The organism is Pseudomonas sp. NPDC087336 (genome assembly GCF_044744285.1).
GTDB lineage: Bacteria > Pseudomonadota > Gammaproteobacteria > Pseudomonadales > Pseudomonadaceae > Aquipseudomonas.
Window position 1 is genome coordinate 1 of the sequence record NZ_JBIUYA010000024.1, and the last position, 56998, is coordinate 56998.

Sequence of the window (56998 nt, forward strand, 5' to 3'; positions counted from 1 at the left end):
GACGCATCATGGTGACGGGCTCCTGATGGAAATCGGGAGCACAGCATCAGCTGTCAGCTATCCGCTTGGAATGTGGGGTTCATGGAGCGGATACGATGGACCTTATGCAGCGCATCGCCGACACCCTGGGCATGACCCGCCTCGGGCACTTTTTCATACTGCTGGAGTTGCTGGCGGCCTGCGAAGATTATCAACTGCTGTCCGGTGCCACGACGCCGCAACTGGCCGACGAACACAACATCGATCGCACCAACCGCGCGGTGGATTACATCTTCGCTCACTACGCCCGCGAGTTGCCGCTGGAGGAAGTCGCCGAGCATCTGGGCATGAAGCCGACCTACTTCAGCCGCGTGTTCAAGCAGGCCACCGGGCGCTGCTTCATCGAGTTCGTCAATCGCCTGCGCATCAGCAAGTCCTGCGAACTGCTGGCCGATGGCCACAAACCGGTGACCGACGTGTGCTTCGAGTCAGGCTTCAACAATATCTCCAACTTCAACCGGCGTTTTCAGCAGCTCAAGGGCATGACGCCTTCGCATTACCGCAGATTGGTGGTGCAGCGATTGACCGAGCAAAATTTGGGGTAGCGAATAGATCTTTTGCTTTTGGAGCCATGAAACCTGTACGCATTCGAAACGCATCAGCGGCACAAACGCCGTTCTCTGCACTTCTCCACGAAAACCCCAGTGCAAAATAGTATCAATCCAAGTGCGATGGATGATTTGTCTCGCCCTCAATAGAAGGCTGTAATCAGCGCACATTCTTCCAGCCGTCGGAAGATACAAAAACAATAACTGTCCTTCTGTGGCCTTCGGGTGCAGAAAAGGAGTGCACGATGCAACCTTCTGTAAAAGCTCTGCTTGCCCTCACCTGCATGACCCTCAGCAGCGTCAGCCTTGGCGCCCAGACCCTGACGATCGCCACCGTCAACAACAGCGACATGATTCGCATGCAAAAGCTCTCGAAAACCTTCGAGGCCGAGCATCCGGACATCAAGCTCAACTGGGTGGTGCTCGAAGAAAACGTCCTGCGTCAGCGCCTGACCACTGACATCGCCACCCAGGGTGGACAGTTCGATGTACTGACCATCGGCATGTACGAAGCCGCACTGTGGGGCGCGAAAGGTTGGCTGGAGCCGATGAAGGATTTGCCGGCCAGCTACGCCCTCGACGATGTTTTTCCCTCGGTGCGCGATGGCCTGTCCGTCAAGGGGTCGCTGTATGCCTTGCCCTTCTACGCTGAAAGCTCCATCACCTATTACCGCACCGACCTGTTCAAGGACGCCGGCCTGACCATGCCCGAGCGCCCGACCTGGACCCAGATCGCCGAATTCGCCAACACACTCACCCACAAGGATAAGGAACAGTACGGTATCTGCCTGCGCGGCAAGGCAGGCTGGGGCGAGAACATGGCGCTGGTCACCACCGTGGCCAACGCCTACGGCGCACGTTGGTTCGATGAGCAGTGGAAAGCGCAATTCAACGGACCCGAATGGAAGAACGCGCTGAACTTCTACGTCGACACCATGAAGAAATCCGGACCACCTGGGGCATCGAGCAACGGCTTCAATGAAAACCTGGCGCTGTTCAACAGCGGCAAATGCGCGATCTGGGTCGATGCCAGCGTCGCCGGCTCGTTCGTCACCGACAAGACCCAGAGCAAGGTCAGCGACCACGTCGGTTTCACCTACGCGCCCCACGAGGTCACCGATAAAGGCTCGGCCTGGTTGTACTCCTGGGCACTGGCGATCCCGACCAGTTCCAAGGCCAAGGACGCGGCGAAAACCTTCAGTGCCTGGGCCACGTCCAGGGAATACGCTGCGTTGGTGGCACAAGAAGACGGCATTGCCAACGTGCCGCCAGGCACCCGCGCCTCGACTTACAGCGAGGCCTACTTAAGCGCGGCGCCATTTGCCAAGGTCACGCTGGAGTCGCTCAAGGCGGCGGACCCGGGCCAGCCAGGCGCCCGACCTGTTCCGTATATCGGCATTCAGTTGGTGACCATTCCAGAGTTCCAGGGTATCGGCACCCAGGTTGGCAAGTCGTTCTCGGCAGCGTTGATCGGCCAGACCACGGTCGACCAGGCCCTGGCCGCGGCCCAGCAAACCACCGAACGCGAGATGAAGCGCGCCGGGTATCCAAAATAATCCCGTCCCCCTTGCAGGAGCGAGGCTTGCCCGCGAAAGCGGTATGCCTGACACACCGCTTTGCGCGGGCCCGCCACGCTCCTACAGAGGATGTTCCCAATCGGTTCTGATCATCATGAATATTTCAACTGCCAAAGCTCACATGGACATTGTCCAACCCCAGCGCAAAAGTCGCGTGGCCAACCCCGGCTGGTTCCTCGTCAGCCCCTCGGTGGCCTTGTTGCTGTTGTGGATGATCGTGCCGCTGGGCATGACCCTGTACTTTTCGCTGATTCGCTACAACCTGCTCAATCCGGGTGAAAACGAATTCGTCGGGCTGGAGAACTTCGACTACTTCCTGACCGACTCCGGTTTCCTGCCAGGAGCCACCAATACCCTGTTGCTGGTGGGCAGTGTGTTGCTGATCAGCGTGGTGCTCGGTGTATTGATCAGTGCCCTGCTGGAGGCCAGCGAGTTTCTCGGTCGCGGCATCGTGCGGGTACTGCTGATCTCGCCGTTCTTCATCATGCCCACCGTTGGCGCGCTGATCTGGAAGAACCTGATTTTCCATCCGGTGTCGGGGATTCTCGCCTACGTCTGGAAACTGTTCGGTGCACAACCGGTGGACTGGTTGGCGCACTACCCGCTGCTGTCGATCATCATCATTGTCGCGTGGCAATGGCTGCCCTTCGCGATCCTGATCCTGATGACGGCGATGCAGTCGCAGGACTTGGAGCAGAAGGAAGCCGCGCGCCTCGATGGCGCCGGGCCCATTGCGATCTTCTGGCACCTGACGCTACCGCACCTGGCGCGACCGATTGCGGTGGTGGTGATGATCGAAACCATCTTCCTGCTCTCGGTGTTCGCGGAGATCTTCACCACCACCAACGGCGGCCCCGGCTACGCCTCGACCAACCTCGCGTACCTGATCTACAACCAGGCGCTGGTGCAGTTCGACGTCGGCATGGCCTCGGCGGGCGGCTTGATCGCGGTGGTGATCGCCAACATCGCGGCCATCGTGCTGGTGCGCATGATCGGCAAAAACCTGACTGACAAAGCCTGAGGCCCGCGCCATGACTCTTCAACAATCCCGTCGCCTGCAAAGCCTGCTGCTGGGCACCCTGGCCTGGGCCATCGCGATCCTGATCTTCTTCCCGATCTTCTGGATGGTGCTGACCAGCTTCAAGACCGAAATCGATGCGTTCGCCACACCGCCGCAGTTCATCTTCACCCCGACGCTGGAAAACTACCTGCACATCAACGAGCGCAGCGACTACTTCAGTTTCGCCTGGAACTCCGTGGTGATTTCCTTCAGCGCCACGGCCCTGTGCCTGCTGATCGCGGTGCCGGCAGCCTACTCCATGGCGTTCTACGAAACCCAGCGCACCAAGCGCACCTTGCTGTGGATGCTGTCTACCAAGATGCTGCCGCCGGTGGGCGTACTGATGCCGATCTACCTGCTGGCCAAGAGTTTCGGCCTGCTCGACACGCGGATCGCGCTGATCGTGATCTACACCCTGATCAACCTGCCGATCGTGGTCTGGATGATTTACACCTACTTCAAGGACATTCCGAAAGACATCCTCGAAGCCGCCCGCCTGGACGGTGCGACGCTGTGGCAGGAGATGGTCAGGGTGCTGCTGCCGATCGCCAAGGGTGGGCTGGCCTCGACCGTGCTGCTGTCGCTGATCCTGTGCTGGAACGAAGCATTCTGGTCGCTGAACCTGACCTCATCCAACGCCGCGCCACTGACCGCGTTGATCGCTTCGTACTCAAGTCCCGAAGGGTTGTTCTGGGCCAAGTTGTCGGCGGTCTCGACCCTGGCCTGCGCGCCGATCCTGATCTTCGGCTGGATCAGCCAGAAACAATTGGTGCGCGGGCTGTCGTTCGGCGCCGTGAAATGAATCCGTATGCCCGGCTCAACCGAATAACTACAAACGGAGGCCCATCCTCATGGCCAACCTGAAAATCAAGAATCTGCAAAAAGGCTTCGAAGGCTTTTCCATCATCAAGGGCATCGACCTGGAAGTGAACGACAAGGAGTTCGTGGTGTTCGTCGGCCCGTCCGGTTGCGGTAAATCCACCCTGCTGCGCCTGATCGCGGGGCTCGAAGAAGTCAGCGGCGGCACCATCGAGCTCGACGGCCGCGACATCACCGAAGTCAGCCCGGCCAAGCGCGACCTGGCGATGGTGTTCCAGACCTACGCCCTGTACCCGCACATGAGCGTGCGCAAGAACATGTCGTTTGCCCTCGACCTGGCCGGGGTGCCGAAAGCCGAGGTCGAGAAGAAAGTCTCTGATGCGGCGCGCATCCTTGAGCTCGGACCGATGCTCGAGCGCAAGCCCAAACAACTGTCAGGTGGCCAACGCCAACGCGTGGCGATTGGCCGCGCCATCGTGCGCAATCCGAAAATCTTCCTGTTCGACGAACCACTGTCCAACCTCGACGCCGCGCTACGGGTGCAGATGCGCCTTGAGCTGTTGCGCCTGCACAAAGACCTGCAAGCCACGATGATCTACGTGACCCACGACCAGGTCGAAGCGATGACCATGGCCGATAAAGTCGTGGTGCTCAATGGCGGCAAAATCGAACAGGTCGGCTCGCCACTGGACCTCTATCACCAACCGGCCAACCTGTTTGTCGCAGGCTTTCTCGGCACACCGAAAATGGGTTTCCTCAAGGGTCAGGTCAGCCGCGTCGACGGCCAGGGCTGCGAAGTGCAACTGGATGCCGGTACCCGCATCAGCCTGCCGCTCGGTGGCGCCAACCTGAAAGCCGGAAGCGCAGTTACCTTGGGTATTCGCCCGGAACATCTGGAACTGGCCGCACCCGGCGACTGCACGCTGCAGGTCACCGCTGACGTCAGCGAACGCCTGGGTAGCGATACCTTCTGCCACGTGCGCACAGCAAACGGCGAAGCCTTGACCCTGCGTGTGCGCGGCGACCTGGCCAGCCGCTACGGCGAGACCTTGAGCCTGCACCTGGATGCCAGCCACTGTCATTTATTCGATGCCGACGGCGTGGCGATGACCCGCCCGTTGCGCGTCGCCGCCTGATTCAGAGAGCCTGTGATGAAACTCGATAAACACAACCTGCAGCGCCTTGCACCCAAGGTGGCCCGGCCCGCCTACGCCCTGAGCGACACCCGCCAAGGCATTGCGCACATTGGCGTCGGCGGCTTCCACCGCGCCCACCAGGCGTATTACACCGATGCGTTGATGAACAAGGGCGAAGGCCTGGACTGGGCGATCTGCGGCGTCGGTCTGCGCGGCGAAGATCGCCGGGCCCGGGATGATCTGCAACAACAGGACTACCTGTTCACCTTGTTCGAGCTCGGCGATACCGACGATACCCAAGTGCGAATCATCGGAGCCATCCGCGACATGCTGCTGGCCGAAGACGATGCCCATGCGCTGATCGACAAACTCGCCAGCCCCGAGATCCGCATCGTTTCGCTGACGATCACCGAGGGTGGCTACTGCATCGATGACAGCAACGGCGAGTTCATGGCCCATCTGCCGCCGATCCAGCACGACCTGGCGAACCCGCACGCCCCGAAAACCGTGTTCGGCTTCCTCTGCGCCGCCCTGGCCAAACGCCGCGCGGCAGGCACGCCGGCATTCACCTTGATGTCCTGCGATAACCTGCCGCACAACGGCGCGGTCACCCGCACCGCCCTGCTGGCCTTCGCCGCCCTGCTGGATGCCGATCTGCGCGACTGGATCGAACGCAACGTGAGCTTCCCCAACGCCATGGTCGACCGCATTACGCCGATGACCAGCACCCGACACCGCCAGCAACTGGCCGACCGGCACGGGGTCGACGACGCCTGGCCGGTGGTCTGCGAACCGTTCGCGCAATGGGTTCTGGAGGACAAGTTCGTCAACGGCCGCCCGGCTTGGGAAAAGGTCGGCGTGCAGTTCACCGACGACGTCAGCCCCTACGAAGAAATGAAAATCAAGCTGCTCAACGGCAGTCACCTGGCCCTGACCTACCTGGGGTTCCTCAAGGGCTACCGCTTCGTCCACGAGACCATGAACGACCCGCTGTTCGTGCGCTACATGCGTGCCTACATGGACCTGGACGTGACGCCGCAGCTGTCGCCGGTGCCGGGGATCGACCTCACCGAGTACAAAGACACCCTGGTAGCACGCTTCTCCAACCAGGCGATTGCCGATCAGCTGGAGCGCGTGTGCTCGGACGGTTCGTCGAAGTTTCCCAAATTCACCGTGCCGACCATCAACCGCTTGATTGCCGATGGCCGGGAAACCAAACGCGCAGCGCTGGTCGTTGCAGCGTGGGCGTTGTATTTGAAGGGGGTGGATGAGCATGGCGAGACTTACGCCATTGCCGACCCAAGGGCGCCGTTCTGTCAGGCGCTGGTGGCGGAAGATGCGTTGATTACCCAGCGGTTGCTGGCGGTCGAGGAGATTTTTGGTACGCAGATTCCACGTTCGGCGGAGTTCGTGGCTGCGTTTGAGTGGTGTTGCAACAGTTTGCGCGATGTTGGGGTGACGCGCACGCTGGAGCGGGTTCTGGCGTGATGTCGGTGGTGTAACTACTGCCCGCTCGCGAATGGACTCACCGAGATAGACCTGACACACCAAGGATCTTGCATGACAAACCAACAACTCTACCTCGGCATCGACTGCGGCACCCAAGGCACCAAAGCCATCATCCTCGATGCGCTAAGCGGCCAGGTCCTGGGCCAGGGCGCCGCCGCGCACAAGTTGATCAGCGGCGCCAACGGTCGCCGTGAGCAAGACACGGCGCAATGGCTGGAGGCATTCAGCCTTGCCACCCGTCGAGCATTGCTGGCAGCGCAGGTCGATGGCCAGGACATCCTCGGCATCGGCGTCTCCGGCCAGCAACATGGCCTGGTGCTGCTCGACGATCAAGGCCAGGTCCTGCGCCCGGCCAAGCTCTGGTGCGACACCGAAACCACCGCGCAGAACGATCGACTGCTCAAACATCTGGGAGGCGAAAAAGGCTCTCTGGAACGTCTCGGTGTGGTGATTGCACCGGGCTACACGGTTTCAAAACTGCTCTGGACCCAGGAACAGCAACCCGATGTGTTTGCGCGCATCGCGCACATCCTGCTGCCCCACGACTACCTCAACTACTGGCTCACAGGTCGCAGCTGCAGCGAGTACGGCGATGCCTCGGGCACGGGTTACTTCAACGTGCGCACCCGCCAATGGGATGTGCAGCTACTTCGCGACATCGACCCCAGCGGGCGTCTGCAGGCTGCGCTGCCGGAACTGATCGATGCCCATCAAGCCGTCGGCACGCTGCTGCCGGGCATCGCCGAACACCTGGGCATCAACCCGCACGCACGGGTGTCCAGCGGCGGTGGCGACAACATGATGGGCGCCATCGGCACCGGCAACATCAAACCGGGTGCGATCACCATGAGCCTCGGCTCGTCCGGCACCGTGTACGCCTATGCCGAGCAACCGAAAGTCAGCGTGGACGCGGCAGTCGCTACGTTCTGTTCATCCAGCGGCGGTTGGTTGCCGTTGATTTGCACCATGAACCTGACCAACGCCACGGGGCTGGTTCGAGAATTGTTCGATCTGGATATCGAGCATTTCAATGCCCTCGTTGCCCAGGCCCCCATCGGCGCCGAAGGGGTGAGCATGCTGCCGTTCCTCAACGGCGAACGCGTCCCTGCCCTGCCCCATGCCACCGGCAGCCTACTGGGACTGACCATGACCAACCTGACCCGGGCCAACCTGTGTCGCGCCGTTGTGGAAGGCACGACCTTCGGTTTGCGTTACGGACTGGACCTGCTGCGCCACAATGGCTTACAAAGCCTGCGCATCTGCCTGATCGGTGGTGGCGCCAGGAGCGCGGTGTGGCGGCAGATCGTCGCCGACACGATGAACATGACAGTCGTCTGCCCCGAGCAAAGCGAAGCCGCTGCCCTTGGTGCGGCGATTCAGGCGGCCTGGTGCAAGTCCCTGGCAGACGGACATGAGGATAGCCTGGCGGATTTGTGCGAGCGCTGTGTGAAGCTCGACCCGGCCAGTGAAACCATGCCGATCACGGAAAACGTGGCGGCCACCCGGTTGGCCTACGAACGCTATCGACAACATGTCGCAACCCTATAAAGAGCGAACAACTATGTATCTGGTGTGTGGCGAAGCGCTGTTCGATTTCTTTAGTGAAAACGACGCCAGCGGCCTGGCTTCAAAAGTGAATTTCAAGGCCATCGCCGGTGGCTCGCCGTTCAACGTTGCGGTGGGCTTGCGTCGTTTGGGCGTGGAAGCTGCGTTGTTTGCCGGCTTGTCCACTGACTACCTCGGCCGGCGCTTGCTCCAGGTGTTGGAGGAAGAAGGCGTGTGCACGGATTATCTGGTGGAGTTTGCCGCACCAACCACCCTGGCGATGGTCGCGGTCGGGGCCAATGGCTCGCCGCACTACAGCTTCCGCGGCGAAGGCTGCGCGGATCGGCAACTGCAACCTGGGCATCTACCGACATTGGGGCTGCAAGTGCGCGGCCTGCACATCGGTTCGTTTTCCCTGGTGGTGCAACCGATTGCCGACACGCTGCTGGAGCTGGTACGCCGGGAAAGCGCAAAGCGCCTGATCAGCCTTGATCCGAACGTGCGGCTTAACCCGGAGCCGAACATCGAGCTGTGGCGTTCGCGGGTTGCCGCCCTGGCCGAGCATGCCGATCTGATCAAGGTCAGCGATGAGGATCTAAGCCTGCTGTACCCCGGGCAGGACCCGGCGCGGGTGTTCGAGGGCTGGCTGCAACACCGCTGCCAGCTGGTGTTCCTGACCCGTGGTGGCGAAGGCGCGACGGTATTCAGTCGGGACCACGGTTCATGGTCGGTGCCGGCCTGCGCGGTGATCATCGCCGACACCGTGGGTGCCGGCGATACCTTCCAGGCGGCGTTGATTGCCTGGCTGACCGAACAGCGGCTGGATTCGGTCGAGGGGGTACGGCAACTGAGTCGCCAGCAGATCGACTCGATGGTGAGGTTTGCGGTGCAGGCGGCTGCGCTGACGTGCAGCAAGACCGGGCCGGATTTGCCGTATCGGCATGAGGTGGAGATGCGTTGAGTTGATTTGATCGCTCCCACGCAAATGCAGCGATTGCGCCAGGGCGCAATCAGCCAGAAATAGCCTTCATCCGCTCCTGTAGAGGACCGGGCTGAAGTGAACACGCGGGGTGAGCGGCAATGATGGCAGAAGGCTTTTTCTCACTGAAGACGACTTTAGTCTCAATAGTGACCGCTTTAAATTGATAAATGCCGCCGAACGGTAGTGGCAGTACGACAGGTGGCGTTCAGCCGGGTTAACCAATGCTTAATCGCGTAGTCCAACACTTTACTGGACCGCACGCCCTCGGAGCCCTCTGACGACCAGTGCGGCAGGTTCGACGACACGTCGAGCTAACTTGCATCCGCACTGGAGATTGCCCCATGAACTCGCGCGCCCTGCTCGTTTCAATCGCCCTTGTCTGTGCATCATCGACCGGCGTTGCACAGGCCAATGACACCTCCACACAAAACGTGCCTTCCTACCACTACGGCATGCCATTGCACGTGGGCAAAGTGATTGCGCTGAGCGAACCCACCACCCTGGACTGCGAAGTGATTACCGCGACGATGAAGTACATCGACTCACAATCGGGCCAACCTGAAGAAATCGCCTATCGAAAACTTTCCGACGCTTGCAGTTATCAGAACTGAGGAAAAGTAGGGAACAGTTCCTTGCTGACCTGGGGCGTGTTGCCCGATTGGTTGCTGGCGCAGGGTCTGGCGCTTTACCAGACCCGGCGCGCACTGGCGGAACTTGAAACGAAGATTTAAAGCGCTTTGCGCATCCCCTGGGTATTTCCGGGTTCCGTGTGGTGATGCTGAAGATCGTAACGCAGCGTGGCTATCAGTTCGTTGATTTCCCGACAGCCATTGAGTTGCTGGGCGTTTATCCCGGTTTTCACCAGATCGATCTGATCGGTTTCCCCATCCGCAAACACTTTTACAGTCATGGACAAATCAGGCGATAGCGTGCATTGACAGCGTCTCGGGAGAAAACTGCTTTCAATGATATTGCGAAGTTCCAAGGCAGAAAGAAACATGGCGACCCTCTCCGTTGTGAGACTGCCAATTAACCATCGACACTGACTCATATGAAATCCCGGTCAGCTTAAGAACAGATACAGCATAAAACATGCCTTGAATTTCGCAGTGCAGTTCATCGGTAATTCAAGGACTTATTGTAAGATCTCGCAAAAACGCTCATGCAAATTGCGAAAAAGGCCCTTGGCGGCCCTGCAATTTGCACTCTGAGGCGTAGGATTTGCATTGGCCACTGCCGCCGTCGAGAATAACGGCCAGCCAATTCAGTATTCGCTCACCCCACATTTACGCAAGGAGGCATCATGGGTTCATCGACCCTCAGCACCACCGTCGGGCTAATCGCCGTCACGCTGTCGAGCATTGTCCACGGGGCAAAACTCGAAGAAGTTGCGCCCTTCCCGAAGCCGGAAAGTGGTTTCACCCGCCAGGTCATTCATCTCGCCCCGCAAACCCGTGAAGACGACTTCCAGGTCCAGATCCTTGCTGGCAAGACCCTGGAGGTCGACTGCAACCGCCAACGCCTAGGCGGCATTCTCGAAGAGAAGAACCTCGAAGGTTGGGGGTATCCGTTCTACCGCCTGGAAAAAGTCATCGGCCCGATGAGTACGCTGATGGCCTGCCCGGATGGCAAGCGCCAACAGGATTTCGTACCGGTGGTCGGTGACGGTTTCATGCTGCGCTACAACAGCAAACTGCCGATCGTGCTCTATGTGCCCAAGGACGTCGAGGTTCGCTACCGGGTCTGGTCGGCCTCGAGCAAGGTCGAGAAGGCTGTCGAGGAATAACTGCCACTTGTACATCGGGCCCCAACTCAGACCCCGATCGTTTCCACACGCGGGAGACCGGGTGAGCGTTACTTCAACCCGATCCTGTACAACGCCCCATTCTCTTCATCGGTCAGCACATACAAATACCCATCCGGCCCTTGCCGCACATCGCGGATGCGCTTGTCGAGCTCGCCCAGCAAGCGCTCTTCGTGAATCACCTTGTCGCCGTCGAACTGCAGGCGGATCAGCTCCCGGGTCACCAAGGCACCCATGAACGCGTTGTGCTGCCAGGCCTTGAAACGGTCGCCGTCGTAGAACGCCAAACCGCTCAGACCCGGGGATTTTTCCCAGACATGATGCGGCCCGAGGGTGCCTTCGGCGGTTTTGCCTTTGGCTTCGGGAATCGGCTGACCCGAGTAATTGACGCCATGGGTGGCCAGCGGCCAACCGTAATTCTTGCCGCGTTCGATGATGTTGACCTCATCCCCGCCCAGGGGACCGTGTTCGTTTTCCCAGAGCGTGCCGGTCCAGGGGTTGAGCGCCGCGCCTTGCGGGTTGCGAACGCCGTAGGCCCATATTTCCGGGCGCACGCCGGCCTGGGAGGCAAAGGGGTTGTCGTCGGGCACATTACCGTCCGGATAGATCCTGACGACCTTGCCCTGCAACTTGTCGAGGTCCTGGGCGGTGGGTCGGTCGTTGTTTTCCCCCAGGGTAACGAACAGATAGCCGTCCCGGTCGAACACCAGCCGCGAACCAAAATGGTTGCCCACCGAGAGCTTGGGCTCCTGGCGGAAGATCACCCGGAAATCCTTCAGCGTCGTCAGGTCTTCGGACAGCCGGCCACGGCCGACTGCGGTGCCTGCCTTGCCACCCTGGCCACCGCCTTCGGCATAGGACAGGTAAATCATCCGGTCCTGCTTGAAGTCGGGTGACAGCGCCACATCCAGCAAGCCGCCCTGGCCCTTGGCCCAGACCTTGGGCACGCCGTTGAGCGGCGCTGATAACTTGCCCTCGGCGGTCACTACGCGCAGGTTGCCCGCTCGCTCCGTGACCAGCATGCCCTGGCGATCCGGCAGGAAGGCCAACGCCCAGGGGTGCTCAAGTCCTGTGGCGATAGGCGTCACCTCAAGGGTGCCCTGCTCGCTTTGCATTTCTTGAGCAGTCGCTGCCAGTACAGGCGCGCCGATGGCTAACAGGGTGCCGGCGCAGACGGCGGCCAGGAGGCTTTTACACAACATGCACGATTCCTTTTGTCTGAGGATGGGTAACCGTTCAAGGGCTGCGGGGAGGTGGGTTGGGAATGAACTTCGGGGGACTGGCGGGCACCGAGGGACTCTGCGGATAACGGTTGCCAATGCCGCCGTTGTCGAGGGTCGGCGGCCGCGGTACCGGCACCGTATTCGGCCCGCGGATGGCCGGGGCACTGGGCTGGCTGCCTTGCATGCTGTTGGGGTTGGCCCGGCGGATCGGGCTGTTGTAGGGATTGTTGTGGGTACTGCCCGGCAGGTTTTGCACCACCTGTAACGGTGTGTCGGGTGAAGCGACGCCGGCCTGGGCCAGGTGGCCGAGTACGCCGCTCAATGCCAGCACGACAAGGCCAGGTACACATCGGTTCATGGGCGAGCCTCGCGACGGATGCGTGAATTAAGTCTTCGATAGCACGCTACGCCTGGGGTTCGCATTTGTTAACCCAAACTTGCCGGCAAGATGTAACACGAGGTTGATGCACCGCCAGGCGGGCCTGCAGGCCGCGGAAACTTTTGCGCCAGGCCCAAGGTCACCTGAACATCACTTTAGGAAAGACGACCATGGCAAGGGCAATCTGGAAAGGCGCGATCAGTTTCGGGTTGGTGCATATCCCTGTGGCGCTGGTTTCGGCGACATCCTCCCAAGGGGTGGATTTCGACTGGCTGGACAGTCGCAGCATGGACCCGGTGGGCTATAAGCGCGTCAATAAAGTCACCGGCAAGGAAGTCACCAAAGAGCACATCGTCAAAGGCGTGCAATACGAAAAGGGCCGCTACGTGGTGCTCAGCGAAGAGGAGATTCGCTCGGCGCATCCGCTGTCGACCCAGACCATCGATATCTTTGCCTTCGTCGACAGCGAGCAGATCCCCCTGCAGAACATCGACACGCCCTACTACCTGGCACCGGATAAGCGCGGCGGCAAGGTCTACGCCCTATTGCGCGAAACCCTGACCAAGACCAACAAAGTCGCGCTGGCCCGCGTCGTGCTGCATACCCGCCAGTACCTGGCGGCCTTGATGCCTCTGGAGTCGGCGATGGTTCTGGTGAAGCTGCGCTGGCCGGCGGAAGTGCGCAGCCTGGACGAGCTGGCATTAGGCCCGGACGTGACCAAGGCCGAATTGGCCAAGGGCGAACTGGACATGGCCAAGCGCCTGGTAGAGGACATGAGTGTCGAGTGGTCGCCGGACGATTACCGGGACGAATTCGAAGACAAGATCATGGCCCTGGTGGACAAGAAGGCGCATGAAGGCAAGATCGAGGATGTTGAAACCGCCACTGGCGAAGAGGAACGCAAGACGGCGGATGTCATTGATTTGACCGAGTTGCTCAAGCGCAGTCTGGGTGGCAAGGGGGGGAGCAAACCTGCTGCCAAGGCCAAGTCAACGACTAAACCGGTTGCGAGGAAAAAAGTTAGCAAATGATGTACCGGACCTTCCGGCCCCATCGCGGGCGAGCCCGCTCCCACGGTGATAGGCGGCGTTCACAAAACCTGTGGGAGCGAGCTCGCCCGCGATGACGTCAGTTTGACAAACGAATGAATCAGACCAGAACAAAAATCGCCAGCAACCCACCAAAGAACGCCCACTTCTGCAGGTAATAAAGCTTGCGATTACGCTTCTTCAAGGCTTTGGCGCGCAGGCGGATCTTGTAGATCCTGCCGAACAGGCGGTTGAGGCCTCCGGTCCTGTCACCCGCTTCATTGGGCGCACCGGCTGCCGACATCACATGGCGGCTGAACCAGCCATTGAACGCAGCAGCCCAACGATACTTCATCGGACGCTCGACATCGCAAAACAGGATGATGCGGTTCTGGTCAGTGGTGTTCTCTGCGTAATGAATGAACGTCTCATCGAACATCACCGCTTCACCGTCGCGCCAGTGATAGCTCTGGCCATCGACGTTGATGTAGCAACCGGCATCATTGGGCGTTTCCAGGCCCAGGTGATACCGGTAGGAACCGGCATAGGGGTCGCGATGGCGAACCAGTTTCGAACCCGGCGGCAACTCGGCGAACATCGCCGCCTTGATCGAGCCGATACTCTGCACCAGTTCGGTGGTGCGCGGGCACAGCTTCATGGCCGACGGGTGGCTGTCGCCGTACCACTTGAGGTAAAAGCGTTTCCAGCCGGTCTTGAAGAAGGAGTTGAAGCCGACGTCATCGTAATCATTGGAGCGCTTGATCTCCCCCGCCTTCAGCAGATTCTGGCCTTCGGCGCGAATTTCTTGCCAATGGGTCTGCAGCGGCGTCAGGTCGGGAAAATCCGTGGGGTTGAGAAACGGTTTGTTGGGGATCTTCGAGAACAGATAAAGGAAGCAATTGATCGGCGCCAGGAACGTCGAGTGGTCGCTCAGTTGGCGACCCAGCTTGTGGCGTACGCGACCGCGCAGGTGGACATACGCGATGGATACTACGTAGACAGCGGCAATGATGAGTTTCACGGAAATCGTCACACGTCAGAGGTGAACAAACTGCGCCCCTGGCAACCAAATCACCTGTGGAGCTTGCGCAGCGTTTGAAAACCAGAAAACTGTCCCGAAGGACCGTCCTTGAGCCGATGCCAACGTTTGGCATCAAGTGAAAGATGGCATTTTAGCCATCGCCTGTAACCAATTGTTAGCTTTCAGATGTGAAAATCTGTCCGTTGATACCGTCAATGCGTCGGTGCGGCCTTATTGCCCTATCGTTTATATAGCCAGACCAGTACAATCGCCGCCAAACTTTACGCGCCCCCCTTGGTTGATGACGGGAATTCCCGGCCTCAGCGCACTTTGACTCGGGCCAAGCGCTCCTTATGCTGCTGTCCACTTATTGCCAGATGGATCTTGCGCTGCTGACCGGGATGCATGTCCCATGGTCGAACAGCGTGAACAGGTACTGAATCGGTACTGCCGCAACCCTAGCTACTCTGAATGCTTCGCAGGAAAAACCTTTGATTTCTACAGCTAACATCACGATGCAGTTCGGCGCCAAGCCGTTGTTCGAAAACGTTTCGGTCAAATTCAACGGCGGCAACCGCTATGGCTTGATCGGCGCCAACGGTTGCGGCAAGTCGACGTTCATGAAGATCCTGGGCGGTGACCTCGAGCCGTCCGGCGGCCAGGTCATGCTGGAACCGAACGTGCGCCTGGGTAAATTGCGCCAGGACCAGTTCGCCTACGAAGAATTCACCGTGATCGACACCGTGATCATGGGTCACGAAGAGCTGTGGAAGGTCAAGGCCGAGCGCGATCGCATCTACTCGCTGCCGGAAATGAGCGAAGCCGACGGCATGGCCGTGGCCGAGCTGGAAACCGAGTTCGCCGAAATGGACGGCTACACCGCCGAATCCCGCGCCGGTGAATTGCTGCTGGGCCTGGGTATTCCCCTGGAACAGCATTTCGGCCCGATGACCGAAGTCGCGCCAGGCTGGAAACTGCGCGTGCTGCTGGCCCAGGCGCTGTTCTCCGATCCGGAAGTGCTGTTGCTCGACGAACCGACCAACCACCTGGACATCAACACCATTCGTTGGCTGGAAACCATTCTCACGGCGCGTAACAGCACCATGATTATCATTTCCCACGACCGTCACTTCCTCAACAGCGTCTGCACCCACATGGCCGACCTGGACTACGGTGAGCTGCGCCTGTTCCCGGGCAACTACGACGAGTACATGACCGCGGCGACTCAGTCCCGTGAGCAATTGCTGTCGGACAACGCCAAGAAGAAAGCCCAGATCGCCGAACTGCAAACCTTCGTCAGCCGCTTCTCGGCCAACGCCTCGAAAGCCAAGCAGGCCACTTCCCGTGCCAAGCAGATCGACAAGATCCAGCTGGCCGAAGTCAAGCCATCGAGCCGCGTGAGCCCGTTCATTCGTTTCGAACAGACCAAGAAGCTGCACCGCCAGGCCGTGACCATCGAGCAGATGTCCAAGGGCTTCGACGGCAAGACCCTGTTCAAGAACTTCAGCTTCACCGTCGAAGCCGGCGAGCGCGTGGCGATCATCGGCCCGAACGGTATCGGCAAGACTACCCTGCTGCGTACCTTGATGGGCGAACTGACCCCGGACGCCGGCTCGGTGAAATGGACCGAAAGCGCGGAACTGGGCTACTACGCCCAGGACCACGCCCACGACTTCGAAGACGACGTCAGCCTGTTCGACTGGATGGGCCAGTGGACCCAGGGCGAGCAGATCATTCGTGGCACCCTGGGGCGGATGCTGTTCTCCAACGACGAGATCCTCAAGTCGGTCAAGGTCATCTCCGGTGGTGAGCAAGGTCGCATGCTGTTCGGCAAGCTGATCCTGCAAAAGCCGAACGTGCTGGTGATGGACGAACCGACCAACCACCTGGACATGGAATCGATCGAAGCGCTCAACCTGGCGCTGGAAAACTACCCGGGCACGCTGATCTTCGTCAGCCACGACCGTGAGTTCGTGTCGTCGCTTGCTACCCGCATCATCGAGTTGAGCCCTAACGGCGTGACCGACTTCAGCGGCACCTATGACGATTACCTGCGTAGCCAGGGTGTGGTGTTCTAAGGGCAGCTTCAAGCCTTTAGCTGCGAGTGAAAAGCCCTGTCCATGTGACAGGGCTTTTTGCATTTCACAGATGGGATTTTGGTGGGCTTGCTCCTGGCGGCGTTCCGACGAAGAGGCCCTCAAGAACAGCGATAATTAGTTAGCCTGCTTTCTTTTATTTCACGGTCACGCCATCATGCAGTTCTCCCACCGCCGCCCGCGAACGAGCCCTCATGTCTGCGCAAGAACAGCCACCGCAAAGCGCCATGGCGATCACCCTGCAGATCGTTTCCATCGTTTTCTATACCTTCGTCGCCTTCCTCTGCATCGGCCTGCCGATTGCGGTCTTGCCGGGGTATGTCCATGAACAGCTCGGGTTCAGCGCCGTGGTCGCCGGGCTGACCATAGGCTCGCAATACCTGGCCACCCTGCTCAGCCGGCCCATGGCCGGGCGCATGTCGGACAATGTCGGTACCAAGCGCGCGATAATTTATGGCCTGTCGGGGATTGTCTTGAGCGGCGGGCTGACCTTGCTGTCGGTGTTATTGCAAAGCTTGCCCCTTCTCAGCCTGCTGATCCTGATCGCCGGCCGCCTGCTGCTAGGGATCGCCCAGGGACTGATCGGTGTTGGCACTATCAGTTGGTGCATGGGCCAGGTCGGTGCCGAACACACCGCACGCTCGATCTCCTGGAACGGCATCGCTTCCTACGGCGCCATTGCCATTGGCGCGCCGGCGGGCGTGGTGATGGTCGATCAGCTGGGGTTCGCCAGCCTGGGCATCGCGTTGTCGCTGATGGCCCTGGCGGCGCTGCTGCTGATCCGCAACAAACCGTCGGTGCCGGTCATTCGTGGCGAGCGTCTGCCGTTCTGGGCGGTGTTCGGGCGCATTGCACCCTTTGGCGCAAGCCTGAGCCTGGCCTCGATCGGCTACGGCACCCTCACCACTTTTATTACCTTGTATTACATCAATCGTGGCTGGAGCGGCGCGGCGTATTGCCTGACGGTATTCGGAGTGTGCTTCATCCTGGCCCGGTTGTTGTTCATTTCCAGCATCAGCCGTTTTGGCGGCTTCACTTCGGCCATTGCCTGCATGAGCATCGAGACCATCGGCCTGGTGCTGCTGTGGCTGGCGCCGTCGACCGGCTATGCGTTGATCGGTGCTGGCCTGACGGGATTCGGTCTGTCGCTGGTGTATCCGGCCCTGGGCGTCGAGGCGATCAAGCAGGTGCCTAATGCCAGTCGCGGTGCCGGCCTGAGCGCGTATGCGGTGTTTTTCGATTTGGCGTTGGCGATTGCCGGTCCGTTGATGGGGGCGGTGGCGTTGAGTCTGGGGTACTCGTGGATTTTCTTTTGCGCGGCGTTGCTGTCGGTGACCGCATTTTGTCTCACTTTACTGTTGTCACGCCAAGCTGCAAACCCGGCCAGTTAAAATAACTACACACAAAAAAAGTATTTCAGAATACAGGACAGGCAATATTACGCATCAATTAATGCAGAGTGCCATCGTTGTTTTAATTAAACCTCTAGTCGTCATTCATTGATCGGCGGTCTGCATCCCGGCCCGCGTCGCCCTGCCCAACGTGCGGGAGAAAAAGCGCCCGGCTTCGAAGATCAGGTTGCGGTGAATGTCCACGCGATCGACACCCTCGGCATCGGTGCACAGCGCCGGCATGATGACGATCTGTTCGTCATTGCATGGCGCCATGAACACGAAGTGCCCGGCCCCGGCGAGCAGCTTGAAGTCGGGTGCGACGGGCAGCTTGCGCGCCAGGGCAGCGGCGTTCTTGTCGGGAGCCACCAGCTTGTCGCCATCGCCACTGTAAAGCAGTACCGGGACATGCACATCGGCCAGGGTATGACGGCCGAACTTCAGGCTCAGTGGCGCCATCAGCAGTAACGCATGGACCCGCGGATCGGCCACCGGCTGCAAATCGTCGCGGTCGACGATCAGTTCACCCTGGGTATTGCAGGCATCACGGTCGTCCGGGCGTTCCTGGCAGTAGCGGCGCAGACGATCCAGGTCCGGGGTCGCGCCGGACAGTATCAACGCCGTTTCGCCGCCCGCCGAATAACCGATGACCCCGACCTGTTCGGGATTGACGTAGGGTGCGAGCATGGGATCGCCCAGCGTCGCGGTGATGGCTTCGGAAATCTGGATCGGCCGTCCATACAGGTTGCTCAAGGTGCCCAGGCGGCTGTGGTCTTTTGAGTTGTCGCCCGGATGAATCACCGCCACCACTACAAAGCCCTTGCGTGCCAGCGACGTGGCCAGGTCATGCAGGGCCAACGGCGTGCCGGTGTTGCCATGGGACAGCATCAGCATCGGAAACCGGCCTATGGCGACCTTGGTGTCTTCGCCGGCTTCGACGGTGTAACCCTCAAGCCTGCTGGAGTGTTCCTTGGCGCTCGAAGGATAAAAGGCAATGGCACGCATCGGTTGCAAATCGAGCGGGTCAAGAAAACTCATCTCATGAAAACCGACGCTCCAGTGAGGATGCGGTGCAGGTGCTGCGTGCACTGGATTCAGGCTGGCGAGCAGACAGATCAGTAAACCTGCACAAAGACGCACCATAGGATGCCCCACCTGCTACCGGAACGGAGTCGTTAAGCCTCGACTGCATAACTCGGACCACAATTTGCAACAGCCAGAAACAAAAAACTCCGCATCTGCCACTTGCGTGAACAGAATACAGAGTTTTTTGGGGATTGCCTGCAGCGGCAGCGGGTCTTTACCCAAGCCTTACGCGGCGGCGAACAACTGCTCGCTGATGTGCGCCTGGGCATCGCTCATGGCTTTGCCGCGCACTTCGTCACCGTAGGCCAGGCCGTGGGCACGGACGAACTCGATGTCGGTGATGCCGATGAAACCAAACAGCACCTTCAGGTAGTCTTCGTGGGCAACACCGGTTGCCTGGCCGGCGTGCAGGCCACCGGAAGTCGAAACGATCACGACTTTCTTGCCACCGCACAGGCCTTCAGGGCCGGCTTCGGTGTAGCGGAAGGTCTGGCCGGCAACGGCAATGCGGTCAATCCAGGCTTTCAGTTGGGTCGGGATGGTGAAGTTGTACATTGGCGCTGCAATAACCACGGCATCGGCGGCGAGGAATTCGGCCAGGGTTGACGCGCTCAGCTGGGCTTCGTGCTGTTGGGCGGCGTCGCGCAGTTCAGCGGTGGTACCCGCTGCAACCAGGGTGGTCGAAGAGAAATGGCTGATAGCGTCGGCAGCCAGGTCGCGGTAGGTCACCACGGCGGACGGCTCAGCGGCTTGCCAGGCTTTGACGACTTCGCTGCTCAGCTGACGGGAAGCCGAGTTGTCACCAAGAATGCTCGAATCGATATGCAGCAGTTTCATGTGGGATCTCCAGGTGAGGATCGCCGCGAGGGCGATCTGATGGGGACAATCCTACAGACGAAACCAATAGCTGATTAGCGTGCAACAATGCGATAGTTTGTCTCACTGATAGAACGATCGAGAATGCACCCATGCAAGACCTTAATGACCTCTATTACTTCGCCAAAGTCGTCGAGGCCGGCGGCTTCGCGGCCGCCGGACGTTTGCTGGGGATTCCCAAGTCACGACTGTCGCGGCGCATTGCCGAACTTGAAGAGCGCCTGGGTGCACGCTTGCTGCAACGCACCACCCGCCAACTGAAACTCACTGCTGTAGGCGAGCGCTATCTGCGCCACTGCCAGGCAATGTTATTGGAAGCGGAAATGGCTGACGAAGCCGTGGCCAGCATGTCCAGCGAACCGCGCGGGCGCTTGCGGGTCTCTTCCCCGGTCGGCCTGGCACACGAAATGCTGCCGGGGGTGATCAGCAACTTTCTGGAGAAATACCCTCAAGTCCAGCTGGAGGTGATGCTGGTCAATCGTCGCGTAGACCTGGTGACCGAAGGCGTGGACGTTGCGTTGCGCGTACGCGAGCCGGGCGATGAAGACCCGTTGCTGGTAACCCGCCGCCTGCGCCAGGCGCAGATGCTGATGGTCGCCAGCCCCGCCTTCCTCCAGGGGCTTGAGATCAATCACCCCGATGACCTGAAAAACCTGCCTGTGCTCGGCGCCCTTGAGCCCGATCGCCTTGTGCACATTGGCCTGGTCGATCGCCAGGGCAAAAAATACGACCTGGCCCTTGAAGCGCGATTGGGCATCGACGACTTCATCGTGCGAAAGACTTGCACACTGGCCGGCCAGGGTTTTACCACGCTGCCGATGATGTATTGCGAACAGGAACTGGCAAACGGCTCACTGGTACAGTTACTGCCCGAGTGGTCGTTGCCAGGGGGCTGGCTGCAGGCGGTCTACCCTCATCGGCGCGGCGTGATGCCGGCCGTGCGTGCCTGGCTCGACCATCTGATCGAAACATTCAATGCCTGCGGGGATCGCTTGATATGAAGGCAGGACGCATGAACGAGGCCGACGTGGCGGCTTTTTGCCTGGCATTGCCGGGTGCCCGTGAAGATTACAAATGGGGTGGCGTGCGGGTATTTTCGATTGCCGGTAACAAGATGTTCGCCTTGCAGAACCTGCGCGGCGAGTCCCTGGCGTTCAAGGTCGACAAGGACCTGTTTCTCGGGCACTGCGACCGTCCGGGCATTCACCCGGCGCCTTATCTGGCGCGGGCCCAATGGATCATCATGGCCACGCCCTACCCGCTTGGCACCGAGGAACTGCAAGGCTTGCTAACGCGTTCTCATCAACTGGTGGTGAGCAAGTTGCCCAAGCGCACGCAAGTCGGACTGCTGCTCTAGCTGCGTCTGGATCAGAACAGCGCGAACAGCTGCGCGCCCAGGAACAACCGGTCGATCCAGAACACCTGGTGCAGCAGGACGATGATCCAGAACACCAGTTGAAATGACACCTTGCGCGTCTTGTGCCGAAACACTTGCTGCGCGAGCAAGGCCCCCGGCCAGCCGCCGGCGAACTCCAGCGCATGCAGGACGTTTTCCGGCGTGCGCCAGTGATCAAGGCGCGCCTTGCGCTTGTCGCGCCAGTACAGCAGGAACGCCAGCACGCTGACGATGCCGTAGGCTGCCAGGGGAATCAGTGAAACCCCCAGCAGCCATAACGACACCGAACCGAACAACGGCAACGCGCACAACAAGGCGAACATCAACAGTTTCAGGCGCACATTGCGGATGCCTGCCCCGTTGCGTGCGTTGGCATCGCTCATGGCTTGACCGCGGTCCAGTCGACCCAACCGAACTGCCAGGTGGCCAGGATCAGCAAGCCGAACGCAATGCGATACCAGGCAAATGCCGCGTAGCTGTGGCTGGCGATGAACTTGAGCAAGCCCCTGACCGCAATCATCGCGAAGATGAACGCCGTGACGAAGCCCACCGCAAACACCGGGAAGTCAGACGGCACGAACAGGTCGCGGTATTTGTAGCCCGAGTACACTGCCGCCCCCACCATGGTCGGCATGGCCAGGAAGAAGGAAAACTCGGTAGCGGTCTTGCGCGACAGGCCGAACAACAGGCCGCCGATGATCGTCGAGCCGGAGCGCGAGGTGCCCGGAATCATCGCCAGGCACTGGGCCAGGCCGACTTTAAGGGCGTCTTTCCAGGTCATGTCATCGACGCTTTCGGCATGCACTTCGTGCTTGCGCTTTTCAGCCCACAACATGACGATCCCGCCCACGACCAATGCCGTGGCCACTGTGATCGGGTTGAACAGGTAGTGGTGAATCAGGTCGGCGAAAATCACCCCGAGAACCACTGCCGGCAGGAAAGCTATCAGCAGGTTGGCAGTAAAGCGCCGGGCACTGGGCTGCGTCGGCAGGCCGACGACCACGTCGAAAATCTTGCGACGAAACTCCCAGACTACCGCCAGGATGGCGCCGAGCTGGATAATAATGTTGAACGCCATGGCACGCTCGCCACCAAAATTGAGCAAGTCGGCGACAATAATCTGGTGCCCGGTACTGGAAATGGGCAAGAACTCCGTCAGCCCTTCTACAACGCCAAGAATCAAAGCCTGAAAGGCCGTCCAAAGATCCATCAATCCCCCAAAAGGCTATGCGTCGACGCATGCCCCGTTAATTTATTCAAAGCCGTTTTCGTTTCGTCCCGCGCGCACAAGCCTACGCAAAAAATTCGAGCGTTTCGTGAAAAATCAGTTTGATTTCAGGTTTTTGCGCGCGGGGACGAAATCCTAGCAGACAAGTGCGCGTTTCGCTGCCGCGTTGTCGACACCGGGGAAGCGCTGCAACAAGCCTCTTCGCCGTAATCCGGTTACAATCGCCCCCTCTTCGATTTCTCCAAGGAACCTGCATGTCCGGGCTTGAACTGTTTGCCGCCACCCTCGGCGTCATTGCCGTCTGGTTGACGGTTAAACAGAACCCCTGGTGCTGGCCGATCGGTCTGGTCATGGTGCTGATCTACAGCTGGATCTTTTTCGAGGTCAAGCTGTATTCGGACATGTTGCTGCAAGTGATCTATGCCGCGCTGCAGATCTATGGCTGGTGGCAGTGGACCCGCGCAGGCCAGGCGCATCACAGGCGCGAGGTCAGCCGGCTGGATGGGCAAGCGGTGGCGTTCGGCTTGGCCCTTGGCGCGCTCGGCAGTCTGTTGCTGGGCGCCGCCATGGCGCACTGGACCGATGCCGCGCAACCCTGGCTCGACGCCGCCCTCACGGCCTTCAGCCTGGTGGCGCAATGGTGGATGGCGCAAAAGCGCCTGCAGTGCTGGCCGCTGTGGATCGTCCTGGACTGTGTTTTCGTCGGCCTGTTCCTCTATAAAGGGATGTACCTGACGGCGGCCCTGTATTTCCTGTTTTTCCTTCTGGCCATTCAAGGCTGGCGCACATGGCGCAGCGATCCGCTGCTGTGCCCATGAAAGTGCTGGTGCTGGCAGGACCGGAATCGAGCGGCAAAAGCTGGCTCGCGAACGAGATTCACGCCAACTTCGGCGGCATATTGGTCGGCGAGTACGTTCGGTATTTCATCGATAATGAAGCCCGGCTAACCTCCTACGAAGACATCACGCCCATAGCACTTGGCCAGCTGACTTGGGAAGATGAGGCTCGCGCAAAACAGCCTTCCCTGTTGATTCTCGATACACACCTGTTGAGCAACATGCTATGGAGTCGCACGTTGTTTGGCGATTGCCCGACTTGGATCGAGCAGACATTGCAGGAGCGCCATTACGACCTGCACCTGCTGCTAAGCCCCGAGACAGTGGCCTGGCATGACGACGGTCAGCGTTGCCAACCACAACTGGCAGAACGCCAAGCATTTTTCCAGGCCAGCCGTCAGTGGCTAGACCTGCACCGCAAGCCTTTTCAGGTACTGCAAGGTGACTGGCAACAGCGCAAGGACGCGGCATTCGACGCTGTCGCGCGCTTGCTCACGGCTTGACAGGGCGGCCACGCCCTACCGAAAACGTCCATTCCTGAAACACCCTCCCCTGCGCAAACCCTCGAGCTAAAGCGGTTAGTGCATTTTCGCCAGAAAATGTTAAGCCACTGATACAACCTGCCTGATACGACCTTAGCGAGCAATGCCGCCAGCATGGACGGCGCTTTTGCCTGGCTTTGTCTCAATGACGTTACAAAGTGTTTTTCATCACCTCAACAGTTAAAGCCAAGCCACTGTTATTAAAAGCAAAACAAAAAACGGCACACCTTCTGCTCTCTTCCCCTGCAACGCTGATAAGGGCCAGCGTTCCACTTACAGAAGGAATTGCCGTCGTGGGGAAATTTGATAACCGTCTCTATAGTCTCCTGCTGGTCGGATGCGCATTGAGCTCAACGGTCTGCCTGCCTGTACAAGCTGACAACGGCATCATCATCATCAAGCGTGATGTCCAGGTGCGCAACGCAACCGTTCCAGCGCTCGTCCCCGACCCCAACCCCACGACCGCGAACGCCAACCCGTCCAAGCAGATCCTCGCTCAAACGAACGAGTTGAGCGACGGTGACTTTGCCGGCGTCGCCAGTGGTGCAGGCATCTCCCGCCTGGTGACGCAAAACACCAACAACCTGGGCGGCAATATCGGCACCCAGACACAGCTTTCCAACCTCCCCGCCGGGCGGTCGGGCAATTCCGGCAGCGGCATTGCCAACATGGTCAATTCCAACGTCCAACAGGGCCTGGGTGCCCTGAGAATCATAACGGGAGACCGTTGAGATGAAGCGTACGCTGCTGATGTTCGCCATGTTTTGCAGTGCATCGACCTTCGCCCAATCCCCCGTCATCAATAACGCCGACATCGACGGTTCGGGCGCGCAGTACCAGGGCAACTTCGCGGTCAACCAGGCGGCCGGTGACCTGCAGCAACAGGCTAATGCCCGGGCCATCGCCGGGGGTCACAACGCAAGCGCGACCACTGAGATTCGCCAACGGTTACGCACCATTGTCGACCCCAATATGGATGCTCGATCCAGCATTCAAGGCGACTCCTTCAGCCATGGCAATGGCGCGTTGGGCGTCAACCAGAGCGCGGGTGCCAGCAACCAGCAAGCCAATGCGCTGCGGATCAGCACCAGTGCACAGCCGCAAAGTATCGATGACAGCGTCCTCATGCAACAGAACGTGACGCTGCTCTACAACTCCGATCCAACTGACTCCGCACCAGGCTATCGCCAAGTCACTACCAGTGACCAGGCTTTCACCGGTAGCCGTGGGCTCATTCAGTTGAATCAGAGCGCCGGGGTGGGAAACCGAATGGCCAACACCCTCAGCGTACGGGTCGTGGACTGACCCAAACAGGTAATAACAACACTTAACCTAAAATAAGTACGGAGAATCACCATGAAACCTTCGATGGCATTAAAGCCTCTGGTTTTCGCAATTGCTGCGGTCATGGCTGTTGCTGTACAAGCTGGGCAAAACGATCGGCGTGGCAATCACCATGGCCATCACAACGGCGGGCATCACACCCCTCCTGCAAAAATGGTCCCTATCAGTGCGACTGCCGAAGCAAGGGACAGACAAAGCAGCACCAACAACCGCATCTGGAATGAAGGGGTGGAAAACTCAGCCGAGATGAGCAGTTCGGCCCAGGGCGCAAGCGGCAACGTCGGCGTCAACGTGGCAGCAGGTAACGGTAACCAGCAAGACAACGCCGCCGCCATCGCCAACGCAGCCTCCGACAACGCCGCGATCGACAACAGCTTCGTGTTCGGCACGGCCACTGCCACTGCCGACGTGAGGCAATACAGCAACCGTAACCGCGTCGACAACTTCGGCGTAACCAACTCTGCCGTGATGAGTGGATCCGCCGACGGCAGCAGCGGTAATGTGGGTGTCAACATTGCTGCCGGCGATCTGAACCAACAGAAAAACACTATGGCAATTGCCAATACCAATGCTCCACTCGGTAACGCAAGAGCCACCGCCTCCGCCAATCAGGACGGTCCTGGCTTGATCGTGAACAACACCGCTGACCGGACCTATCGCGTAGATACCATTACGGTTACCAAAACCGCTAGTGGTAGCGCCTCTCGCGAGAAGTCCTTCGAAGCCAGCGGCAGTCAAAGCGCTTCGTCGAGCTGGGCCGCTGCCGGGTCCAAGAACTCCAGTGCCAGCGGTTCCTTCAGCCTGGATGCAAGCGGTTCCAAAAGCAGTAATGCCAGCGGTTCCAACAGCAGCAGCGCAAGCGGTGCCTTCAGCCTGGATGCAAGCGGTTCCAACAGCAGCGCTGCAAGTGGTTCCAATAGCAGCAGTGCAAGCGGTTCATCGAGTGCTTCTTTGAATGCTTCCCTGGACGCTTCCCTGGACGCTGCGGCGGCGTCCTCCAGCTCCACGACCGTCAACTACGGTTTTGGCGATCGCACCCGCAGCAGAGAGTCCGACGCATCGCTTAGCGCTTCGCTTAGCGCATCGCTTGACGTGTCGGTAGACAAATCGTTCGACAAATCGCGCGAATCCTCGTTTGACAGGTCTCGCGAATCCTCGTTCGACAAGTCGTTCGACACCTCGTACGAAAAATCCCGTGAATCCTCGTACGACAAATCGCGCGATTCCTCGTTCGAAAAATCGTTCGATACTTCGTTCGAGAAAGCGAACGCTTCGTCGTACGACAAATCGGGCAGCAAGTCGTCCGAATCCGAGTACGCAAAAGCGAAAAGCTGGAGTGAAAGCAGCTCGTATGATCTGAGTAACACCTACTCTTATCAAGTGCTGACTCCAACTGGCTGGGCCAACCCTGTGACCAACACTGCAACCCTGAGTGGTTCGGTGAACGGCGGCAGCGGCAACCTGGGTGTCAACGTGGCGGCTGGTGTGGGCAACCAACAAAGCAACTCGCTGGCCATCTCCAACCAATCGTTCTAATGCTGTCTGCAGAGGCCCCCTTCCGGGGGCCTTTTTCAACCCGACCAGAAGGCGTCCCACCATGCGTATTATCGCCTTGGCAATTTTGCTTTGCGTGTCCAGTGTGATCGAGGCTGCACAGCTGCCGCTGTCCGTCCTGCCGGGCGGTGCGCTGGTGTACAAGCCGATCCAGAGCGTACGCGAGCGCAAATTTGCCGACCTGGTGCAACAGAAAACCGACTTCAGTTGCGGCGCAGCTGCGCTGGCAACCATCTTGCGCCAAGCCTACTGGCTGGACGTAGACGAAGAACAAATCATCGAAGGCATGCTGGCACACTCCGATCAGGATCTGGTCCGCGTCCAGGGCTTCTCCATGCTCGACATGAAGCGCTACGTGGAAAGTATCGGCATGCGCGCCCGTGGCTACCGGGTTTCACCGGAATCGTTGAAAGAGATCAGAATACCTGTAGTGGTACTCCTGGACATACGTGGTTACAAACACTTTGTGGTCATGCAAAGAGTCCAAAACGACTGGGTCTATATCGGCGACCCGGTACTGGGGCATAAACGCTACAAAGTCGATGACTTTATCAAAGGCTGGAACGGCATCATCTTTGCCGTCATCGGCCAGGGCTACGACAAAAACAACGCGTTGCTCGACCCGCCCCTGCCACTGACCGCCAAGAACCGCGTCAACGCCTTCAGCCCGGTGCAGGACGCCGAGTTGATGGATTTCGGATTCATTCAAAGCGACTTCTTCTAATAACAAAAGGAGCACGACGCTCCGGGAGTATCCAATGAAGACTCCAATCTGGCTGGCCGTGGTTTGCCTGGCCGCCAGCCTGCCGATCCATGCAGAAATATTGAAGCCCATTGAACTGAGCGACCAGGAACTGGCAAGCCTGCGCGGTCGTTATGTCATGCCGGGACGGATCATCAGTTTCGGCATCGCCATGACCAGCACCTGGCAAAACGCCAACGGTGAAGTGATCGGGGCAACGTCCTCGATGCAAATTCAGCAATCGACCATCAAGCCGCAGTTCTATGTGTCGATGATCGACGAAAAAGGTAATGGCTCGGCGAGTACCCACAGCACCGGCACAGGTACCGTCACGGGCGGCGCCGGCCTGAACAGCACCGAGGGCGTCACTCAAGTCGTACGGGCTGCCGGCGACAACAACAGTGCCTACAACTACGTCGATATCAACGTCACCAAGGCCAACCAGGCGCCAGCAACGCAACAGCAAGGCCAGGCACTGGCCGCAGGCTCGACGTTGGTCGGCTCCAATGGCGCCGGCTCGCTGAGCGTTTCCTCGAGCGGTACCGGTGTGCAAATGAACATCGCGGCCAACAACAACCAGGGCAGTACCGTACAACGCCTGGCCCAGGGTGGGTTGATGCAGAACACGACGTTACTCGGCAGCAGCAACCAGGTCAGGAACTACACGTCCTTCAATGTCGTGCTGCGTGACAACGTGGCGTCAGCCGGTTCGTTCAACGGCAACCTGGACCAGCTCAAAGGTCTTCGCACTCAAGGATTCTGATCTACGCTCAGTCTCATCATCTGTAGTCAGAAGGGACGGCTAACCCATGCACCGATCGTTAACGTTTAGAGTTATCGTCTGTTTGAGTAGCCTGGCACCGGCCCCATTGCTATACGCAGCACCGGACCCCCAGGTCGAAGCACTAAAACAAGAACTCATGGAGTTGAAACAGCGTTACGAAGCACAACAGAACGCGCTGATGGTCCTTGAACAGCGCGTTCGCCAAGTCGAAGAAGCACCGGCGACACCCGCGCCCAAACGCCTGACCAAATCCCCCGCCGAAGCGCCCAGAAGTGGCCAGACGGTGGCTGCCGGCGCGCCCGGGACCACCGGCAGTTCGTACGGGCAGTCGCTCAAGGATGACTCGCAACCGGCGCAAAGTGTTTCCAACCTGTACGACGAAGCCAGCGGGTTCTTCGGCGGCGGCAAGTTCAGCGTCGAAACCGGCCTGACCTATACGCACTACGATACCCGTGCGCTGACACTTAACGGCTTCCTGGCACTGGACTCGATTTTCCTCGGCAACATCAACCTGGACCGCATCAAGGCGGATAACTGGACCCTGGACCTGACCGCCCGCTACAACGTGGCCCAACGCTGGCAGTTCGACATTAACGTGCCCGTGGTCTATCGCGAATCGACGTATTCCTCCGGTGGCGCCGGTGGCGCCGCCAACGGGGTTACAGATGAAACCGTCACCCGCGACCCGGCCATTGGCGACGTAAACGTTGGCGTTGCCTACAAGTTCCTCGATGAGTCGGTCAACCTGCCCGACGCGGTGGCGACCCTGCGCGTCAAGGCGCCGACCGGGAAAGACCCTTACGGCATCAAACTGGTCGAGGTTCCGGGCAACGATAACCTCGCAGTACCCGAAGACTTGCCTACCGGCAATGGTGTCTGGTCGATCACCCCGGGTATCTCGCTGGTCAAGACCTTCGACCCGGCCGTATTGTTCGGCAGTCTGTCCTACACCTACAACATGGAGGACTCTTTCAGCGACATCAGCCCTACAGTCAACACCAAGGTACCCGGGGACGTGAAGCTGGGCGACTCCTGGCAGATCGGCGCCGGTATTGCGTTCGCCTTGAACGAGAAGATGAGTATGTCGTTCTCGTTCACCGACCAGTTCGCCCGCAAGAGCAAGATCAAGCCGGACGGCGGCGACTGGCAATCGATTTCCAACAGCGATTACAACTCGGCCAACTTCAACATCGGCATGACCCTGGCCGCCTCCGACAACCTGACGATCGTTCCCAACCTGGCCATCGGCCTGACCGACGACTCGCCGGACTTCTCCTTCAGCCTGAAATTCCCGTACTACTTCTGACCCACGACAAAACCCCGTTGCGATTTCACTCGCAACGGGGTTTTTGTTGATACCTGCAGGAGCGAGCGGTGCGGCGATCCGACTTGCCCGCGAAGAACGATAACGCGGTACGTCCGGTACACCGCAGCGCCCGGTTCGCCGGCATGCCTGGCTTCCTACAAGGCAGGTAGCGGTTAGCGGATCTGATGCTTGTGCAACAATCGGTAGAAGGTCGGCCTGGATATCCCCAGCACCTTGGCGGCGATGCTCAGGTTATCGCTGTGGCGGTTAAGCACATCACACAAGGCCTGGCGCTCTGCCCGGTGCTTGTAGTCTTCCAGCGTGCCCATCGGCGCGGCAATGGCGTGATGGCTGATCAGCCCCAGGTCTCTCGCTTCGATCTGCCGGCCTTCGGCCAGCACCAAGCCGCGACGTACCCGGTTGGCCAGTTCGCGCACATTGCCCGGCCAGTCATGCTTGCCCATGGCTATCAGGGCGTCTTCACTGAAGCTACGCGGACGGCGGCCGGTTTCACGGCTATAGAAATGGGAAAAATGGTTGGCCAGCATCGACAAGTCGCCATTGCGCTCACGCAGGGGCGCGGTCGCGACTTGCAACACGTTCAGGCGGTAATACAGATCTTCGCGAAAGCTTTTCTTCTCGATCGCCGCCTCGAGATCAACATGGGTTGCCGCCAACACCCGCACATCCACGGGAATCGGCTGACTGCCGCCCACCCTCTCGATGTGTTTTTCCTGAAGGAAGCGCAACAGACTCGCCTGCAGTTCAAGGGGCAGATCACCGATCTCGTCGAGAAACAGCGTGCCGCCGTTGGCTGCCTCGATCCGCCCGACCTTGCGCTGATGGGCGCCCGTAAAGGCGCCTTTCTCGTGGCCGAACAGTTCGGACTGGATCAGGTGCTCGGGAATGGACCCGCAATTGATCGCGACAAAGGGTTTGCTATGGCGCAGGGATTGTCGATGCAGCGTGCGGGCCACCAACTCTTTACCGGTGCCGCTTTCACCGCGAATCAACACCGGCGACTCGGTGGGCGCCAGCTTGCTCAGTAATTTGCGCAGTTCGCGTATGGGCTTGCTGTCGCCCAGCAACTCGTGCTCGGGCTGATCGATATGAACCGTGCCCTGCCCGCGCAGGCGCGCCATGCCAAAGGCCCGACCCAGCGTGACCTGGACCCTGGAGACATCGAACGGCAAGGTATGAAAATCGAAAAACCACTCGCAGACAAAGTCTCCGACATTCTGTAGCCGCAGGACATCCTGATTAAGCACGGCGATCCACTCGGTACCGCTGCGGCTGATCACCTCTTTGACCGTATCCGGATGCTCGAGATGAAAGGGCTGTAATCGTAACAAGCCCACGTCACAGCTACGATCGGCGGCGTTGTCCAGCGAGCAGCTGTCAACGTCCCAACCCACGGAACGTAATCCCGGTAACAGACGATGGCAGTCGTCGCAGGGATCCACCACCAATAGACGACGTAACGCAGGCGCTTCGCTCATGTGATTTCCTTGACGCCAAATTTTAGGATTTTTTATTAAAAACAGTCATTTGGCGGACCTGGCTGTAACGTTAGCAAGAATTTGACGGGCGCTTGTACCGTTTGACTATAGGCCTGGTACGCAAAGAGTTATAAGAAACGGGTTTTTCCAACGACCTGACGAATGTTTTCTTTCATTACGCTTTCAACACCTGCTTGTTTGCCCGGGGATTAGAAGAAAGTTGAAATTTCTTTTGAATGTGTGTGACCTGAACCCCGGTTGCGGGCATCAGTACAAGTAACCAGCCGAGCGGTAAGCCCAACCGACGGCAATTGACTTGATTGGGCCTATAGAGAGACGACCTATGAACGCCCCGCTCCGTGTCAACGAAGCTCTGCTGATTGCCGACCGCGCATTCAAACCTTTCAAATGCGTGGCCTGGGCCCCACAGGACGGTAATGGCGAACTGACCCTCACTGTTATCGACCGCACCAACAACAATATTGGACGCAAACAGATCCCCAGCAGCGCCTATTCCGATCCAGTGCAGCTTGAATGCCTGCTGCAACAAGCCCGCGCCGAATTGTGCGAAGAAGGCTACACGCTGCAATCGTGGTCGATGCCACAATAATCGTAGGGCGGATTACTCCGGGGTAATCCGCGCCTTCGCGGGCATTAGTTGAGTGGTTTTACACTCCAACTGCATTTAAGACGCTTTCTTACTTGAACTTCGGCGCACCCTTTATTCTTTGCTGGCTTGCGTTTGGTTCGAAAAGACACTGTTGTGGCACACAACGACCCTCCACCTGTTAGTTCTGACAGTTGTGCATTCAATCATTCAGGGATTGAATATTCTCTTAACAGTCGACACCGCCCAACTTCTGGATCAGGACGACTTGCAAGGAGATGCGTGCATGTCAATCCAGTCCGTTCTGGCTTTCCCCGCAACCGTCCAGCCTGCCGGAAAGCTCGACACCACCTTCGCTGCCAAGGGCACCGCCCAGGTGTATTTTTTCGGCAGCACTTCAAGTCTGGCCAACGACATCGCGATTGACTCACAGGGCCGGTTACTGGTGGCAGCCAAGGTCACCCTGCCTGGCGGTAGCCGCTTTGGCCTGGCGCGCTTGCTCAAGGACGGTTCGGCGGACCTGGCGTTTGGCAATCAAGGCAGCGTCATCGGGCAATTCGAACCGGGCTTCGAGGCCATGGCAGGCAAGGTGCAGGTGTTGCCCAATGGGCACATCCTGATCGCCGGCCTGCAATACGAAAGCGATCACCGCACGCTCCCCGCCCTGGCGCTGTTTGACTCGCTCGGTCACCCGGTCCAGCGTTTTGGCGACAATGGCCGCTGTGTGGTGCGCCTGCCAGGCAACCTGTCCCGGGGCATGCGCGATGTCTGGCTGCCTCCAGGCGTGCCGGGCGCCGAGGCCTGCAGCGTCGACGTACAGCAGGACGGTCGGATACTGCTGGTGGCCAATCATCATTTCGAACTGGCCGATCATGCCGCCATGCTGATATGCCTGAACGCCGATGGCACGCTGGACAGCGCCTTCAATGGCCGTGGTTTTGTGATGGTCAGGCACCTGCTGATGAATACCTGGCTCAGCAGCGTAACGGTGCAACGCGACGGCCGCATCCTGGTGGGTGGGTCGATCAACTTTCCAGAAGAAGGCCTGGTGGCCCGCTATCACGCCGATGGCAGCCTGGATAACAGTTTCGCCGTGGATGGCTTCATGAGTTTCAAGGCCTGCGGACAGGGTGCCCAGGTCAGCCAGATCGTCCAGCGGGACAACGGCGACGTGCAATGTTTTGGCAGCAGCCGCGACCCCATGCGCTGCCTGGCCCTGAAAATCCACGCCAATGGTCGCCCGGACCATCATTGCAACGGCGGCCAGGCGCATTTGCTGTCAATCGGCCACAGCGGCTGCCAGTGGATCGCCGCCCAGGTGCAACCGGACGGCAGCGTATTGACCGCCGGCGCCACCATTGGCGGTGTCGAGGCCGACTTTGTATTGGGTCGATACCTGCCCGGCGGCCAGCTCGATGGCGATTTCGGTGACGGCAACGGATGGGTGCGCACCCGCCTGGGCCGCAGCCTCGACACGGCCACTTCGATCGCGGTGCAGGACGACGGTAACATCCTCGTCGGCGGCTATTCCCTGGACGGCAGCTCTCGGGCGATCGTCGCACGCTACCTGGCTTGATTCGATGGACTTTTCCTACGCTTGATCTTCTGTCCAGCTTACGGCAAGTTGCGCGCTTCTTAATACAAGGAGTAGCCGATGTCCGGCTCGATGGCCCAGGCGTTCGCGCACAATTTTCTCGGCAACTCACCGCGCTGGTACAAGGCCTGCATTGTCGGTTTCCTGCTGCTCAACGCCGTGACCTTATGGGCCGCAGGCCCGGTGGTGGCGGGCTGGTTGCTGGTGCTGGAGTTCATTTTCACCTTGGCCATGGCCCTCAAATGCTATCCGCTGATGCCCGGCGGCTTGCTGCTGGTCGAGGCGCTGTTGCTGAAAATGACCACGCCCCAGGCGCTCTATGACGAGTTGCTGCACAACTTCCCGGTGATCCTGCTGCTGATGTTCATGGTCGCGGGTATCTACTTCATGAAAGACCTGCTGCTGTTCCTGTTCTCGCGCCTGCTGCTCGGGGTGCGCAGCAAGGCCCTGCTGGCGTTGATGTTCTGCTTTTTGTCGGCGTTCCTGTCGGCGTTTCTCGATGCCCTGACCGTGACCGCGGTGATCATCAGCGCCGCCGTCGGGTTTTACTCGGTGTACCACCGCGTCGCCTCGGGCAGTGATCCGCGCCAGGACAGCTCATTCAGTGATGACCAGCACTTGCCCACCCTGCATCACGCCGACCTCGAGCAGTTCCGCGCGTTCTTGCGCAGCCTGCTGATGCACGGTGCCGTAGGCACAGCGCTGGGTGGCGTGTGTACGCTGGTGGGCGAACCGCAGAACCTGCTGATTGGCCATGAAATGGGCTGGCACTTCGCCGAGTTTTTCCTGAAGATCGCGCCGGTGTCCTTGCCGGTGCTGGTCGCGGGCCTGGTCACCTGTGCCCTGCTGGAGAAACTGCGCTGGTTTGGCTACGGCACGTTGCTGCCGGACAACGTACGCAGCGTGCTGGCCAATTACGCCGCCCAGGACAATGCCGAGCGCACTTCACGCCAGCGTGCAGCGTTGCTCGTGCAGGGTGTGGCAGCCCTGATCCTGATTGCCGGGCTGGCCTTTCACGTGGCCGAAGTGGGCCTGATCGGGTTGATGGTGATCGTGCTGATCACCGCGTTCACCGGCATCACCGACGAGCACCGCCTGGGCAACGCGTTCAAGGACGCCATGCCCTTCACGGCATTGCTGGTGGTGTTCTTCGCCGTGGTGGCGGTGATCCATGATCAACAGCTGTTCACGCCATTGATCCATTGGGTGCTGGCCCTGCCCGCCGACCAGCAACCGGGCATGCTGTACATCGCCAACGGCCTGCTCTCGGCCATCAGCGACAACGTGTTCGTGGCGACCATCTACATCACCGAAGTGAAACAGGCGTTCCTCTCCGGGCACATGAGCCGCGAACATTTCGAAACGCTGGCGATCGCGATCAACACCGGCACCAACCTGCCCAGCGTGGCGACGCCCAATGGCCAGGCAGCGTTCCTGTTCCTGCTGACCTCGGCGATTGCACCGCTGGTTCGCCTGTCGTACGGGCGGATGGTGTGGATGGCGTTGCCGTATACGGTGGTGATGGGTGTTCTTGGTTGGTACGCCGTGACTTTCTGGCTGTAAGCCCACACCCCCTGTGGGAGCTGCCGAAGGCTGCGATCTTTTGATCTTGTCTTTTAAAAACAAAGTCAAAAGATCGCAGCCCGCGGCAGCTCCTACAAAGATGCGTTTTGTTAGCCGAGGCCGTGCCAGGTGCGACCGTCGCGAGCCAGCAGTTCTTCGGCGGCTTGCGGTCCGTTTTCGCCCGCGGCATAGGCCTGCACGCTGGCATCCTGCTGCCAGGCGTCGAGGAAAGGCTGCACCGCACGCCAGCCGTTCTCGATGTTGTCGGCGCGCTGAAACAGGGTCTGATCGCCCGTCAGGCAATCGTAGATCAGGGTTTCGTAGCCGGTGGACGGCTGCATCTCGAAGAAATCCTTGTAGGCGAACCCCAGTTCGATGTTGTCCATCTTCAGGGCCTGGCCGGGCCGCTTGGCCAGCAGGTCGAACCACATGCCTTCGTTGGGTTGGATCTGGATGCGCAGGTAGGTCGGCGCCAGCTCATCGACCTCGGTATCGCGAAACTGCGCATAAGGCGCAGGTTTGAAACAGATGACGATCTCGGTGTCGCGCACGCTCATGCGCTTGCCGGTACGCAGGTAGAACGGCACGCCGACCCAACGCCAGTTGTCGATCATGACCTTTAGGGCCACATAGGTTTCGGTGTTGCTGTCAGGCGCGACCCTGTCTTCCTGGCGATAGCCCGGCAGGGATTTGCCATCGACGTCCCCTGCGGTGTACTGACCCCGCACCGAATTGGCCCGGGCCTCTTCGACCGACCAGGGACGAATCGCGCCGACCACCTTGGCCTTCTCGCCACGGACCGCGTCGGCGCCAAATGCAGCCGGTGGTTCCATGGCCACCATCGCCAGCAACTGGAACAGGTGATTGGGCACCATGTCCCGCAGGGCGCCGGTGTTTTCGTAGAAACTGCCACGGGTTTCGACGCCGACGGTTTCGGCGGCGGTGATTTGCACGTGGTCGATGTAATGGTTGTTCCAGAAGGCTTCGAACAGGCTGTTGGAAAACCGGCTGATCAGGATGTTCTGCACGGTCTCCTTGCCCAGGTAGTGATCGATCCGGTAGATCTGCTTTTCCGACATGACCTTGAGCAAGCAGGCGTTCAAGGCTTCGGCCGTCGGCAGATCGGAACCGAAGGGCTTTTCGATCACCACCCTCCTGAATGCTTCCGGGCTTTCTTCGAGCAGACCGGATGCGCCGAGTCGGCGCACCACTTCACTGAAAAAACGTGGCGCGGTGGCCAGGTAGAACACCGCGTTGCCAGTGCCGCTGTCGGCGATTTTTGCCGCCAGCGCTTGATAGGTGCTGTCGTCCAGGAAATCGCCCTGGACGTAGCTGATACCTTTGGCGAGTCGGGCCCACAAGTCCGGATCAAGGGACTGATCGCCCTTGCCGACCTTGCCGGCCACCTCGCTGCGAATGAAGTCTTCGAGCTTCTTGGCGAAGCCTTCATCGCTGATGGCGTTGTGGTCAACGCCGACGATCCGCAGGCCATCCCCAAGTAAACCGTCGCGCTTGAGGTTGTACAGCGCCGGCATCAGCAGGCGCTTGACCAGATCACCGTGGGCGCCGAACAGGAACAGCGTGGTAGGTGGCGCGGGTTCAGTCTTGGATTTCCTGCGGATCCCGTGGGTCATTTTTTCGCAGTCTCCACATGGCCACCGAAGCCGAAGCGCTGGGCCGAGAGGATCTTGTCACCAAAGGTGCCTTGCCCACGGGATCGGTAGCGCGAGAACAGAGCGGTCGTCAGCACGGTTGCCGGCACTGCTTGCTCCATGGCTGCTTCGACAGTCCAGCGACCCTCTCCGCTGTCCGCCACGGAACCGGAGTAACCGTCGAGTTTCGGATCGCTGGCCAGGGCGTCGGCAGTCAAGTCCAGCAGCCAGGACGACACCACGCTGCCACGACGCCAGACTTCGGCAATGTCGGCGACGTTCAGGTCGAAACGTTGATCTTCCGGCAGCAGGGTGCTGGATTTGGTCTTGAGGATGTCGAAACCTTCGGCGAAGGCCTGCATCATGCCGTATTCGATGCCGTTGTGAATCATCTTGACGAAATGCCCGGCGCCGGCGGGACCTGCGTGGATGTAACCGCGCTCGGCACGGTCGTCATCGGATTTGCGGTCCTTGGTGCGCGGGATATCGCCCATGCCCGGAGCGAGGCTTTCGAACAGCGGATCAAGACGCTTCACGGTTTCGGTATCGCCGCCGATCATCATGCAATAACCGCGCTCCAGGCCCCAGACGCCGCCGGAGGTGCCGACGTCGATGTAGTGCAGGCCTTTTTCCGAGAGGGTCTTGGCCCGGCGGATGTCGTCCTTATAGAAGGTGTTGCCACCGTCGATAATGGTATCGCCGGCTTCGAGCAAGGTGCTCAGGGTGTCGATGGTGTCTTCGGTCGGTGCGCCTGCCGGCAGCATGACCCACACCGCTCGTGGTTTGGCCAGGCCAGCAACCAGGGCCGGCAGATCGGCGACGCCGGTGGCGCCCTCTGCGCTCAAGGTATCGACGAAGGCGGTATTGCGGTCGTACACAACGGTGGTATGTCCGTTGAGCATCAGGCGCCGCGCAATATTGCCGCCCATGCGGCCCAGTCCAATAATCCCGAGTTGCATGTGCTGATGCTCCCTACTACAAATAAAAGTGTGTCAAAGGTTATAGCCCACCGCGACTCATGAGGTTAGTCCAGAGCGTTGGCGTGAAGTTTCCGGGCATTGTGCCCGATCCTGATGGATAACGTCGGGAATCGTGCCGAAGACACAACGACCATGAAAAATAAAAAAGTTCCCTTTGGGGGCAAAAGAAATCAAAATTGGCGCCGATAGTAGTTCAGCCACCGATTTCGGCGGCCAACTACAGTTGAGACACGCCATTTGCGAGGTGAGCAATGGGCACAGTACACACCGCACTGCCAGCACAAACCCTTTACGTCACTATCCGTCGCGAAGAATTGCGTCAGTTGAAAGACGAGCGCGACCAGTTGAAACAGGAGCTGGCGCAACTGCGCTTGCTGATCCAGGGCCAACAGCCCTTGCCACTGCCCCAGCGGGCACCTCACGCCTGAACTTCCCGCCCAAACCGGAAGCAGCCTTGCACTGCTTCCGACACGCCATATCCCCTTTACTCCCGGCAACTCACGAAGTTTTCACATTCGCTTGTTGATACTCCGGCGCATTGTGCGCCGCCTGGACTGCGCGCGGCCGCCGTTTTTTTTTTCGGCGCCTGCGTGGCCTGGCGGTGCGACTGACTACTGGCTGGAGCGTTGAATGACTTGGTTTAAACGCAGCGATTCGTCTGCGAAAGGTTTCGATTGGGCAGGATTTCTCTGGTTGTTCCTGTTCTTCTGGTATTTTTCCGGCATCACCCAACTGCTGATCCAACTGACCGGCACCTCCGGTTTCACCGGTTTTCGCCAGGCGTTCGTGATGAGCGCCATCTGGCTGGCGCCGATGCTGTTGTTCCCCCGCCAAACCCGAGTGATGGCCGCGGTCATCGGCGTGGTGCTGTGGGCGTGCTCGATGGCCAGCCTCGGTTACTTCTTCATCTATCAGCAGGAATTCTCGCAAAGCGTCATCTTCATCATGTTCGAGTCGAACGTGTCCGAAGCCGGCGAATACATGACCCAGTATTTTGCCTGGTGGATGGTTCCGGCCTTCCTTGCGCACACCGCGGTCGGCTATTTCCTGTGGACACGCGTGCGCCCGGTGTACTTGCCTCGTACCAAGGCACTGGTGGCGGCCACCGCCATCGTGGTCGGCGTGGTCGGGTATCCGCTGGTCAAGCACACCCTTCGTACCGGCAGCTTCACCGAAGGCTTCGAGAAATTCGAAACCCGCATCGAGCCAGCGGTGCCATGGCAGATGGCCGTGGCTTATCACCGCTACCTCGATACCCTGGCCAACATGCAGCAGATGCTGCACAGCGCGAGCAAGGCTGCGCCCCTGCACAACTTCAAGGATGCGACGGCCGACCAGCCCGCCACCCTGGTGCTGGTGATTGGCGAGTCCACCAACCGGCAGCGCATGAGCCTGTACGGCTACCCTCGGCCAACCACCCCGGAACTGGACAAGCTAAAGGATCAACTGGCGGTCTTCGATAACGTCATCACGCCGCGCCCCTACACCATCGAGGCGCTGCAACAGGTGCTGACCTTCGCCGACGAAGAAAACCCTGAGGCGTACCTGTCCACGCCGTCCCTGGTGGCCATGATGAAACAGGCCGGCTACAAGACGTTCTGGATCACCAACCAGCAGACCATGACCAAGCGCAACACCATGCTCACGACCTTCTCCGAGCAGGCCGACGAACAGGTGTACCTCAACAACAACCGCAACCAGAATGCCGCCCAGTACGATGGCGACGTAATCGAGCCGTTCAACAAGGCCCTGGCCGACGCGGCACCGCGCAAGCTGATCGTGGTGCATCTGCTGGGCACGCACATGAGCTACCAGTACCGCTACCCTGCGACCTTCGACAGGTTCAAGGACCGCAACGGCGTTCCGGCGGGTGTACGTGACGATCAGCTGCCAACGTACAACAGCTATGACAACGCGGTGCTGTACAACGACTTCGTGGTGTCGAGCCTGATCAAGGACTACGCCAAGTCTGACCCGAACGGCTTTTTGATGTACCTCTCCGATCACGGTGAAGACGTGTTCGACTCCCCTGGCCATGGCACCCTCGGGCGCAACGAGAGCAAACCGACGGCGCCGATGTACACCATCCCGCTCATCGCGTGGGCCTCGCCAAAATGGCGCGAAACCCACGACTGGAACTTTGCCGATGACGTTGACCGTCCATACAGCAGCTCGCACCTGATCCATACCTGGGCAGACCTGGCAGGCCTGAGCTTCGATGAACTCGATCGCAGCAAGAGTGTGGTCAGTGACAGCTTCAAGGCACGGCCATTGCTGATCGGCAACCCTTACGAGCGGCAACAGCGGCCGTTGATCGATTTCAGCCTGATCAAGCCCAAGGCGGCAGTTGCGCCGCAAGTCGTGCAAAAATAACCCTTTCAACGTCATTCAAACCTGTGGGAGCAAGCCCGCTCCCACAGTTGTTTTGTGTTGCAGAAACACCTCCAAAATAATAATTATTCTCGTTTACCCCTAAATCCCTCCCCCCTCCTTCGTCTTTGCATAAACGGATTTTTCCCTCGACGACAAGGAGTCGGCCGCGATGTTCGCGCCTATCACCCGTTCCATGACTTTTACCCTTGGCCTGTGCGGTGCCGCACTGAGCCCGGATCTGCTGGCTGAAACCGAGCCCGAAAGCGCCCCGCTGGCGCCAATCCTCATGCTCGGCGCCACCAATGTCACCGCCCAGAGCCTGGGCAGCACCACCGAAAACACCGAGTCGTACACCACCGGTGCCATGAGCACCGCCACCCGCCTGAACCTGACGATCAAGGACACGCCGCAATCGGTTTCCGTGGTCACACGCCAGCAAATGGACGATTTCAAACTCGGCAGCCTTTCCCAAGCCATGAGCCAGACCACAGGCGTGGTGGTCCAGCACAACGACTCGGACCGGGTCAGCTATTCCTCGCGTGGCTACACCATCAACAATTTCCAGATCGATGGCATGTTGAATACCTTCAGCTACATGAAGTCCGATTCCGACACCATCATCTACGACCACATCGAAGTGGTACGCGGTGCAACGGGCCTGACCACCGGCGCGGGCGATCCTTCGGCCACCATCAATATGGTGCGCAAACGCCCCACGTCGCAGTGGGAAGCCAAGAGCGGTGTCAGCGGCGGCAGTTACGACGATTACTACAGCTACCTGGACGTCGGTGGCCCGCTGGCGTTCGACGGACGCCTGCGCGGTCGTGGGGTGGTGGCTTACCGCGACAGCGATTCGTACCGGGACAAATACCAGCAGCAACGGGAAGTCGGCTACGGGGTGCTCGAGGCCGAGCTGACCGACGACACCCTGCTGGCGGTGGGTTACGACTATCAGAACAAGCACGTGCAAGGCACGTCCTGGGGCACGGTGCCGTACTGGAACGCCGACGGCAGCAAGGCCAACCTTGGGCGCTCGACCAACATGGCCACGTCCTGGAGTTCCTGGCCGCTCAAGGACAAGACCGCGTTCGCCAACCTCGATCACCAGCTCGGCGGCGGGTGGCAGTTCAAGGCCGCCTACACCCACCGTGAAAGTGACACCGACGGCAAGATCTACTACGCAGGTGGCGGCTTCCCCGAGGCGGACCGCAGCGGCATGGTCGCCAACGTCAGCCACATGATCGGCACGCAAAAAATGAAAGCCTATGACTTCAATGTCTCTGGCCCCTACGCGCTGCTGGGTCTCGAACACGAATTGATGGTGGGTTATGGCGAGGCCGAGCGCCGCGAGGATTCGCCTTACACGGTGGATGGCCCGAGGGCTGCAGATTATGAAAATGTCCCTGACTGGAAATACATGGGCAATATCGGCAAATTCCCCGACACCGTTACCAGCCTGACCGGCTCGAAAGACTATACCCGGCAGAAAGCCGGCTACCTGGCCACGCGCCTGAACCTCACCGATGAACTGCACGCTGTCCTCGGCAGCCGCTATGGGAGCTGGAAAACTTCGACCACCACCAACAGCTACGACGCCAACCTGAAACTGAGCGGCATCGATCACAGCAGCCAGCAACAAAACGACATGTGGACGCCCTACGCCGGACTGCTTTACGACCTGACCCCGGAGTACACCGTTTACGTCAGCTATACCGACATTTTCAAACCGCAGACCAACCGCGACAGCAATCGCAAATATCTCGAGCCGGTGGTGGGCAGCAATTATGAACTGGGCCTCAAGGGCAGCCTGCTGGAAGAGCGCTTGAACCTGGCCACCGCGCTGTTCTGGAGCAAGCAGGACAACGTTGCGCAACTGGATGACTCGGTGCCACCGGACCCGGTCACCGGCGAGGAGTTCTACAAATCCAGCGGTAAAGGCAACAAGGTGCAAGGCTTCGAAGCCGAGCTGTCAGGCGAAGTCATGGAGGGCTGGAACATGACCGCAGGTTACACCTACACCCATTCGGTCGACGGTGAAAACCAACGGATCAACACGGTTCAACCGTTGAACATGTTCCGCTACTCCACGGCCTGGCACCTGCCCGGTGAGTGGCAGGCGCTGACCGTAGGGGCTGCGGTGAACTGGCAGAGCGACATTTACCGCGGCGCCAATCGCCCGGTCGGGCGCCGTGCCGATGGCAGCGTGATCACCGAACGGACGGACATCGGCCAGGAGGCCTACACCGTGGTCAACCTGATGTCGCGCTACGAATTCGACCGGCACCTGTCGGCCTCGTTGAACGTCAACAACCTGTTCGACAAGAAGTACTACGACAACGTCGGTTTCTACAACGGCGTGTATTGGGGTGACCCGCGCACGGTGACCCTGAGCCTCGACTGGAAGCTCTAGGCGATGTTAATTCCCATTTAACGGAATCGGCGGATAATGAGCGCTCGACTTTGATTCATTGACTCATGGACGAAAGGCATCCGACATCTGTAAGTGGGAGGCACACCATGAAAAGATCTACCTTGATCCTCGCGGTCCTGATGACACTGGGCTCTACCAGCGCCTTTGCCGAAGGCGGGGCTGAACGCATGCGCTACTACTACGCAACCTTGCACTACAACCAGCAAGTGGCACTGGGCAACATCACGCCAGAGCAGGCGAAAGAGCTGCGGGTGCCCGACGATCAAACCGCGCAAATGACCGAATCCTACCGGCCGAAATGATTGCTACACCTCTGACCGTTTGCTCTTCGGTCAGAGACTTCTGTTGGGCGTCCTGATGGACGCCCTTTTTTGCCTGGATTAAAGGGGGCTGATCCAGAACATCATGCGCCCATGTGCCGGATCGAACTCGCCCGGCTCGCCGCCGACAAAGGCCAGCACGCTGAACGCATGGGGGCGCTTGGCCAACTCACCCGGGGCTCGGACCGCGTTCGGACGATCTTTTGATCTTAATGCCCCCAGATCAACGCTTCAGTCCATCCCAGCTCGGCAAAATCCTCAGACCGCAGGTGCGACTCACCCGCGCAGAAGAATTCGTCGAGCTGCGGCGGCTTCACCGAAGTTCCACTGAGCATCGCGTGGACCTGCCCGCGATGATGAATCTGATGCTCGAAAAGATGCGACAGCAGGCGCAAGCGGCTGTCGTATTGCGGCGTGTCCCGGGCGATGGTCACGATCTTGCCCAGGTCGGCGTCGCGCATTTGCTCGCAGTAGGCAATCAGGCGACGGTCGACTTGCGCCTGTTCTCGCTTGAGGTCGACGGCTTGGGTATACGGCTCGTCGTCCTTGAAGAACACGTAGCAATCAGGATGGGGATCATCGCCGCGCAACTCGCGCTCAAGGGCATCCACGTAGAACCAGTCGCAGGTCAGGATGTGGTTGAGGGTCGCGCTCAGACTCGCAAAGAAGCTGATCCGGGACGCCGCCAGCTGCTCCTGGCTCAACTGGCACCAGGCCTTGGCCAGCCGGTGATTGGCCCAGGCATTCTGATAGGCCATGGTCAACAAATGGTGTGACAGGGGTTGATTCATGTTCACGCCTCCTGGATGTCAGGCCTCGGCAAAACGTTGCAGCTGCATTTCCTGCAGGCGGCTGAGGGTTCGGCGAAACGGAAATTCCAGGTAACCCTCAGTGTAAAGCGAGCCCATGGGCACCTGCGCTTCGAGGTACAGCGGCACCTTGCGGTCGTAACACTCGTCCACCAGCGCGATAAATCGCCGTACACCGTCATCGTGCACCGACAATTGCGGCAGTTCGCGGTCGCCTGCCACCACGCGCTCGACCCCGTCCTCAGTGCCCCGGGCAATGCGCCCTGCCCGCTTTTGCGCGCTGAGGTTGGGCACGTCACCTAGAAGAATAGCGCTGAAGGTGTCGCACAGGGTCATGAAATCCATCGCGGCAAAGGGCTGTTCGCAGAGGTCGGCATAACGGCACCAGAGCACGCTCTGGCTGGCCTGCACCACCTCGAGCGAACGATAGCCGACCTTGATCGGCGCACTGCAAACCGCTTGGCCCAGGGTCAGTACCTTGAATACGTCAGCCAGTGCACTGGGCTGACCGGGCGCCGCCACCCAGTAACGCTGCAAGCCCTGGCCCGGGTGCAGGCGATGGTCTTCGCCGCCGTCCACCGCGATCACCTGCATGTGCTGTTTGATCGCGGCAATGGCCGGCATGAAGCGGTCGCGGTTGAAACCGTCGGCGTACAGCTGGTCCGGTGGCAGGTTGGAGGTGCAGACCACCACCACGCCCTGCTCGAACATCACCTGGAACAGGCGCCCGAGGATGATCGCGTCGCCGATGTCATTGACGAACAGCTCGTCAAAGCACAGCACCCGCACTTCTTCGCTCAGTTCCCGGGCCAAGGCTTTCAAGGGATCGGCGGTACCGGTCAGCTGGAATGAACGCTGGTGCACCCACCCCATGAAATGATGAAAGTGCTGACGCCGGGCCGGCACCCGCAGGTGTTGGTAGAACTGGTCCATCAACCAGGTCTTGCCGCGCCCGACCGGGCCCCAGAGGTACACGCCCATGATCGGCTTACGGCCTTCATGCAGCGTTTCATGGCATTTCTGCAGGGCCCAGACAGCGTGTTCCTGGGCTTCGTCCTGGACGAAACCCTTCTGTTCGATCGCGTACTGCCAGGCACCGAGGGGAGAGTCGACATTCATGCGTGGCAGTATGCCACTCGTCGACAACATCATCGATGAAATTTAACGCCGCTTGTGCACTTGTCGGGCACGGAAAAAACGTCTTGACGGCAAATATTATTGTCATCATATTTAATAGATTATACACAACATTTATATTCACTCAGACGGTTCCTCAGGAGTCTCCTCGATGCATTACAAAGTTTTCGGCCGTAAAACCGGCTTGCGGGTTTCCGAACTGGCGTTGGGTGCCGGCAACTTTGGCACCGGCTGGGGTCATGGTGCCGAGCGCGATGAAGCCAAGCGCATTTTCGATGGTTACCTTGCCGCTGGCGGAAATTTTATCGACACCGCCAACGGCTACCAGGCCGGCCAGTCGGAAGCCATGCTGGGCGAATTCATCGCCGCCGAACGCGACCATCTGGTCATCGCCAGTAAATACACGCTGGGCACGACGCCGGACGCCGGCATTTCCCACACCGGCAACAACCGCAAGAACATGGTTCGCGCCGTGGAAGAGAGCTTGAAGCGGCTGAAAACCGATCATCTGGATCTGTTCTGGGCACACATGAGCGACGGCGTGACGCCGATGGAAGAGATCCTGCGTGGTTTTGACGATCTGGTCCGCGCCGGCAAGATCCATTACGCCGGGCTGTCAAACTTTCCGGCGTGGCGCATCGCCCGCGCCGACCTGCTGGCCGAGGTGCGCGGTTTTGCCCCGATCGCGGCGATCCAGGTTGAATACAGCCTGGCTGAACGCACTGCCGAACGCGAACAACTGCCCATGGCTGAAGCCCTGGGCCTTGCCGCGACCCTATGGTCGCCGCTGGGTGGAGGCTTCCTCACCGGCAAATACCGCACCGGCGCTGGCGACAACCGCGCCAGCAAACTGGGGATGTTGGTTCACTCGGAAAAAAGCGCCCGCGAAACCGCCCTGCTCGACACCCTGCTGGCCGTCGCCGAAGAGCTGGGCGCGAGCCCGACCCATGTGGCCATTGCCTGGCTGCACGCACAAGCCAAGCGCTCCATCACCACGCTGATTCCGATCCTCGGCTCACGTACCCGCGAACAACTGGATGCAACCCTGGGGGCGTTGAACGTGGAACTGGATGCCGGGCAGTTGGCGCGGCTCGATGACGTCAGCGATGTGCCCAAGGGCGTGCCCCATGAATCCATCGCCGGGTCGTTTGCGCGATTCAGCGGGGGTGTAACCCTGGAACTGCCGAAAATCCCGGTGGCCTGACCCCAATTATTGTAGGAGCCAGGCTTGCCGGCGAAGGGAACGCCTCGGTCCGGCAGTAGCACCGAGGTGTCCGGTTCGCGGGCAAGCCTCGCTCCTGCAAAGGTTGTGTGTTCGTGTGTTATCGGTCGACCTTATGTTTCGCCGCATACAGGCACAGCATTTCCATCGCCAGCGTCGCCGCCGCCAATGAGGTGATGTCGGCATTGTCGTAGGCCGGCGCCACTTCCACCACATCCATGCCCACCAGGTTGATCCCGCGCAAGCCGCCGAGGATTTCCAGCGCCTGCACCGTACTCAAGCCACCGCACACCGGGGTGCCGGTGCCCGGTGCGAACGCCGGGTCGAGGCAGTCGATGTCGAACGTCAGGTACACCGGGTTATCACCAACCCTGGCGCGAATGGCTTCGACGATCGCATCGACGCCACGCCGATGCACCTGTCGCGCATCCAGCACCTGGAAGCCCTGGTGATCGTCGTTGGTGGTGCGCAAGCCGATCTGCACCGAGCGCGACGGATCGACCAGCCCCTCTTTGGCCGCATGCCAGAACATGGTGCCGTGGTCGATGCGCTTGCCCTCTTCGTCCGGCCAGGTGTCGCTGTGGGCGTCGAAGTGAATCAGTGACAGCGCACCATGCTTGCGCGCATGGGCCTTGAGCAGCGGATAGGTGATGAAGTGATCGCCGCCGAAGGTCAGCATCGCGCTGCCCGCACCGAGGATGTGCTCGGCGTGAGCTTCGATTCGTTCGGGTGTCGACTGCGGCGAACCGTAGTCGAAGTCGCAATCGCCGAAATCGACCACTGCCAGGTGATCGAAAGGGTCGAAGGTCCACGGCCAGTGGCGCTCCCAGGCAATCCCGGTGGACGCGGCGCGAATCCCCCGTGGTCCGAAGCGGGCGCCGGGGCGGTTGCTGGTCGCGGTGTCGAACGGCACGCCGCTGACCGCTACGTCGACACCGCGCAAGTCGCGGCTGTAGCGTCGACGCATGAAACTGGTAATGCCGGCGTAGGTGCTTTCGGCGGCGGTTCCATAAAGGCTGTCACGGGTGATGGCCTGATCGTTCTGCATGGGGACGTCCATTGAAGGATCCTTGTTATTGGCGGCTACGGAAAGTGGTCCACACCCGGGTACGCTGGCGCATGTCCTTGAGGCTCATGCTGCGGTCGGCGTACAGGCGCTGACGAATGTCGGCGGGTGGATAGATGTCCGGATCGCTGCGCACCGCCTGGTCGACCAGCGGCGTCGCGGCCTGGTTGGCGGTGGCGAAGAACAGCGTGTTGGTCAGCGCGGCGACGGACTCGGGGCGCAACATGAATTCGATGAACTGGCGCGCGGCTTCGGGGTGCGGCGCGTCCTTGGGGATCGCCAGGTTGTCCTGCCACACCAGCGTGCCTTCCTTGGGAATCCGGTAGGCGATCTCATAGGGTTTGTTGGCCTTGCGTGCCTGATCGGCGGCCATGCTGGCGTCGCCGTTGTAAGCCAGGGCCAGGCAGACGCTGCCATTGGCCAGGTCGTTGATCTGCCGGCCGCTGGCGACGTACAGCACCGAAGGCTGTAGTTGATGCAGCAGCGCTTGCGCCACGTCGAGGTCCTTCTTGTCGGTGCTGTAGGGATCCTTGCCCAGGTAATGCAACGCCAGGCCGATCACCTCCTGGGGGGAGTCGATGATCGCAATGCCGCAGTCCTTGAGCTTGCTGGCGTATTCGGGTTTGAACAGCAGGTCGAGGGTGTTGAGCGGCACGTTCGGCAGGCGTTTTTGCAGCGCCTGGACATTCATCCCCAAGCCCAGGGTGCCCCAGGTATAAGGCACGCCGTATTGGTTGTCGGGATCGACCGCGGCGAGTTTCTCCAGCAAGTCCGGATCAAGGTTGGCGTAGCCCTTCAAGCCTTCGTGGGCAATGGCTTGCAATGCACCGGCCGCCAGGCTACGGGCCAGGACGCTGGACGACGGCACCACGACGTCATAGCCACTGCCGCCGGTGAGCAATTTGGTTTCCAGTACTTCCGGCGCATCGAAAGTGTCGTAGCGCACGTGAATGCCGGTTTCCTGTTCGAAGCGCTGCAAGGTTTCGGGCGCGATGTAATCGGCCCAGCTGTAGAGGTTGACGACTTTGTCCTCGGCCTGGGCCGCGGCGGCCATGGCGAGGAACAGCGTTGGGACACAATACTTGAGCACGGGAGCCATGACGCACACCTGACATGAGGAAGTGGTTGCAGGATGCGTCGTCGGTTACATTGGTAAAATATAAAGATTGTTAACCTGACATTATCCCGGAGTAATGCTTGATGCTCGGTCAACTGCATGACCTGGACCTGCAATTGCTGCGCCTGTTCGTCAGCGTCGTCGAGTGCGGTGGCTTCAGCGCTGCCCAGGGTCAACTGGGCCTGAGCCAGTCGAGCATCAGCCAGCAAATGGCCAAGCTGGAGACCCGCCTCGGCTATCGCTTGTGCAGCCGTGGCAAGGGCGGCTTTCGGATCACGCCCAAAGGCGAACAACTGCTCAGCGCGACACGCAGCCTGTTCCAGTCCATCGAAGCGTTCCGTCATCAATCCAACGGCGTGGCCGGGCGCTTGATCGGCGAAGTGCGCCTGGGCTTGTCCGAAGCGCTGGCCCCGTCGGTGCTGCAGCGGGTGGCCGAAGCGATCCGGCGCTTTCGCGAGCGTGACGAGTCGGTACGCATCGAGTTGGTGAGCGCCATGCCGGGCGACATGGAACGTTTGCTGCTGCAGCAACGGCTGGACCTGGCCATCGGCTATTTCTCGCAGATCCAGAGTGCGTTTGACTACCGCCAGCTGTTTACTGAAACCCAGCACCTGTACTGCGCCGTTGGCCATCCGCTGTTCACCGATGAGGCGCCGGATGACCAGGCACTCCAGGCCTGCGACCGGGTCGATCACCCCTACCGCTTCCTGCACAGCGACGAGCCGTTTCAAGGAAAGGTCTGCTCGGCGCGCTCGGAACAGGTCGAAGGCACCCTCGCCTTTATCCTGTCCGGCAAGCATGTGGGGTATTTGCCCAGTCACTTTGCCCGCGGTTGGGAAGACAAGGGTTTGCTGCGGCCGGTGCGCCGCGATGACTTGAGTTTCGAGGTGGCATTTCACCTTGCTCGACATCGCGCCCAAGTGCCGGGGGATGCGCAGAAGGCGTTTGAAGAGGATTTGCTCGCGGCGTTTGCCTAAACCCCTGTGGTGAGGGGTTTAGGCAAACCCGAGTTTCTGTTTCAAAGTCTTTCTGGCATCCTGCGCCTCCTTTTTCTGACCCGGCCCCGCCTTCCGGCACACAAACCACCATGACTTCCCCTGAAAAAAACCCGCGCCACAGCGACCTGCTCTACGGCCTCGACGACCGCCCGCACCTCACCGCCACTGTGTTCGCCGCCCTGCAACACGTGCTCGCCAGCTTCGTCGGGATCATTACCCCGACGCTGATCATGGGCAGTGCCCTGGGTTTGCAAAGCGAAATCCCCTACCTGATCAGCATGGCGCTGTTCGTCTCAGGCCTGGGCACCTTCGTCCAGGCGCGGCGCTTCGGTCCGGTGGGCTCGGGCCTGTTGTGCCTGCAAGGCACCAGTTTCTCGTTCATCAGCGTCATCCTCAGTGCCGGTTTCATGGTCAAGGCCCGGGGCGGCGGTACCGATGAAATCCTCGCGACCATCTTCGGCGTGTGTTTCTTTGCTGCCTTCATCGAAGTGGTCTTGAGCCAGTTCATCGGCAAGCTGCGGATGCTGATCACCCCGGTGGTGACCGGCACCATCATCACCCTGATGGGCCTGTCATTGATCAAGGTCGCCATGACCGACATCGCCGGCGGCTTCGGCGCCCCCGACCTCGGCGCGGCCAGTCACCTGGGGCTGGCGGCCCTGGTACTCGGCACCATCGTGGTGTTGAACCGGGTCGACGTGCCATTCCTGCGTCTGGGCGCGATTGTCATCGGTCTGACCCTCGGCTACGCCGTCGCCTGGCTTCTTGGCCACGTCGATTTCGCCAGCCTGCCGGCCGTGCCGCTGATGAGCGTGCCGGTACCGTTCAAGTACGGCTTTGCCTTCGACTGGGTGGCGTTCGTCCCGGTGGCGGTGATTTTCCTGGTGTCGCCGCTGGAAGCGGCCGGTGACCTGACCGCCAACTCGATGATTTCCCGGCAACCGGTCAAGGGCCCGGTCTACATTCGAAGGATCAAGTCCGGTCTGTTGGCCGATGGCCTCAACTCGGCCATGGCCGCGGTGTTCAACAGCATGCCGATGGTGACCTTTGCCCAGAACAACGGGGTGATTCAACTGACCGGCGTGGCCAGTCGTTATGTGGCATTTTTCATTGCCGGTTTGCTGGTATTGCTGGGGTTGTTCCCGATGATCGGCGCCGTGCTGCAGCTGATGCCCAAACCGGTGCTCGGCGGTGCGGAGCTGGTGATGTTCGGCACCGTCGCCGTGGCCGGGATCAAGATCCTCGCCGAGGCCGGATTGCATCGGCGCAACATGCTGATCGTGGCGATCTCCATCGGCATGGGCCTGGGGGTGGCGGCTGTGCCGGAGGTGTTGCGCGAGTTGCCAAAAGCGCTGCACAACATCTTCGAATCGCCGATTACCGTCGGCGCGTTGTGCGCTATCGTGCTCAATATCTTCCTGCCCGAGGAATTCATCGAGCTGGAAGAAGACGATTTCGATCCGGAAGCCTCGATCCTCCAGGTTATGGAGAACCCCGATGTGCCGGCCAAGGCTGAACCCACCCTGCCTGCGGTTGTCGCACCGTTGAACCGCTAGACAGGCTCAAGGCCGAGCGATCTGGTTATGTGTTGAACCGGACGCCGGGCTTGGCGCGTTCATCCACGCTCAACTCGAATACGTCGGGACGCGCGTAATGGCCGACGACGTCGTAGTCGTAGCGCGCGCGGATCAGGTCGTCGGTGTCGATTTCAGCAGTGAGCAGTCCGCGTTCGCCGCGTAGCGGTCCGGCCAGCACGTCACCCATCGGCCCGACGATCACACTGCCGCCGGCAATCAGCGGCCGATCCGACGGCCAGTTGGCGATCTCCATGCCCAGGGCTTGCGGCGAGTCCTGGACCTGACAGGCGCTGACCACAAAGCAACGCCCTTCATGGGCGATGTGGCGCATGCTCACCTGCCACATCTCCCGCTCGTCCACCGTTGGCGCGCACCACACCTCCACGCCTTTGGCGTACATCGCCGTGCGCAGCAGCGGCATCATGTTTTCCCAGCACACCACCGCGCCGATCCGTCCGACCTGGCTGTCGATCACCGGTAAGGTCGAGCCATCGCCCTTGCCCCAGATCAGCCGTTCGGTGCCCGTGGGCATCAGTTTTCGATGTTTGGCGACCAGTCCAGCCTGCGGATCGAAATACAACGCGGTGCAATACAAGGTGCTGCCGGCACGCTCGATCACACCGATCACCAGGTTTGCGCCGGTACGCGCCGACAGCCCGGCCAGCGCTTCGGTTTCCGCGCCCGGCACATCGATGGCGTTGGCGAAATAACGGGCAAAGGCTTCTCGACCTTCCGGCAGTCGATAACCCAGTTGCGTGCCGAACCCCTCGCCTTTCGGGTAACCACCGAGCAACGCTTCGGGCATGACCACCAGCGCCGCGCTGGCTTCAAGGATGGCGTTTTCGTACGAGAGGATCTGCTCCAGGGTCTGAGCCTTGCCACCGGGTATTGCGCCGATTTGCAGTGCGGCAACGATTGACTTGGGCATTGCGGTAACTCCATTCGAATCGGGTGTTGCTCATTCTCAGGCCTTACCGGATCATGAATAAACACCCATTCACTGCAAAATGATATGAACCTAATGAATATCGCCACCGTCGACCTCAACCTGCTCAAAGTCTTCGAAGCCTTGCACGAGGAATCTAGCGCCAGCCGCGCGGCGTTGCGCCTGGGCGTGACGCAGTCGGCGGTGAGCGCGGCATTGCGCCGGCTGCGCGAGGTGTATGGGGATCAGTTGTTTGTGCGCACCGGCCGAGGACTGGCGCCGACGCTCAGGGCCAATCAGTTGAAACCGGTGGTCAGCGACGCGCTGAACAAATGCCGGCAAAGCCTGGCGATGGTCGATCCGGCCGCCCATCACTACGAAGGCCGCTCGGTCACGGTGGGCATGTCGGATGATTTCGAAATCGCCTACGGTCGCCGCTTGATCGAAGAAATCGCCCGTTACGCGCCAAAGTTGCGGCTGATCTTCCGCCAGACCCACAGCCAGATCGTCGCCCAGGCGTTGATGGAACGCAGCATCGACCTGGCAATCACAGCCGGTGGCTTCGCGGAACGCTTGCTCAGTCGTCAGGTTTTGGGGGAAGGCGATTATCTGTGCCTGGTTGACCCGATGAGCCTGGCCGCGGGTCAGCAAACCATCGACCTTGAAGAGTTCGTTACCCGTGAACATATTCTGGTGTCATCGGGTGGTTTCATCGGGATCACCGACGAAGGATTGGCCGCGTTGGGCCTGAGCCGGCGGGTGTGCGCTTCGACCACGCATTTCGCGGCGTTGCCGCATCTGCTCAAGGGCAGCCAGGCGGTGGCGACTATTCCGGCCCATGCCGCCCGAAGCATCGCGGCGCTCAGCGGCCTGGCTCTGCTGCCCTGCCCTTTGGCCCTGCCGCGTTACCCGATCGAACTGGGCTGGCGCACCAGCACGCAACTCGATCCGGTGGTGTTGAAAGTGCGTGAGGCGATTGTCGCAAGCTTTTTGTAGGAGCCGGCTTGCCGGCGAAGGCGTCCTTGAGCATTGCGTGGGTCTTTCGGGTGCTTTCGCTGGCAAGCCAGCTCCTGCAAGGTGGTATGGCCAATATTGGATGCGACCCGGCTATTTGGCCGCCATCAATCGATTGACTTCACTTCGCACCATGTTCGAGAACTCCGGTGGCGACATGCCGTCCAGCTCGGCGCGGACCCACTCGGCCCATTTGCCCTTGCGCTTGGCACGCTCGCCGAACAGGCGCGCGGCTTCGCCCTTGGCCTTGCCCAGGTTGTTCTGCCAGAGTTCGAACAGACGGGATTTCTCGTCTTCCAGCGCTGCGCGCTCGGCAAGGGGTTTGTCGGCCAAATTGAAACTCATGGAAAATTACCTGCTGCGTAAATAGGCGACATCTTACACTGTAGGTAGAAATGTCCTGCGCTGGATTTTTCAACAGGATGGCGTCCGCACGCAAGATCACTGCAACTTTTTCCGTCGCGGCAGACTCCATTGTTCACTGTCCATTACCTGCAAGGAGTCACCCAATGGCCCGCAAAACCGCCGCACAAGCCGCCGAAGACCAAATCAAGGACCAGGCTTTCAGCGAACTTCAGTCATTGATTGAAGAGTCGGAAAAACTGCTCAAGAGCAGTGCGTCACTGGTCGGTGAAGAAGCGGACACACTTCGCGGACAAATTGCCCAGAAACTCCAGCAGGCACGGGACTCGGTCACCCGCGTACGCGCCCGGACCCTGCCGGCGGTGGAGGCCACTGAAACCTATATTGGCGGGCATCCATGGCAGACCGTGGCGATTTCCGCCGGGTTTGGGTTGGTTGTGGGTTTGTTGCTGGGCCGACGCTGAGCTTGCGAAAGCCCAATTGAAATACGGTCCCTGTAGGAGCGAGCTTGCTCGCGATGGTCGTTAACGAAGACGCGTGTCTACTGTTTAAACACGGCGCCTGGAAATCCATCGCGAGCAGGCTCGCTCTTCCAGTCAGAGCCCAGCCAACTCGCGCAAACTCGCCAGCGTATCCGCATCCAGCTGGATGCCTCCCGCGTCAGACTTCGCCCGCTGCTGATGCCGCCGATCCCCCGGCAACCGCTTGAGCCCCACGCCGTGCATCTGCCGCACCAGTTCCTGGCTGCGCTCGGCAAAGCCCTGTCCGGCCGCCTTGCTCGGATCGATCACGATCAACAGTTGGCCGGTCCACGGTGTCTTGGCCCCTGGGTGATTCTTCCAGTCGAACTCGAACGAGAAGTTGCCGCCGGTCAACGCCGCCGCCAGCAACTCCACCATCATCGACAGCGCCGAACCTTTATGCCCGCCAAACGGCAGCAAAGCACCGCCCTCCAGAATCGCTTTCGGGTCCTGGGTCGGCTGACCGAGGCCGTCAACGCCCATGCCCGGCGGCAAGCGTTCACCCTTGCGCGCGGCGATTTGCACATCGCCATGGGCAATCGCGCTGGTGGCCAGGTCGAAGACAATCGGCTCACCGCTCGCTCGCGGGGCGGCGAAGGCAATCGGGTTGGTGCCGAACAGCGGGCGATCGGCGCCGTGCGGCACCACGCAGGTCATGCTGTTGACCACGCTCAATGCCACCAGCCCTTCATAGGCGAACGGCTCGACGTCCGGCCACAACGCCGCGAAGTGATGGGAGTTACGAATCGCCAATACCGCAATGCCGGCACTGCGCGCCTTTTCCACCAGCAAGGCGCGGGCGGCGGCGAGCGCCGGTTGGGCGAAACCATTGCCGGCGTCGACCCGGACAAAACCCGAGGCCACGTCTTCGACCACAGGCACGGCCTGGCCATTGACCCAGCCGCTTTTCAGCGTCGACACGTAACCGGGAATGCGGAACACGCCATGGCTGTGGGCACCATCGCGTTCGGCACCGGCGCAGTTGAGGGCCAGTGTCCTGGCAACCTCGGTGGAGGTGCCGTGACGAACGAAAATGCGTTCGAGCAACAGCACCAGAGAATCAAAATCCAGGGTTGAGTTGGCCGAACTGACTGCCATTTCAGGCGAAGCGGTCATCTGAAGCTCCAGTTTTATTGTTAGAGGCGGGCAACAGGTCGATTAAGTGCTTTCTTAGCGGCTTCCTGTCAAGTCTCTCGCGCAAGCAATATGTACCGCACCCTGTCTTTACCCGGTCCCTACTGTCGCTCCTCGACCCAACGACCTGCGCTGAACACCGTCGCAGCCCATCGAGGAAACACCATGACGACAACTGCACTGCCGTATTTTTTTGACGAAGCCTTGTCTGCGTCCACTGCCACGCAACTCGGCGAACGGGAAACCGCGCTGGGCTTGACCCTGGACGATCTGGACTGGCTGAACACGGTTTATCTACCGACCCAGGCAGCCCGCAAAGCCCATGAAAAACCAATGCAGGCCTTTCAGCTGCTGTTGTCTTTGGCCGGTGAGACCGGCAATCCATTGGCCGGTGCCTTTGTGATGAGCCGGCCCAACGATGGCGAAGTCACGCTCTACACACCGTGGAAAGGCTTGAGCAAATTCGCGGGTATGGCCGAGCTCAAGAGCAAACTCAAGGAATGGTTGGCGCAGGCCACTGGAAAACGTGAACTGTTGCGGTTCCTCTCCATCGAACAACGCCTGACCTTGATCGTCGGTGAGCCCGTCGTCGGCGCGGTGTTTGCGCGCGTGATGGCTGACATCATCGATAAACAACGGCAAAACCTCAGCCATGCCTTGAGCCTTTACCGTGAAAGCGAAGGCACGCAGGACCCTCATGCCTTGCTCGACAATGCCCTGGACGTTCGGGGTTTGATCGACCAGCGCTTGCTGCTGCGGGACAGCGCAGGACGCTGGAGCACTCGCCCGGACCGACGCATGAGCGCGCGACCGGCCACGGTGCGCGCCGAGTCGGCCAAAACGGAGCTGTCCTTGCTGGGCTCGGTCGAACAGGCGCTCGACCAACGCCTGGAAAAACACCCGGCCATTCCCACGACAGCCCGCACATTCTCCGAGGCGCAAAACCTCGTCAGTTCATCGTTGGCGGATTTGCAGTCAAGTTTTACCCATACCCTGGCAACGGCACTGCGCAGTGAATTGAAGCTTCGCGCCGTCTCGCGCACCTTGGGCGCGACGGAACAGGCGATCATAAAGACCGTGCTCGATACGCCTACCGGAACAACGTCAAGGACGACGAGGATTACCTCACCGGCATCCGCTCATTACCGCGCACCGCCCACCATGAACTGGAACAACAACTCAAGGCAGACGGTTTCAACCTTGATCCGGACAAGGTCCAGGTCCAGATCACCAGCCCCTGGTCTGCGCCCCACAACCAAACCCTGACCGCGTTTGCGCTGGCGCATCTCAAGGACCTGGACACGGTTTCCCTCAAACTGACGTCGCTGGACACCACGGTCATTCCAGAGGACATGAACGAACGTTATGTCAAAGACCTGGTACACAACCTGAAACCGGGTGAGCATCAGCAGAAAATACTCAGTGCGGCCTTTGCTGACACCGCGGCAAACGCCGATTGCAGGCAGCGTTTTTACAGGCAACTGCCTTGGCAACTGATGCACCACGCCCACGTGGAAAAACTGCAGGGGCGCCTGAGCGAAACCGGCTTCGACCTGATCCGCCAGGTCATGGACATGCCTGATGCCATCGCCCGTAAAGCCGTCGAGGGGGCCCACGCGATCATCCGCCCCCTGGAGTTGCTCGGCGTCAGGAGCGGACAAACCATCAAGGTGCCAGGCGTTTATCTGATCGGTTCATCGGCCGACAGCACAGCGCCGCAGGTGCTTGTCGCCCCTCACAGTCCACGACACGGGATAAAGGAATACGCCAGCGAAACCCAGCTGCTGGCAGAGCTGAAGTCGCGCGGTGCTCTGCTCGATTGGGTCCTCATGAACCTGAGGAATCTTGATCGGTTTTCGCTGGAGACACGGATGGCAACGCGCGGCAACCGGGCTAAAAGAGCCGGGTCGGTGGCCACGGAGACCGAGGTCACGCTGGCGTCCAATCCAATCAAGGGGCACCTGTTCGGGCACTTGTTCAATGACAATGCCGCGTTATTGGGTCGATTGCTCGGTTGTCAGTCCGATGACAGGAAACAGAGTCAATGGGCAACCATCAAGCACGTTCTGGGTGAAGACCTGCACGCGGCGTATTCGTTTTTCATGGGCAAGCTCGCCTACCCTGTCACGGTGTACCACAGCTACCTGGACATCAAGCAATCCGCCGAAGACCTGCAAACGCACAAATGGGGGGCGGCCATCAGGGCGTTCATCAGCGGCATCGCTCAACTCGCCTCGTTGCGCCA

General features: G+C 59.9%; 52 protein-coding genes and 4 pseudogenes (1 of these 56 cut by a window edge). 37 read left to right on the forward strand and 19 right to left on the reverse strand.

The genetic code is table 11. The features are described from left to right. Positions 1–101 precede the first annotated feature (101 nt). The 9 genes and pseudogenes from ACIO0C_RS22040 to ACIO0C_RS22080 all read left to right on the forward strand — a co-directional run. Positions 102–584: pseudogene (locus ACIO0C_RS22040) on the forward strand (helix-turn-helix transcriptional regulator); the annotation flags it as partial. Positions 585–832: 248 nt separating this feature from the next. Continuing rightward, on the forward strand, positions 833–2143 hold the full coding sequence (locus tag ACIO0C_RS22045; protein WP_401315214.1) for an ABC transporter substrate-binding protein: 1311 nt from the start codon (positions 833–835) through the stop codon (positions 2141–2143). A gap of 142 nt (positions 2144–2285) precedes the next feature. Beyond that, complete coding sequence (locus ACIO0C_RS22050; RefSeq protein WP_401315340.1) at positions 2286–3185, forward strand: carbohydrate ABC transporter permease; 900 nt, start codon at positions 2286–2288, stop codon at positions 3183–3185. Between the two features lie 10 nt (positions 3186–3195). Continuing rightward, on the forward strand, positions 3196–4026 hold the full coding sequence (locus ACIO0C_RS22055) for a carbohydrate ABC transporter permease (RefSeq protein ID WP_401315216.1): 831 nt from the start codon (positions 3196–3198) through the stop codon (positions 4024–4026). A gap of 49 nt (positions 4027–4075) precedes the next feature. Beyond that, entirely contained in the window at positions 4076–5179 is a 1104-nt protein-coding gene (locus ACIO0C_RS22060; RefSeq protein WP_401315218.1) for an ABC transporter ATP-binding protein, read from the forward strand. A 15-nt stretch (positions 5180–5194) separates the two neighbouring features. After that, on the forward strand, positions 5195–6667 hold the full coding sequence (locus ACIO0C_RS22065; protein WP_401315219.1) for a mannitol dehydrogenase family protein: 1473 nt from the start codon (positions 5195–5197) through the stop codon (positions 6665–6667). 72 nt (positions 6668–6739) lie between these two features. Further along, complete coding sequence (gene xylB / locus ACIO0C_RS22070) at positions 6740–8236, forward strand: xylulokinase (protein WP_401315221.1); 1497 nt, start codon at positions 6740–6742, stop codon at positions 8234–8236. A 13-nt stretch (positions 8237–8249) separates the two neighbouring features. Further along, positions 8250–9194, forward strand: a complete 945-nt coding sequence (locus tag ACIO0C_RS22075) for a carbohydrate kinase (RefSeq protein WP_401315222.1) — start codon at positions 8250–8252, stop codon at positions 9192–9194. Between the two features lie 362 nt (positions 9195–9556). Next, on the forward strand, positions 9557–9826 hold the full coding sequence (locus tag ACIO0C_RS22080) for a DUF2790 domain-containing protein (RefSeq protein WP_401315223.1): 270 nt from the start codon (positions 9557–9559) through the stop codon (positions 9824–9826). A 116-nt stretch (positions 9827–9942) separates the two neighbouring features. Here the strand turns inward: ACIO0C_RS22080 and ACIO0C_RS22085 are convergent, their stop codons facing one another. After that, complete coding sequence (locus ACIO0C_RS22085; RefSeq protein WP_401315225.1) at positions 9943–10215, reverse strand: DUF1652 domain-containing protein; 273 nt, start codon at positions 10213–10215, stop codon at positions 9943–9945. Positions 10216–10518: 303 nt separating this feature from the next. Here ACIO0C_RS22085 and eco point away from each other — a divergent pair, with 303 nt between their 5' ends. Further along, the gene (gene eco, locus ACIO0C_RS22090) at positions 10519–11001 is read left to right on the forward strand and encodes a serine protease inhibitor ecotin (protein WP_401315227.1); all 483 of its coding nucleotides are present in this window, start codon (positions 10519–10521) and stop codon (positions 10999–11001) included. Between the two features lie 68 nt (positions 11002–11069). On the opposite strand, the gene ACIO0C_RS22095 is transcribed toward eco, so the two are convergent. Further along, positions 11070–12221, reverse strand: a complete 1152-nt coding sequence (locus ACIO0C_RS22095; protein WP_401315228.1) for a PQQ-dependent sugar dehydrogenase — start codon at positions 12219–12221, stop codon at positions 11070–11072. Between the two features lie 34 nt (positions 12222–12255). Then, positions 12256–12600, reverse strand: a complete 345-nt coding sequence (locus ACIO0C_RS22100; protein WP_401315230.1) for a hypothetical protein — start codon at positions 12598–12600, stop codon at positions 12256–12258. Between the two features lie 191 nt (positions 12601–12791). Between ACIO0C_RS22100 and ACIO0C_RS22105 the strand changes: the two genes are divergently transcribed. Beyond that, positions 12792–13652 (forward strand): Ku protein, encoded by an 861-nt coding sequence (locus ACIO0C_RS22105; RefSeq protein WP_401315231.1) that lies wholly within the window; start codon positions 12792–12794, stop codon positions 13650–13652. A 118-nt stretch (positions 13653–13770) separates the two neighbouring features. On the opposite strand, the gene lpxO is transcribed toward ACIO0C_RS22105, so the two are convergent. Further along, on the reverse strand, positions 13771–14670 hold the full coding sequence (gene lpxO / locus ACIO0C_RS22110; RefSeq protein ID WP_401315232.1) for a lipid A hydroxylase LpxO: 900 nt from the start codon (positions 14668–14670) through the stop codon (positions 13771–13773). 491 nt (positions 14671–15161) lie between these two features. Here lpxO and ACIO0C_RS22115 point away from each other — a divergent pair, with 491 nt between their 5' ends. Both ACIO0C_RS22115 and ACIO0C_RS22120 read left to right on the forward strand, forming a co-directional pair. Then, positions 15162–16748 carry an ABC-F family ATPase gene (locus tag ACIO0C_RS22115; RefSeq protein ID WP_175389941.1) on the forward strand — a complete coding sequence of 529 codons (1587 nt, stop codon included), beginning with the start codon at positions 15162–15164 and terminating at the stop codon, positions 16746–16748. A gap of 212 nt (positions 16749–16960) precedes the next feature. Next, positions 16961–18157: an MFS transporter gene (locus tag ACIO0C_RS22120; protein ID WP_401315234.1), complete on the forward strand. Its 1197-nt coding sequence runs from the start codon at positions 16961–16963 to the stop codon at positions 18155–18157. Positions 18158–18262: 105 nt separating this feature from the next. Here ACIO0C_RS22120 and ACIO0C_RS22125 read toward each other — a convergent pair whose 3' ends face one another. Continuing rightward, on the reverse strand, positions 18263–19300 hold the full coding sequence (locus tag ACIO0C_RS22125) for an alpha/beta hydrolase family protein (RefSeq protein WP_401315235.1): 1038 nt from the start codon (positions 19298–19300) through the stop codon (positions 18263–18265). Between the two features lie 168 nt (positions 19301–19468). Continuing rightward, entirely contained in the window at positions 19469–20080 is a 612-nt protein-coding gene (locus ACIO0C_RS22130; RefSeq protein ID WP_401315236.1) for an FMN-dependent NADH-azoreductase, read from the reverse strand. Positions 20081–20211: 131 nt separating this feature from the next. Here ACIO0C_RS22130 and ACIO0C_RS22135 point away from each other — a divergent pair, with 131 nt between their 5' ends. Both ACIO0C_RS22135 and ACIO0C_RS22140 read left to right on the forward strand, forming a co-directional pair. Further along, positions 20212–21120: a LysR substrate-binding domain-containing protein gene (locus ACIO0C_RS22135; RefSeq protein WP_401315237.1), complete on the forward strand. Its 909-nt coding sequence runs from the start codon at positions 20212–20214 to the stop codon at positions 21118–21120. Next, positions 21117–21476: an MmcQ/YjbR family DNA-binding protein gene (locus ACIO0C_RS22140; RefSeq protein WP_401315238.1), complete on the forward strand. Its 360-nt coding sequence runs from the start codon at positions 21117–21119 to the stop codon at positions 21474–21476. The genes ACIO0C_RS22135 and ACIO0C_RS22140 overlap by 4 nt, the downstream gene beginning before the upstream one ends. Before the next feature lie 11 nt (positions 21477–21487). Here the strand turns inward: ACIO0C_RS22140 and ACIO0C_RS22145 are convergent, their stop codons facing one another. Beyond that, entirely contained in the window at positions 21488–21898 is a 411-nt protein-coding gene (locus tag ACIO0C_RS22145; protein WP_401315240.1) for a DUF1294 domain-containing protein, read from the reverse strand. Further along, positions 21895–22725 (reverse strand): undecaprenyl-diphosphate phosphatase, encoded by an 831-nt coding sequence (locus ACIO0C_RS22150; RefSeq protein WP_401315242.1) that lies wholly within the window; start codon positions 22723–22725, stop codon positions 21895–21897. Before ACIO0C_RS22150 ends, ACIO0C_RS22145 begins: the two co-directional genes overlap by 4 nt. Before the next feature lie 272 nt (positions 22726–22997). On the opposite strand from ACIO0C_RS22150, the gene pnuC reads away from it, so the two are divergent. The 8 genes from pnuC to ACIO0C_RS22190 all read left to right on the forward strand — a co-directional run bounded on the left by pnuC (position 22998) and on the right by ACIO0C_RS22190 (position 29851). After that, positions 22998–23561 carry a nicotinamide riboside transporter PnuC gene (gene pnuC / locus ACIO0C_RS22155; protein ID WP_401315243.1) on the forward strand — a complete coding sequence of 188 codons (564 nt, stop codon included), beginning with the start codon at positions 22998–23000 and terminating at the stop codon, positions 23559–23561. Further along, the gene (locus tag ACIO0C_RS22160; protein ID WP_401315341.1) at positions 23558–24082 is read left to right on the forward strand and encodes an AAA family ATPase; all 525 of its coding nucleotides are present in this window, start codon (positions 23558–23560) and stop codon (positions 24080–24082) included. Before pnuC ends, ACIO0C_RS22160 begins: the two co-directional genes overlap by 4 nt. A gap of 332 nt (positions 24083–24414) precedes the next feature. Further along, positions 24415–24852: a hypothetical protein gene (locus tag ACIO0C_RS22165; RefSeq protein ID WP_401315343.1), complete on the forward strand. Its 438-nt coding sequence runs from the start codon at positions 24415–24417 to the stop codon at positions 24850–24852. Between the two features lies 1 nt (position 24853). Then, a complete protein-coding gene (locus ACIO0C_RS22170) occupies positions 24854–25426 on the forward strand; it encodes an adhesin (RefSeq protein WP_401315245.1) in 573 nt (190 codons plus the stop codon). Between the two features lie 51 nt (positions 25427–25477). Next, positions 25478–27001 (forward strand): heme utilization protein, encoded by a 1524-nt coding sequence (locus ACIO0C_RS22175; protein ID WP_401315246.1) that lies wholly within the window; start codon positions 25478–25480, stop codon positions 26999–27001. 61 nt (positions 27002–27062) lie between these two features. After that, the gene (locus tag ACIO0C_RS22180) at positions 27063–27743 is read left to right on the forward strand and encodes a C39 family peptidase (RefSeq protein WP_401315248.1); all 681 of its coding nucleotides are present in this window, start codon (positions 27063–27065) and stop codon (positions 27741–27743) included. A gap of 34 nt (positions 27744–27777) precedes the next feature. Continuing rightward, positions 27778–28524, forward strand: a complete 747-nt coding sequence (locus tag ACIO0C_RS22185; RefSeq protein WP_401315249.1) for a hypothetical protein — start codon at positions 27778–27780, stop codon at positions 28522–28524. 46 nt (positions 28525–28570) lie between these two features. After that, on the forward strand, positions 28571–29851 hold the full coding sequence (locus ACIO0C_RS22190; protein ID WP_401315251.1) for a hypothetical protein: 1281 nt from the start codon (positions 28571–28573) through the stop codon (positions 29849–29851). A 173-nt stretch (positions 29852–30024) separates the two neighbouring features. Here the strand turns inward: ACIO0C_RS22190 and ACIO0C_RS22195 are convergent, their stop codons facing one another. Continuing rightward, entirely contained in the window at positions 30025–31350 is a 1326-nt protein-coding gene (locus tag ACIO0C_RS22195; RefSeq protein WP_401315252.1) for a sigma 54-interacting transcriptional regulator, read from the reverse strand. Between the two features lie 343 nt (positions 31351–31693). Here ACIO0C_RS22195 and ACIO0C_RS22200 point away from each other — a divergent pair, with 343 nt between their 5' ends. The 3 genes from ACIO0C_RS22200 to nhaB all read left to right on the forward strand — a co-directional run bounded on the left by ACIO0C_RS22200 (position 31694) and on the right by nhaB (position 35114). Continuing rightward, positions 31694–31960, forward strand: coding sequence for a hypothetical protein (locus tag ACIO0C_RS22200; protein ID WP_401315253.1), 267 nt, complete (start codon positions 31694–31696; stop codon positions 31958–31960). A gap of 283 nt (positions 31961–32243) precedes the next feature. Further along, complete coding sequence (locus tag ACIO0C_RS22205; RefSeq protein ID WP_401315254.1) at positions 32244–33533, forward strand: hypothetical protein; 1290 nt, start codon at positions 32244–32246, stop codon at positions 33531–33533. 78 nt (positions 33534–33611) lie between these two features. Next, entirely contained in the window at positions 33612–35114 is a 1503-nt protein-coding gene (gene nhaB / locus ACIO0C_RS22210; protein ID WP_401315256.1) for a sodium/proton antiporter NhaB, read from the forward strand. A 110-nt stretch (positions 35115–35224) separates the two neighbouring features. Here the strand turns inward: nhaB and zwf are convergent, their stop codons facing one another. Both zwf and gnd read right to left on the reverse strand, forming a co-directional pair. Next, a complete protein-coding gene (gene zwf / locus ACIO0C_RS22215; protein ID WP_401315258.1) occupies positions 35225–36748 on the reverse strand; it encodes a glucose-6-phosphate dehydrogenase in 1524 nt (507 codons plus the stop codon). After that, positions 36745–37725, reverse strand: a complete 981-nt coding sequence (gene gnd / locus ACIO0C_RS22220) for a phosphogluconate dehydrogenase (NAD(+)-dependent, decarboxylating) (RefSeq protein ID WP_401315260.1) — start codon at positions 37723–37725, stop codon at positions 36745–36747. The genes zwf and gnd overlap by 4 nt, the downstream gene beginning before the upstream one ends. Before the next feature lie 272 nt (positions 37726–37997). On the opposite strand from gnd, the gene ACIO0C_RS22225 reads away from it, so the two are divergent. The 4 genes from ACIO0C_RS22225 (at position 37998) to ACIO0C_RS22240 (ending at position 42852) form a co-directional block, all read left to right on the forward strand. After that, positions 37998–38174: a DUF6026 family protein gene (locus tag ACIO0C_RS22225; RefSeq protein WP_162837848.1), complete on the forward strand. Its 177-nt coding sequence runs from the start codon at positions 37998–38000 to the stop codon at positions 38172–38174. Positions 38175–38376: 202 nt separating this feature from the next. After that, positions 38377–40119: a phosphoethanolamine transferase CptA gene (locus ACIO0C_RS22230; RefSeq protein WP_401315262.1), complete on the forward strand. Its 1743-nt coding sequence runs from the start codon at positions 38377–38379 to the stop codon at positions 40117–40119. A gap of 169 nt (positions 40120–40288) precedes the next feature. Continuing rightward, positions 40289–42529, forward strand: a complete 2241-nt coding sequence (locus ACIO0C_RS22235; RefSeq protein ID WP_401315263.1) for a TonB-dependent siderophore receptor — start codon at positions 40289–40291, stop codon at positions 42527–42529. A 107-nt stretch (positions 42530–42636) separates the two neighbouring features. Further along, the gene (locus ACIO0C_RS22240) at positions 42637–42852 is read left to right on the forward strand and encodes a hypothetical protein (RefSeq protein ID WP_401315264.1); all 216 of its coding nucleotides are present in this window, start codon (positions 42637–42639) and stop codon (positions 42850–42852) included. 132 nt (positions 42853–42984) lie between these two features. Here ACIO0C_RS22240 and ACIO0C_RS22245 read toward each other — a convergent pair. From ACIO0C_RS22245 to zapE, 3 genes and pseudogenes are all read right to left on the reverse strand, one after another. Next, positions 42985–43047, reverse strand: a pseudogene (locus ACIO0C_RS22245) (GNAT family N-acetyltransferase); the annotation flags it as partial. A 32-nt stretch (positions 43048–43079) separates the two neighbouring features. Further along, on the reverse strand, positions 43080–43661 hold the full coding sequence (locus ACIO0C_RS22250; protein ID WP_401315266.1) for a DinB family protein: 582 nt from the start codon (positions 43659–43661) through the stop codon (positions 43080–43082). An 18-nt stretch (positions 43662–43679) separates the two neighbouring features. Continuing rightward, positions 43680–44798 (reverse strand): cell division protein ZapE, encoded by a 1119-nt coding sequence (gene zapE, locus ACIO0C_RS22255; RefSeq protein ID WP_401315268.1) that lies wholly within the window; start codon positions 44796–44798, stop codon positions 43680–43682. Between the two features lie 169 nt (positions 44799–44967). Here zapE and ACIO0C_RS22260 point away from each other — a divergent pair, with 169 nt between their 5' ends. Continuing rightward, a complete protein-coding gene (locus ACIO0C_RS22260; protein ID WP_401315270.1) occupies positions 44968–46020 on the forward strand; it encodes an aldo/keto reductase in 1053 nt (350 codons plus the stop codon). 118 nt (positions 46021–46138) lie between these two features. Here the strand turns inward: ACIO0C_RS22260 and speB are convergent, their stop codons facing one another. Next, positions 46139–47098, reverse strand: a complete 960-nt coding sequence (gene speB / locus ACIO0C_RS22265; RefSeq protein ID WP_401315272.1) for an agmatinase — start codon at positions 47096–47098, stop codon at positions 46139–46141. A 13-nt stretch (positions 47099–47111) separates the two neighbouring features. Next, positions 47112–48203 carry a polyamine ABC transporter substrate-binding protein gene (locus ACIO0C_RS22270; protein ID WP_401315273.1) on the reverse strand — a complete coding sequence of 364 codons (1092 nt, stop codon included), beginning with the start codon at positions 48201–48203 and terminating at the stop codon, positions 47112–47114. Between the two features lie 101 nt (positions 48204–48304). Here ACIO0C_RS22270 and ACIO0C_RS22275 point away from each other — a divergent pair, with 101 nt between their 5' ends. Continuing rightward, a complete protein-coding gene (locus tag ACIO0C_RS22275) occupies positions 48305–49198 on the forward strand; it encodes a LysR family transcriptional regulator (protein ID WP_401315274.1) in 894 nt (297 codons plus the stop codon). Positions 49199–49308: 110 nt separating this feature from the next. After that, positions 49309–50775, forward strand: a complete 1467-nt coding sequence (locus ACIO0C_RS22280; RefSeq protein ID WP_401315275.1) for a nucleobase:cation symporter-2 family protein — start codon at positions 49309–49311, stop codon at positions 50773–50775. 25 nt (positions 50776–50800) lie between these two features. On the opposite strand, the gene ACIO0C_RS22285 is transcribed toward ACIO0C_RS22280, so the two are convergent. Continuing rightward, the gene (locus tag ACIO0C_RS22285; RefSeq protein WP_401315277.1) at positions 50801–51724 is read right to left on the reverse strand and encodes a carbon-nitrogen hydrolase family protein; all 924 of its coding nucleotides are present in this window, start codon (positions 51722–51724) and stop codon (positions 50801–50803) included. Between the two features lie 84 nt (positions 51725–51808). On the opposite strand from ACIO0C_RS22285, the gene ACIO0C_RS22290 reads away from it, so the two are divergent. Continuing rightward, entirely contained in the window at positions 51809–52717 is a 909-nt protein-coding gene (locus tag ACIO0C_RS22290; protein ID WP_401315278.1) for a LysR substrate-binding domain-containing protein, read from the forward strand. A 111-nt stretch (positions 52718–52828) separates the two neighbouring features. Here ACIO0C_RS22290 and ACIO0C_RS22295 read toward each other — a convergent pair whose 3' ends face one another. After that, entirely contained in the window at positions 52829–53080 is a 252-nt protein-coding gene (locus ACIO0C_RS22295) for a hypothetical protein (protein WP_008061409.1), read from the reverse strand. 164 nt (positions 53081–53244) lie between these two features. On the opposite strand from ACIO0C_RS22295, the gene ACIO0C_RS22300 reads away from it, so the two are divergent. Then, positions 53245–53562: a YqjD family protein gene (locus ACIO0C_RS22300; RefSeq protein WP_401315279.1), complete on the forward strand. Its 318-nt coding sequence runs from the start codon at positions 53245–53247 to the stop codon at positions 53560–53562. Positions 53563–53694: 132 nt separating this feature from the next. On the opposite strand, the gene ACIO0C_RS22305 is transcribed toward ACIO0C_RS22300, so the two are convergent. Beyond that, positions 53695–54735 carry an Ldh family oxidoreductase gene (locus ACIO0C_RS22305; protein WP_401315280.1) on the reverse strand — a complete coding sequence of 347 codons (1041 nt, stop codon included), beginning with the start codon at positions 54733–54735 and terminating at the stop codon, positions 53695–53697. A gap of 183 nt (positions 54736–54918) precedes the next feature. Between ACIO0C_RS22305 and ACIO0C_RS22310 the strand changes: the two are divergent. Further along, positions 54919–55293 (forward strand): annotated as a pseudogene (locus ACIO0C_RS22310) (dermonecrotic toxin domain-containing protein); the annotation flags it as partial. A 60-nt stretch (positions 55294–55353) separates the two neighbouring features. Next, a pseudogene (locus tag ACIO0C_RS22315) lies at positions 55354–56998 on the forward strand (dermonecrotic toxin domain-containing protein); its annotated part runs 1285 nt beyond the window's last position; the annotation flags it as partial.

Bases quoted from the DNA above. Each gene is read 5' to 3' on its own strand.
- ACIO0C_RS22150 (WP_401315242.1), bottom strand. From the start codon at position 22,725: ATGGATCTTTGGACGGCCTTTCAGGCTTTGATTCTTGGCGTTGTAGAA.
- xylB (WP_401315221.1), top strand. From the start codon at position 6,740: ATGACAAACCAACAACTCTACCTCGGCATCGACTGCGGCACCCAAGGC.
- ACIO0C_RS22270 (WP_401315273.1), bottom strand. From the start codon at position 48,203: ATGGCTCCCGTGCTCAAGTATTGTGTCCCAACGCTGTTCCTCGCCATG.
- ACIO0C_RS22160 (WP_401315341.1), top strand. From the start codon at position 23,558: ATGAAAGTGCTGGTGCTGGCAGGACCGGAATCGAGCGGCAAAAGCTGG.
- ACIO0C_RS22295 (WP_008061409.1), bottom strand. From the start codon at position 53,080: ATGAGTTTCAATTTGGCCGACAAACCCCTTGCCGAGCGCGCAGCGCTG.
- ACIO0C_RS22275 (WP_401315274.1), top strand. From the start codon at position 48,305: ATGCTCGGTCAACTGCATGACCTGGACCTGCAATTGCTGCGCCTGTTC.
- ACIO0C_RS22050 (WP_401315340.1), top strand. From the start codon at position 2,286: ATGGACATTGTCCAACCCCAGCGCAAAAGTCGCGTGGCCAACCCCGGC.
- ACIO0C_RS22195 (WP_401315252.1), bottom strand. From the start codon at position 31,350: ATGAGCGAAGCGCCTGCGTTACGTCGTCTATTGGTGGTGGATCCCTGC.
- ACIO0C_RS22205 (WP_401315254.1), top strand. From the start codon at position 32,244: ATGTCAATCCAGTCCGTTCTGGCTTTCCCCGCAACCGTCCAGCCTGCC.
- ACIO0C_RS22170 (WP_401315245.1), top strand. From the start codon at position 24,854: ATGAAGCGTACGCTGCTGATGTTCGCCATGTTTTGCAGTGCATCGACC.
- ACIO0C_RS22290 (WP_401315278.1), top strand. From the start codon at position 51,809: ATGAACCTAATGAATATCGCCACCGTCGACCTCAACCTGCTCAAAGTC.
- speB (WP_401315272.1), bottom strand. From the start codon at position 47,098: ATGGACGTCCCCATGCAGAACGATCAGGCCATCACCCGTGACAGCCTT.
- ACIO0C_RS22105 (WP_401315231.1), top strand. From the start codon at position 12,792: ATGGCAAGGGCAATCTGGAAAGGCGCGATCAGTTTCGGGTTGGTGCAT.
- ACIO0C_RS22250 (WP_401315266.1), bottom strand. From the start codon at position 43,661: ATGAATCAACCCCTGTCACACCATTTGTTGACCATGGCCTATCAGAAT.
- nhaB (WP_401315256.1), top strand. From the start codon at position 33,612: ATGTCCGGCTCGATGGCCCAGGCGTTCGCGCACAATTTTCTCGGCAAC.
- ACIO0C_RS22200 (WP_401315253.1), top strand. From the start codon at position 31,694: ATGAACGCCCCGCTCCGTGTCAACGAAGCTCTGCTGATTGCCGACCGC.
- ACIO0C_RS22135 (WP_401315237.1), top strand. From the start codon at position 20,212: ATGCAAGACCTTAATGACCTCTATTACTTCGCCAAAGTCGTCGAGGCC.
- gnd (WP_401315260.1), bottom strand. From the start codon at position 37,725: ATGCAACTCGGGATTATTGGACTGGGCCGCATGGGCGGCAATATTGCG.
- ACIO0C_RS22225 (WP_162837848.1), top strand. From the start codon at position 37,998: ATGGGCACAGTACACACCGCACTGCCAGCACAAACCCTTTACGTCACT.
- ACIO0C_RS22175 (WP_401315246.1), top strand. From the start codon at position 25,478: ATGAAACCTTCGATGGCATTAAAGCCTCTGGTTTTCGCAATTGCTGCG.
- ACIO0C_RS22120 (WP_401315234.1), top strand. From the start codon at position 16,961: ATGTCTGCGCAAGAACAGCCACCGCAAAGCGCCATGGCGATCACCCTG.
- ACIO0C_RS22145 (WP_401315240.1), bottom strand. From the start codon at position 21,898: ATGAGCGATGCCAACGCACGCAACGGGGCAGGCATCCGCAATGTGCGC.
- zwf (WP_401315258.1), bottom strand. From the start codon at position 36,748: ATGACCCACGGGATCCGCAGGAAATCCAAGACTGAACCCGCGCCACCT.
- ACIO0C_RS22280 (WP_401315275.1), top strand. From the start codon at position 49,309: ATGACTTCCCCTGAAAAAAACCCGCGCCACAGCGACCTGCTCTACGGC.
- zapE (WP_401315268.1), bottom strand. From the start codon at position 44,798: ATGAATGTCGACTCTCCCCTCGGTGCCTGGCAGTACGCGATCGAACAG.
- ACIO0C_RS22055 (WP_401315216.1), top strand. From the start codon at position 3,196: ATGACTCTTCAACAATCCCGTCGCCTGCAAAGCCTGCTGCTGGGCACC.
- ACIO0C_RS22095 (WP_401315228.1), bottom strand. From the start codon at position 12,221: ATGTTGTGTAAAAGCCTCCTGGCCGCCGTCTGCGCCGGCACCCTGTTA.
- ACIO0C_RS22075 (WP_401315222.1), top strand. From the start codon at position 8,250: ATGTATCTGGTGTGTGGCGAAGCGCTGTTCGATTTCTTTAGTGAAAAC.
- ACIO0C_RS22300 (WP_401315279.1), top strand. From the start codon at position 53,245: ATGGCCCGCAAAACCGCCGCACAAGCCGCCGAAGACCAAATCAAGGAC.
- ACIO0C_RS22235 (WP_401315263.1), top strand. From the start codon at position 40,289: ATGTTCGCGCCTATCACCCGTTCCATGACTTTTACCCTTGGCCTGTGC.
- ACIO0C_RS22180 (WP_401315248.1), top strand. From the start codon at position 27,063: ATGCGTATTATCGCCTTGGCAATTTTGCTTTGCGTGTCCAGTGTGATC.
- ACIO0C_RS22080 (WP_401315223.1), top strand. From the start codon at position 9,557: ATGAACTCGCGCGCCCTGCTCGTTTCAATCGCCCTTGTCTGTGCATCA.
- ACIO0C_RS22125 (WP_401315235.1), bottom strand. From the start codon at position 19,300: ATGGTGCGTCTTTGTGCAGGTTTACTGATCTGTCTGCTCGCCAGCCTG.
- ACIO0C_RS22260 (WP_401315270.1), top strand. From the start codon at position 44,968: ATGCATTACAAAGTTTTCGGCCGTAAAACCGGCTTGCGGGTTTCCGAA.
- ACIO0C_RS22305 (WP_401315280.1), bottom strand. From the start codon at position 54,735: ATGACCGCTTCGCCTGAAATGGCAGTCAGTTCGGCCAACTCAACCCTG.
- ACIO0C_RS22060 (WP_401315218.1), top strand. From the start codon at position 4,076: ATGGCCAACCTGAAAATCAAGAATCTGCAAAAAGGCTTCGAAGGCTTT.
- ACIO0C_RS22065 (WP_401315219.1), top strand. From the start codon at position 5,195: ATGAAACTCGATAAACACAACCTGCAGCGCCTTGCACCCAAGGTGGCC.
- ACIO0C_RS22185 (WP_401315249.1), top strand. From the start codon at position 27,778: ATGAAGACTCCAATCTGGCTGGCCGTGGTTTGCCTGGCCGCCAGCCTG.
- ACIO0C_RS22130 (WP_401315236.1), bottom strand. From the start codon at position 20,080: ATGAAACTGCTGCATATCGATTCGAGCATTCTTGGTGACAACTCGGCT.
- ACIO0C_RS22100 (WP_401315230.1), bottom strand. From the start codon at position 12,600: ATGAACCGATGTGTACCTGGCCTTGTCGTGCTGGCATTGAGCGGCGTA.
- ACIO0C_RS22240 (WP_401315264.1), top strand. From the start codon at position 42,637: ATGAAAAGATCTACCTTGATCCTCGCGGTCCTGATGACACTGGGCTCT.
- pnuC (WP_401315243.1), top strand. From the start codon at position 22,998: ATGTCCGGGCTTGAACTGTTTGCCGCCACCCTCGGCGTCATTGCCGTC.
- ACIO0C_RS22045 (WP_401315214.1), top strand. From the start codon at position 833: ATGCAACCTTCTGTAAAAGCTCTGCTTGCCCTCACCTGCATGACCCTC.
- ACIO0C_RS22085 (WP_401315225.1), bottom strand. From the start codon at position 10,215: ATGTTTCTTTCTGCCTTGGAACTTCGCAATATCATTGAAAGCAGTTTT.
- eco (WP_401315227.1), top strand. From the start codon at position 10,519: ATGGGTTCATCGACCCTCAGCACCACCGTCGGGCTAATCGCCGTCACG.
- ACIO0C_RS22285 (WP_401315277.1), bottom strand. From the start codon at position 51,724: ATGCCCAAGTCAATCGTTGCCGCACTGCAAATCGGCGCAATACCCGGT.
- ACIO0C_RS22230 (WP_401315262.1), top strand. From the start codon at position 38,377: ATGACTTGGTTTAAACGCAGCGATTCGTCTGCGAAAGGTTTCGATTGG.
- ACIO0C_RS22190 (WP_401315251.1), top strand. From the start codon at position 28,571: ATGCACCGATCGTTAACGTTTAGAGTTATCGTCTGTTTGAGTAGCCTG.
- ACIO0C_RS22140 (WP_401315238.1), top strand. From the start codon at position 21,117: ATGAAGGCAGGACGCATGAACGAGGCCGACGTGGCGGCTTTTTGCCTG.